The sequence below is a fragment of the Bacillus swezeyi genome (assembly GCF_030908325.1).
GTDB lineage: Bacteria > Bacillota > Bacilli > Bacillales > Bacillaceae > Bacillus > Bacillus swezeyi.
In genome coordinates, this window is sequence record NZ_CP133085.1 from 514,249 (window position 1) to 571,919 (window position 57,671).

Annotated in this window: 50 protein-coding genes and 1 pseudogene (2 of these 51 only partly in view); 26 read left to right on the forward strand and 25 right to left on the reverse strand. The window is 44.6% G+C overall.

The window, feature by feature from the left end; all coding sequences use genetic code 11:
* On the forward strand, positions 1-2,358 hold the 3' portion of the coding sequence (locus RBH91_RS02310) for a beta-ketoacyl synthase N-terminal-like domain-containing protein (RefSeq protein WP_307893332.1). 5,328 nt of this gene lie to the left of the window's left edge; 2,358 of the gene's 7,686 nt are visible here — the last part of the coding sequence; the start codon falls outside the window, past its left edge; it ends in the stop codon at positions 2,356-2,358.
* A gap of 49 nt (positions 2,359-2,407) precedes the next feature.
* Here the strand turns inward: RBH91_RS02310 and RBH91_RS02315 are convergent, their stop codons facing one another.
* Positions 2,408-3,649 (reverse strand): cytochrome P450 family protein, encoded by a 1,242-nt coding sequence (locus RBH91_RS02315; protein ID WP_307893333.1) that lies wholly within the window; start codon positions 3,647-3,649, stop codon positions 2,408-2,410.
* 256 nt (positions 3,650-3,905) lie between these two features.
* Positions 3,906-4,034 (reverse strand): annotated as a pseudogene (locus RBH91_RS02320) (hypothetical protein); the annotation flags it as partial.
* A gap of 421 nt (positions 4,035-4,455) precedes the next feature.
* On the opposite strand from RBH91_RS02320, the gene RBH91_RS02325 reads away from it, so the two are divergent.
* Together RBH91_RS02325 and RBH91_RS02330 are read left to right on the forward strand one after the other, a co-directional pair.
* Positions 4,456-6,117, forward strand: coding sequence for a pyridoxal phosphate-dependent decarboxylase family protein (locus RBH91_RS02325; RefSeq protein WP_307893334.1), 1,662 nt, complete (start codon positions 4,456-4,458; stop codon positions 6,115-6,117).
* 15 nt (positions 6,118-6,132) lie between these two features.
* On the forward strand, positions 6,133-7,854 hold the full coding sequence (locus RBH91_RS02330; protein ID WP_307893335.1) for a methyl-accepting chemotaxis protein: 1,722 nt from the start codon (positions 6,133-6,135) through the stop codon (positions 7,852-7,854).
* A gap of 41 nt (positions 7,855-7,895) precedes the next feature.
* Here the strand turns inward: RBH91_RS02330 and RBH91_RS02335 are convergent, their stop codons facing one another.
* From RBH91_RS02335 to RBH91_RS02350, 4 genes are all read right to left on the reverse strand, one after another.
* Positions 7,896-8,639, reverse strand: a complete 744-nt coding sequence (locus tag RBH91_RS02335; protein WP_307893336.1) for an amino acid ABC transporter ATP-binding protein — start codon at positions 8,637-8,639, stop codon at positions 7,896-7,898.
* A 14-nt stretch (positions 8,640-8,653) separates the two neighbouring features.
* Positions 8,654-9,358 carry an amino acid ABC transporter permease gene (locus tag RBH91_RS02340; protein WP_307894627.1) on the reverse strand — a complete coding sequence of 235 codons (705 nt, stop codon included), beginning with the start codon at positions 9,356-9,358 and terminating at the stop codon, positions 8,654-8,656.
* Positions 9,345-10,154, reverse strand: coding sequence for a cystine ABC transporter substrate-binding lipoprotein TcyA (gene tcyA, locus RBH91_RS02345; RefSeq protein ID WP_307893337.1), 810 nt, complete (start codon positions 10,152-10,154; stop codon positions 9,345-9,347). The genes RBH91_RS02340 and tcyA overlap by 14 nt, the downstream gene beginning before the upstream one ends.
* A 122-nt stretch (positions 10,155-10,276) precedes the next feature.
* Entirely contained in the window at positions 10,277-11,692 is a 1,416-nt protein-coding gene (locus RBH91_RS02350; RefSeq protein WP_307893338.1) for a sigma-54 interaction domain-containing protein, read from the reverse strand.
* Between the two features lie 240 nt (positions 11,693-11,932).
* Here RBH91_RS02350 and RBH91_RS02355 point away from each other — a divergent pair, with 240 nt between their 5' ends.
* The 3 genes from RBH91_RS02355 (at position 11,933) to rocF (ending at position 15,640) form a co-directional block, all read left to right on the forward strand.
* Positions 11,933-13,135: an ornithine--oxo-acid transaminase gene (locus tag RBH91_RS02355; RefSeq protein WP_307893339.1), complete on the forward strand. Its 1,203-nt coding sequence runs from the start codon at positions 11,933-11,935 to the stop codon at positions 13,133-13,135.
* A 173-nt stretch (positions 13,136-13,308) separates the two neighbouring features.
* A complete protein-coding gene (locus tag RBH91_RS02360; RefSeq protein ID WP_076758273.1) occupies positions 13,309-14,754 on the forward strand; it encodes an amino acid permease in 1,446 nt (481 codons plus the stop codon).
* A complete protein-coding gene (gene rocF / locus RBH91_RS02365) occupies positions 14,747-15,640 on the forward strand; it encodes an arginase (protein WP_307893340.1) in 894 nt (297 codons plus the stop codon). Before RBH91_RS02360 ends, rocF begins: the two co-directional genes overlap by 8 nt.
* Before the next feature lie 75 nt (positions 15,641-15,715).
* Here rocF and RBH91_RS02370 read toward each other — a convergent pair whose 3' ends face one another.
* Positions 15,716-16,588 (reverse strand): LysR family transcriptional regulator, encoded by an 873-nt coding sequence (locus RBH91_RS02370; protein WP_076758278.1) that lies wholly within the window; start codon positions 16,586-16,588, stop codon positions 15,716-15,718.
* A 126-nt stretch (positions 16,589-16,714) separates the two neighbouring features.
* Here RBH91_RS02370 and RBH91_RS02375 point away from each other — a divergent pair, with 126 nt between their 5' ends.
* The 4 genes from RBH91_RS02375 to RBH91_RS02390 are packed head-to-tail and all read left to right on the forward strand — an operon-like array spanning position 16,715 to position 19,439.
* Positions 16,715-17,284 carry a non-oxidative hydroxyarylic acid decarboxylases subunit B gene (locus RBH91_RS02375; RefSeq protein WP_307893341.1) on the forward strand — a complete coding sequence of 190 codons (570 nt, stop codon included), beginning with the start codon at positions 16,715-16,717 and terminating at the stop codon, positions 17,282-17,284.
* Positions 17,285-17,299: 15 nt separating this feature from the next.
* The gene (locus RBH91_RS02380; protein WP_307893342.1) at positions 17,300-18,721 is read left to right on the forward strand and encodes a non-oxidative hydroxyarylic acid decarboxylases subunit C; all 1,422 of its coding nucleotides are present in this window, start codon (positions 17,300-17,302) and stop codon (positions 18,719-18,721) included.
* 19 nt (positions 18,722-18,740) lie between these two features.
* A complete protein-coding gene (locus RBH91_RS02385; protein WP_076758285.1) occupies positions 18,741-18,968 on the forward strand; it encodes a non-oxidative hydroxyarylic acid decarboxylases subunit D in 228 nt (75 codons plus the stop codon).
* Between the two features lie 15 nt (positions 18,969-18,983).
* Complete coding sequence (locus tag RBH91_RS02390; protein ID WP_307893343.1) at positions 18,984-19,439, forward strand: pyridoxamine 5'-phosphate oxidase family protein; 456 nt, start codon at positions 18,984-18,986, stop codon at positions 19,437-19,439.
* Positions 19,440-19,661: 222 nt separating this feature from the next.
* Here the strand turns inward: RBH91_RS02390 and RBH91_RS02395 are convergent, their stop codons facing one another.
* The 8 genes from RBH91_RS02395 to RBH91_RS02430 form a co-directional block, all read right to left on the reverse strand.
* Complete coding sequence (locus RBH91_RS02395; RefSeq protein WP_307893344.1) at positions 19,662-19,889, reverse strand: hypothetical protein; 228 nt, start codon at positions 19,887-19,889, stop codon at positions 19,662-19,664.
* Entirely contained in the window at positions 19,873-20,625 is a 753-nt protein-coding gene (locus tag RBH91_RS02400; protein WP_307893345.1) for a hypothetical protein, read from the reverse strand. The genes RBH91_RS02395 and RBH91_RS02400 overlap by 17 nt, the downstream gene beginning before the upstream one ends.
* A 344-nt stretch (positions 20,626-20,969) precedes the next feature.
* Positions 20,970-21,737 (reverse strand): hypothetical protein, encoded by a 768-nt coding sequence (locus RBH91_RS02405; protein WP_307893346.1) that lies wholly within the window; start codon positions 21,735-21,737, stop codon positions 20,970-20,972.
* A gap of 571 nt (positions 21,738-22,308) precedes the next feature.
* Positions 22,309-22,614: a DUF4176 domain-containing protein gene (locus RBH91_RS02410; RefSeq protein ID WP_307893347.1), complete on the reverse strand. Its 306-nt coding sequence runs from the start codon at positions 22,612-22,614 to the stop codon at positions 22,309-22,311.
* Between the two features lie 5 nt (positions 22,615-22,619).
* Positions 22,620-22,886 carry a hypothetical protein gene (locus tag RBH91_RS02415; protein WP_307893348.1) on the reverse strand — a complete coding sequence of 89 codons (267 nt, stop codon included), beginning with the start codon at positions 22,884-22,886 and terminating at the stop codon, positions 22,620-22,622.
* 10 nt (positions 22,887-22,896) lie between these two features.
* A complete protein-coding gene (locus RBH91_RS02420) occupies positions 22,897-24,288 on the reverse strand; it encodes a ribonuclease YeeF family protein (RefSeq protein WP_307893349.1) in 1,392 nt (463 codons plus the stop codon).
* Positions 24,289-24,304: 16 nt separating this feature from the next.
* Positions 24,305-24,583, reverse strand: coding sequence for a YwqI/YxiC family protein (locus tag RBH91_RS02425; protein ID WP_076758299.1), 279 nt, complete (start codon positions 24,581-24,583; stop codon positions 24,305-24,307).
* A gap of 13 nt (positions 24,584-24,596) precedes the next feature.
* Complete coding sequence (locus tag RBH91_RS02430; protein ID WP_076758370.1) at positions 24,597-24,980, reverse strand: YwqH-like family protein; 384 nt, start codon at positions 24,978-24,980, stop codon at positions 24,597-24,599.
* A gap of 506 nt (positions 24,981-25,486) precedes the next feature.
* On the opposite strand from RBH91_RS02430, the gene RBH91_RS02435 reads away from it, so the two are divergent.
* From RBH91_RS02435 to RBH91_RS02465, 7 genes are all read left to right on the forward strand, one after another.
* Positions 25,487-26,479: a substrate-binding domain-containing protein gene (locus RBH91_RS02435; protein WP_307893350.1), complete on the forward strand. Its 993-nt coding sequence runs from the start codon at positions 25,487-25,489 to the stop codon at positions 26,477-26,479.
* Positions 26,472-28,235 (forward strand): cache domain-containing sensor histidine kinase, encoded by a 1,764-nt coding sequence (locus tag RBH91_RS02440; RefSeq protein WP_307894628.1) that lies wholly within the window; start codon positions 26,472-26,474, stop codon positions 28,233-28,235. Before RBH91_RS02435 ends, RBH91_RS02440 begins: the two co-directional genes overlap by 8 nt.
* Complete coding sequence (locus RBH91_RS02445; protein ID WP_307893351.1) at positions 28,228-29,409, forward strand: response regulator transcription factor; 1,182 nt, start codon at positions 28,228-28,230, stop codon at positions 29,407-29,409. The genes RBH91_RS02440 and RBH91_RS02445 overlap by 8 nt, the downstream gene beginning before the upstream one ends.
* A gap of 149 nt (positions 29,410-29,558) precedes the next feature.
* A complete protein-coding gene (chvE, locus tag RBH91_RS02450; protein WP_307893352.1) occupies positions 29,559-30,638 on the forward strand; it encodes a multiple monosaccharide ABC transporter substrate-binding protein in 1,080 nt (359 codons plus the stop codon).
* A gap of 4 nt (positions 30,639-30,642) precedes the next feature.
* Positions 30,643-32,211 carry a multiple monosaccharide ABC transporter ATP-binding protein gene (mmsA, locus tag RBH91_RS02455; protein WP_307893353.1) on the forward strand — a complete coding sequence of 523 codons (1,569 nt, stop codon included), beginning with the start codon at positions 30,643-30,645 and terminating at the stop codon, positions 32,209-32,211.
* Positions 32,186-33,397: a multiple monosaccharide ABC transporter permease gene (mmsB, locus tag RBH91_RS02460; RefSeq protein WP_076758314.1), complete on the forward strand. Its 1,212-nt coding sequence runs from the start codon at positions 32,186-32,188 to the stop codon at positions 33,395-33,397. The genes mmsA and mmsB overlap by 26 nt, the downstream gene beginning before the upstream one ends.
* A 256-nt stretch (positions 33,398-33,653) precedes the next feature.
* Positions 33,654-34,082: a hypothetical protein gene (locus RBH91_RS02465; RefSeq protein ID WP_307893354.1), complete on the forward strand. Its 429-nt coding sequence runs from the start codon at positions 33,654-33,656 to the stop codon at positions 34,080-34,082.
* 71 nt (positions 34,083-34,153) lie between these two features.
* Here RBH91_RS02465 and RBH91_RS02470 read toward each other — a convergent pair whose 3' ends face one another.
* Together RBH91_RS02470 and RBH91_RS02475 are read right to left on the reverse strand one after the other, a co-directional pair.
* Positions 34,154-35,425, reverse strand: a complete 1,272-nt coding sequence (locus RBH91_RS02470; protein ID WP_307893355.1) for an MFS transporter — start codon at positions 35,423-35,425, stop codon at positions 34,154-34,156.
* A 16-nt stretch (positions 35,426-35,441) separates the two neighbouring features.
* Entirely contained in the window at positions 35,442-36,359 is a 918-nt protein-coding gene (locus RBH91_RS02475) for a bifunctional helix-turn-helix transcriptional regulator/GNAT family N-acetyltransferase (RefSeq protein ID WP_307893356.1), read from the reverse strand.
* A 300-nt stretch (positions 36,360-36,659) separates the two neighbouring features.
* Between RBH91_RS02475 and RBH91_RS02480 the strand changes: the two genes are divergently transcribed.
* Positions 36,660-38,735 carry a beta-galactosidase gene (locus RBH91_RS02480; RefSeq protein WP_307893357.1) on the forward strand — a complete coding sequence of 692 codons (2,076 nt, stop codon included), beginning with the start codon at positions 36,660-36,662 and terminating at the stop codon, positions 38,733-38,735.
* Positions 38,736-38,758: 23 nt separating this feature from the next.
* Here the strand turns inward: RBH91_RS02480 and RBH91_RS02485 are convergent, their stop codons facing one another.
* The 3 genes from RBH91_RS02485 to RBH91_RS02495 form a co-directional block, all read right to left on the reverse strand.
* Entirely contained in the window at positions 38,759-38,917 is a 159-nt protein-coding gene (locus RBH91_RS02485; protein ID WP_307893359.1) for a hypothetical protein, read from the reverse strand.
* Between the two features lie 82 nt (positions 38,918-38,999).
* Positions 39,000-40,145: a phytase gene (locus RBH91_RS02490; protein ID WP_307893360.1), complete on the reverse strand. Its 1,146-nt coding sequence runs from the start codon at positions 40,143-40,145 to the stop codon at positions 39,000-39,002.
* Between the two features lie 215 nt (positions 40,146-40,360).
* Positions 40,361-41,851, reverse strand: a complete 1,491-nt coding sequence (locus RBH91_RS02495; RefSeq protein ID WP_307893361.1) for a peptide MFS transporter — start codon at positions 41,849-41,851, stop codon at positions 40,361-40,363.
* Between the two features lie 293 nt (positions 41,852-42,144).
* On the opposite strand from RBH91_RS02495, the gene RBH91_RS02500 reads away from it, so the two are divergent.
* The gene (locus tag RBH91_RS02500) at positions 42,145-43,881 is read left to right on the forward strand and encodes a right-handed parallel beta-helix repeat-containing protein (RefSeq protein WP_307894629.1); all 1,737 of its coding nucleotides are present in this window, start codon (positions 42,145-42,147) and stop codon (positions 43,879-43,881) included.
* Between the two features lie 34 nt (positions 43,882-43,915).
* On the opposite strand, the gene RBH91_RS02505 is transcribed toward RBH91_RS02500, so the two are convergent.
* Positions 43,916-44,143: a YczF family membrane protein gene (locus tag RBH91_RS02505; RefSeq protein WP_307893362.1), complete on the reverse strand. Its 228-nt coding sequence runs from the start codon at positions 44,141-44,143 to the stop codon at positions 43,916-43,918.
* Between the two features lie 111 nt (positions 44,144-44,254).
* Here RBH91_RS02505 and RBH91_RS02510 point away from each other — a divergent pair, with 111 nt between their 5' ends.
* Genes RBH91_RS02510 through RBH91_RS02525 form a run of 4 tightly spaced genes read left to right on the forward strand, consistent with a single transcriptional unit; the run spans position 44,255 to position 49,019 of the window.
* A complete protein-coding gene (locus RBH91_RS02510; RefSeq protein ID WP_307893363.1) occupies positions 44,255-45,892 on the forward strand; it encodes a spore germination protein in 1,638 nt (545 codons plus the stop codon).
* Entirely contained in the window at positions 45,882-47,105 is a 1,224-nt protein-coding gene (locus tag RBH91_RS02515; protein ID WP_307893364.1) for a Ger(x)C family spore germination protein, read from the forward strand. The genes RBH91_RS02510 and RBH91_RS02515 overlap by 11 nt, the downstream gene beginning before the upstream one ends.
* Before the next feature lie 25 nt (positions 47,106-47,130).
* Positions 47,131-48,231, forward strand: coding sequence for a GerAB/ArcD/ProY family transporter (locus RBH91_RS02520; RefSeq protein ID WP_307893365.1), 1,101 nt, complete (start codon positions 47,131-47,133; stop codon positions 48,229-48,231).
* Between the two features lie 59 nt (positions 48,232-48,290).
* Entirely contained in the window at positions 48,291-49,019 is a 729-nt protein-coding gene (locus RBH91_RS02525; protein ID WP_307893366.1) for a MerR family transcriptional regulator, read from the forward strand.
* 119 nt (positions 49,020-49,138) lie between these two features.
* On the opposite strand, the gene RBH91_RS02530 is transcribed toward RBH91_RS02525, so the two are convergent.
* Positions 49,139-49,822 carry an ABC transporter ATP-binding protein gene (locus RBH91_RS02530; protein WP_307893367.1) on the reverse strand — a complete coding sequence of 228 codons (684 nt, stop codon included), beginning with the start codon at positions 49,820-49,822 and terminating at the stop codon, positions 49,139-49,141.
* 15 nt (positions 49,823-49,837) lie between these two features.
* Positions 49,838-51,301: an ABC transporter permease gene (locus RBH91_RS02535; RefSeq protein ID WP_307893368.1), complete on the reverse strand. Its 1,464-nt coding sequence runs from the start codon at positions 51,299-51,301 to the stop codon at positions 49,838-49,840.
* Between the two features lie 215 nt (positions 51,302-51,516).
* Here RBH91_RS02535 and RBH91_RS02540 point away from each other — a divergent pair, with 215 nt between their 5' ends.
* The 3 genes from RBH91_RS02540 (at position 51,517) to RBH91_RS02550 (ending at position 54,755) form a co-directional block, all read left to right on the forward strand.
* A complete protein-coding gene (locus RBH91_RS02540; RefSeq protein ID WP_076761176.1) occupies positions 51,517-52,203 on the forward strand; it encodes a response regulator transcription factor in 687 nt (228 codons plus the stop codon).
* A complete protein-coding gene (locus RBH91_RS02545) occupies positions 52,193-53,620 on the forward strand; it encodes a sensor histidine kinase (protein ID WP_076761177.1) in 1,428 nt (475 codons plus the stop codon). Before RBH91_RS02540 ends, RBH91_RS02545 begins: the two co-directional genes overlap by 11 nt.
* Before the next feature lie 445 nt (positions 53,621-54,065).
* Entirely contained in the window at positions 54,066-54,755 is a 690-nt protein-coding gene (locus tag RBH91_RS02550) for a hypothetical protein (protein ID WP_307893370.1), read from the forward strand.
* A 439-nt stretch (positions 54,756-55,194) separates the two neighbouring features.
* Here the strand turns inward: RBH91_RS02550 and RBH91_RS02555 are convergent, their stop codons facing one another.
* Complete coding sequence (locus tag RBH91_RS02555) at positions 55,195-56,913, reverse strand: HAMP domain-containing methyl-accepting chemotaxis protein (RefSeq protein ID WP_307893371.1); 1,719 nt, start codon at positions 56,911-56,913, stop codon at positions 55,195-55,197.
* A gap of 141 nt (positions 56,914-57,054) precedes the next feature.
* Positions 57,055-57,671: the end of an aspartate kinase gene (locus RBH91_RS02560; RefSeq protein ID WP_307893372.1), read on the reverse strand. 745 nt of this gene lie beyond the right edge of the window; the window shows 617 of its 1,362 coding nt (coding positions 746-1,362); the start codon falls outside the window, past its right edge — the gene reads right to left on this strand; the stop codon is at positions 57,055-57,057.

Here is a 57,671-nt window from a genome sequence, read left to right on the forward strand (position 1 = left end):
TCAGATCATATATATTCGGTCATAAAAGGGACAGGTGTATCGCATGGCGGTAAGGGTATGTCATTGCACGCGCCTAATCCGGTCGGCATGAAGGATGCGATGCTGAAGGCTTATCATGGATCACAAGTCGATCCAAAGACGGTGACTTATGTAGAAGCCCACGGAATCGCCTCGCCTTTGGCGGACGCGATTGAAATAGATGCGTTGAAATCGGGCTACAGTCAGCTTGAAATGGAGCACTCACAGCAATTGCAAGAGGAAATGCCATGTTATATCAGCAGTTTAAAGCCGACAATCGGACACGGTGAACTTGTCTCAGGTATGGCCGCTCTCATGAAGGTCAGCATGGCGATGCGGCATAAAACAATACCCGGTATTCCCGGTTTTGCGTCTTTAAATGATCAGGTGTCACTGCAAGGCAGCCGTTTCCGAATGACCGACAAGAACCGGCAGTGGGAAGAAGTAAACGATGATGCAGGCAGAAGGACCCCGCGCAGAGCGGGTATTAACAGCTATGGGTTTGGAGGAGTGAATGCGCACGTCATTTTAGAAGAATATATTCCTTCTCAACCAGAAGCGGTGTGCGAAAACGTAAATGAGCCTCAGATAGTGGTCCTTTCTGCTAAGAACCAAGACAGACTCAGAGCCGCAGTGCAGCAAATGCTTGACTATGTAAAACAGCAAAAAGAACTATCATTACAAAATTATGCTTATACACTTCAAGTCGGACGCGAGGAGATGAGCGACCGGCTCGCATTGGTGATCCGCAGTAAAGACGAACTGGTGCTTGGATTGGAAGATTACTTAAAAGCAGAAGACAATAAGCCGAAACATACTGTACCATTCTTTATCGGGAATTCAGAAGAAGGCTTATCAGATATCGGCACCTTGCTTGAAGGCACATTGGGAGAGATTGTCATGCAGACGCTGATGTCTGAAAACAATCTTGAAAAGATCGCTTTTTGCTGGACAAAAGGGGCCCGAATCCCGTGGGAGCGGCTCCATCAAGGAAAAGGGGCGCGCAGAATATCATTGCCTTCTTATCCGTTTGAAAAAAGAAAATGCTGGAATGGTTTTCAATCGCCGGAGATAGCCCCTTCTTTTTCAGGTGATCGGCATATTCCTCAGAAAGACGGCGATATTCGGCTGATATCTGATGTATTAGGGATGGCTCCGGAAGAACTAAGTCTTCATAAACCTTTGCAAGATTACGGATTTGATTCTATTCTTTGTATACAGTTACTGCAGCAATTGCAATCCAGTGTTGATCCTTCGATCAGCCTGGCGGAGCTGAAAGCATGTCAAACCGTGCATGATATGATGGATTTGATATCAAAAAAAGAGGATAAATCATTATCAGACCAGCCGGTTCAGGCTGTCTGCCGACAGTTTCCGGAATTGATACCGTTAAATAACAGCAAGCAGGGACGCCCTGTGTTTTGGTTTCATGGAGGAGTAGGCGGAGTCGAAATCTATCAGCCATTTGCCCGTAAAAGCCAGCGTCCTTTTTACGGAATACAAGCCAAGGGATTTATGACTAACCATGCTCCTTTACAAGGGATTGAACAAATGGCTTCCTATTATATAGAAATCATTCGAACCGTACAGCCGGAGGGCCCTTATGATGTAGGCGGATATTCCTTGGGCGGAATCCTGGCGTATGAAGTCACACGCCAGCTGCAAAACCAAGGGGACGTTGTCAAAAGCATTGTCATGGTGGATTCTCCGTACAGTACTGAATATCAAGAGAATGAACCTTCCTTGAAAACGTCAATGCTGCAAACAATAAATACCATGCTGGCAGCGGCTTCCCAGCCGGAAAAGCTTCATCACGTCCTCATCAGCCGTGAAGAGGCAAATATAAACGCGGAGGATGAAGTATTTTTAACAGAACTGATTGGGTTGGCCAGACAACGGGGGCTGAACAAAACGGAGAAGCAAATACGGACACAACTTAAACAAATGGTGAAAGCTCAGCACGCTTATGAATTTGAGGCGTACACTGTGCAGCCGCTTGCTGATCCTGAAGCAGTAAAATGTTATTACTTCCGCAATAAAAGCAGGTCATTCCTTGGTGACTTGGACATTTACTTTACCATTTCAAATGAAAAAATACCGTTAGATCATACTGCCTACTGGGAGGAATGGGAACGGCAAATTTCTCAATTCCATCTGATAGATGTGAATTCTACCAATCATTTAATGATGTTGACGGAGCCTAAAGCATCCAAAGCCATGTTAGAGTTTTGTGAAAAGCTATATTCAAATAGAGGCGTAGTAAACGCGAATTTTCTTAAAGCTTTCCGAAAAAGACACGAAACAGGCGAAGAAAGAGCAGACGAATTGGTGAAGCGGTGAAGAAACACAAAAGCCCCCTGTACTGGCAGGGGGCTTTTATCTCTCATGATCAGCTGAGGTGTGAAAGCGAGTTGTTCTTTGCAAGTGAGACAGGAAGGATTTCTAATCCTCTTAAAAAGGCATTTTTTCTCCATTTCATCTCTTCAGACGCTATGGCAAGTTCGATATTCGGAAATCGTTTCAGAAGTGCGTTAAACGCAATTTGCCCTTCCAGTCTGGCCAGCGGCGCCCCTAAACAGAAGTGGATGCCAAAGCCAAATGAGATATGCCGGTTAGGTGTTCTGGTAATATCGAATGTTTCTGGATTTTCAAAACGTTCAGGGTCACGGTTGGCAGAACCGATGCCTATAAAAATCATATCTCCTTTTTTGATAGAATGGCCTTTGTATGTGAAGTCCTCGATGGCCCATCGATTCGCCATCATTACGACAGGGGAGGTGTATCGCAGCAGCTCTTCAACAGCTGTGTCTATCATTTCGGGATGCTGCTGAAGTTTTTCTAATTCTTCCCTGTGCTGAAGCAAAGCGAGAGTGCCTGATCCGAGTAAGTTAACCGTCGTTTCAAGACCCGCCACAACCAACAAGAACAGCATTGAATAAAGCTCTTTTTCGTTTAACTTCTGGCCATCCTCTTCAGCGTGCACAAGTTTACTAATCAAGTCGTCTTTTGGGTATATCCTTCTTTCATCTATCAGCTTCCCGATATAGCTTTTAAACTCTCTGAGGGCTTGATTGGTCAGCTCTCTGTTACTCTCTGAAGTATCAACCATGGCATTGGTCCATACTTGAAACTGTGAACGATCTTCTTTAGGTATTCCCATCATTTCTGAGATCACAATGAACGGCAGCGGGGACGCAAATGATTTCATGATATCCGTTTCATTCTCTTTTTCCATTTCATCTAAAAGCCGTTCGGTAATTTGTTCGATGCTGCTGCGCAGATTTTCAATCGTGCGGGGGGTAAACGCTTGATGAACCAATGATCTTAGGCGGGTGTGATCAGGTGTGTCTTTCGCCAGCATATGATCAGATACGAAATCGACATCCTCGCTGACATTTAACATTTTAATTTGTTCTTTACTCATCACGTTTTTTACGTCTCTGGTAACTCGATTATCTTTTAGGAACGCCATACAATCATCGTAACGGGTGATTAACCATGCCGGATATGTACTTCCAAACCGATTTAATTCAAATCGATGAATGGGGGCGTGCTCTCTAAAACGGCCCAAAACTGAAAAGGGATTTTCATTAAATTCTTTAGCATGCGGATGAAACATCAATTTTTCCATTTGCATTCTCCTCGCCTCATAATTAAAACTCAGATAGATCAGAAGTTAGAATCGAGCTTTGCGATGTCTGTACGCCCTCTTAAAAACAGATATCGTTTGAGATCAGCGACAGTCTGTTATGTCTAAAACTATATATCTATTTCAGACGTGATTCAATAGTTTCCAGATGAAAAAATTGGATTGTCTGGTGTATAAATGGTCAATTAAATAAGCGCCTTTGAATGAACTCAAAAGACGCTAACAAGACTGTATGTTTTCATGAAATTACAATTTTTGTTAGTTGTTTTGAAACATCGATTGTATATACCGCACGATCTGTCAGAACCTTAAGTCCTTTGGTTTCTTAATGAATGTGTATGACACCGAGTAAAGGGATCTCATAAGCACAAAGGGCTCCCAGAAGAGGGAGCCTTGTCTTTTTCTTGTTCTTTGAATCTATGATATTCTTTTAGACCTTTTTTTATTAATAAAGGCAGTTTTAAAACCTCTTGGCTCTTTCTTTAATCCCTAAATAATCTTGAAGGAGATCTTTTCTTATATTAAACGAGTGTGTTTTACAAGTAAGCAGATGGAGCTTTAGTCGGTCTGTTTTTAAGTTTGATTGAGAAGTTTCTTTACGCATTATTGATCACTTCCAAATCAGAACCATTATAGAGTTCTAATGCTGAAGCAAGCTCAATCCAAAGTAAAAGATCAACAATTTCATGAACTTTTTATCGGAAGGTCTAAAAATATAGGAATAAATACCGATATGGCAAATGAAATGTTTTTCTGAAATATAAACAGACGAGGCAGGAGAGAGACACATGCAGCAAAGCAATATATCAGATGTACAGAAATGGTTTCCGAGCGAGGACGGAAATGAAGCGAAAAGAAATGAATTTATGGATCTGATCGGGCAGCTGATTCAAGGAGTGGATGATTTGAAAAACCCCGATCAAGTCAATCTTGGCGGTGAAAAGAACAGGGAAGGCTTGTTTTATGAAAAATTGGTTTCCGAAAGCCGGATTCCCAATTCAGGTAAGCCGATGAAAGATGTCAATGAAGAGCTGTTGAAGCTTTTGCACGGACATCCATACCACTCAAAATACTTTTTCACAAATATTCTCCCTATGGCCAGCATACCTGGCATCCTAGGAATGCTTACGGCCTTTATGGTCAATGGCAACAACCTGTGGGATGTGTACGGTCCTGCCGGAGCAGAGGCGGAAGTGAAGGTCACCGCAATGATGTCAAAGCTTGCGGGTTATGATGCCGAAAAAAGCGGGGGCTACACGACTTGGGGAGGACAGGGCGCAGTCTACAGCGGTCTGCGGATCGCGATTGCCAAAATGGCGCCTTCGTCCCTTCAACAAGGGGTGCCCGGAAACTTCTATGCATTTTGTTCTGAAGCGGCTCATTACAGCTTGTATAAGTCAATGGAAGCCGTTGGGCTCGGGAGTGACCGCCTGATCAAGGTCAAAACTCATTCCGATCATTCCATGGACACGGAGGATTTGCGAAGAAAGCTGAGACAGGTGTGTGAAAGCGGAGGCATTCCTGTTTATATCGTTGCCACGACAGGGACGACAGATGCGATCGGAATCGATGATGTCAGTGCTGTCCGGCTCGCCGCCGAGGAAACGGCTCATGATTTTGGATTGCAGGCTCCCCATATTCACGCAGATTCTGCGCTGGGCGGATTTTTTGCGTTTTTTAATGAGTATGATCTTCATGAGAACGCTTTATCTTTCAGCCCTGCCGTCATCAGCATGATCAAGCCGATTCAAGAGAAGATGAAGCACCTGCATTTAGCCGATTCACTTTGTTTTGATTTTCAGAAGCTCGGTCAGACGCCGTATGTAACAAGCCTGTTTCTCGTTCAGGATGCTCATGATCTGAAACGGATTGACCTGGATCCTGATGAAACGCCTTATGTCGGCCACCGCGGCTATGGCGACTATCATACGGGCTACACGCTGGAATGTTCCCGGATGGCCAGCTCGATCAGTATGTACAGCGCGCTCATGGCATTTGGACGTGAAGGCTACCAAAAACTGCTCGGCCAGTTTCTTGAAGTGAATCTGCATTTTCGTGAACAGCTCGCACGTCGCATTCCACAGGCGGATATTATGAATCCGGACAACACCGGCATGTCGACGCTGTTTCGGATTTATCCTGAAGGGGCGCCTAGGTTTTCAGATGAAATCTCGGGAGCGTGCACAGTTCAAGAGCTGGAAAGAAACAATGCACTGAATGAAAAATTATTTGAAAAGCTCGGAGCGAAGAGGGATCAAATGTTTTTTGGCGATACGAAAAAGCATTTGCTTGCGGGAACACGTGAAGGGATTGAGGTTCCGCTCTGCGTCAGCAAATTTTTCGTCATCTCTCCTTATACAATGCCTGAGCATATTCCGGGAATTATTGATTATTTAAAAGAGAATATTGAGGAAGTCTGCCGGGCGCACGGTTCTCTCATGACAAATTAAAAGGGGATATAGACGATGAAAACATTGAAGAAAAAGCTAACGGAACACATATCAGCCAAAATCATGATCGGTGTCGCTTTGGTTCTCCTTATTACGATTGCAAGCTTTTCGATCGTTTTTAATATCATAAGCAAAGACTTGTCAGAACAGCTGAAACAGCAGTTTCAAAACCGGCTTTATACCGATATTCATCTCGCGGAAAATCAAATCAGCCGAATTGACGGGAACGCGCTTGATATGGACTCAGCTGACAGCCCGCTTTATCAGGAAACGAAAAAAACCGTTAATGAATTAAAAAAGAAAAACAACCTTGAAAATATTTATGTTCTCTCCAATCAGGGAGGCAAAGAACGAATACTCGTTTTATCCGATACAGAGGATGATTTCGGCACCGCATATGGCTTTTCACCCGAAATGAAAGAAGCTTTAACTGCAAATAAAGTGATGTTAAGCGATGTGTACGAGGATAAATACGGGATTCATCAGTCGATTTTTCTGCCGCTGACAGACAGTTCCGGTGAACAGACGGGGATTTTGGGCATCGATTTGGATGCTTCTGTCATTCCGGCCACAGCCGATAAAGCAAAATGGTACACGCTCGGAATCGCGGTATTTGTCATACTGATTGGAATGATCATGGCCTATTTTCTCGGCACTTACATTGCAAAGCCGATCCGGCAGTTGATGAAGGCCTCGGAAAAAATTGCGGACGGTGATCTATCAGCCGAAATCTCTGTCAAAAGCCGTGATGAGGCCGGCAAATTAGCCGAATCCTTTAAGCGGATGAGTGAAAATTTAAAACAGCTGATTGGACAAATTTCGGATTCATCCCAAGAGGTGTCCAAAACGAGTCACCAGCTCAAAAATGTCTCGGCTGAATCTAGTGAGAGTGCGGTTCAAGTAGCTGAATCCATGAACAGCATGAGCGAGGGAATCAATGAGGTCGTCTCATCTGTTACAGATTGTCATACATCGGCTGCTGAAATTGATCAGCAGATTTCCAACGTGACAGACAAAGTAAACGAGATGAAGGATGTCGCCGAAGGCGTCAGCAAAGATTCCAAGACCGGGCAGGAGCTTGTCGAAGAAACATTGCGTCAGACCCATATGATCAAGAACGTGATGGAAGAATCAAAACAAGCGGCAGCAGACATGCAGAATCACACAGAAGAAATCGAAAAAGTGATCGGAATGATTTCTTCAATAGCCGAACAGACGAATTTACTGGCGCTGAACGCTTCGATTGAAGCTGCAAGGGTCGGTGAAGAAGGACAAGGCTTTGCAGTTGTGGCGGGAGAAGTCAGAAAGCTGTCCGAACGCTCGGCAGACGCCGCTTTATCCGTCTCCCAGCTTGTAGCAGGGACACAGGAAAGCAGCCGTCTAGTGATGGAACGGATTCAGGAGGGCAATGATGCGGTTGACAAAGGGCAGGTTTTAATCAACGGCACATATGAGAATTTTTCAGGCATTTTTAAAGGAATTTCTCAATTTGCCGAAAGAACAGATCAATTGCTGCAATCCTTATTAAAAGTTGAAAAATCTTATCAAAGCATTTCTTCTGCTATGGAGCAGATTTCCGCCGTAACCGAGGAGCAGGCGGCAGGCTCAGAAGAAGTGGCGGCCGCGGCCGAACAGCAAAGCGCCGGCATGCAGGAAATCGCGTCGGCGATTGAGCAGCTGTCCTCTCTGTCCGAAGATTTAAATCAAGCGGCATCCAAGTTTAAATTGGCCGAATAAAAAGCAAGCAGCCTGATCAAAAATGATCAGGCTGCCTTGTTTTAAACCGGATTGAGGATTCGGTTTAAAAACTGTTTAGTGCGCTCCTCTTTTGGCGCGGAAAAGATTTGATCGGGCGGACCCTGTTCGACGATGACGCCGCCGTCGATCAAAACGACTTCATCAGCGACATCCTGCGCAAATTTGACCTCATGTGTGACGACGACCATCGTCCATCCCTCATTTGCAAGGTCTTTCATGACCTTCAGCACTTCACCGACCAGTTCGGGATCAAGAGCTGATGTAGGCTCGTCAAAAAGCATCAGCTCAGGCTTGATCGCCAGCGCCCGGGCAATGCCGACGCGCTGCTGCTGTCCGCCTGACAGCTGAAACGGATAAAGATCAATTTTCTCCTCAAGTCCGACTTTTTTCAGCAGCTGGACGGCTTCTTTTTTGACTTCCTCTTTATTGCGCTTTTGCACCTTCACAGGACCTTCCATCACATTTTGAAGCACAGTGCGGTGCGGAAACAGGTGATAGGCCTGGAATACCATTCCCGATTTTCTCCGCAGGCGAAGCAGATCAGCAGGTTTATGTTTCTTTGAAAAATCGATCGTAAAATCGTCAAAAGAAAGGATGCCGCGGTTTGGTATTTCAAGTGCATTCAGACAGCGAAGCAGCGTTGTTTTTCCAGACCCGGAAGGCCCCAAAATGGCGATCACTTTTCCTTTTTCGATGTTTAAATCTATTTTTTTTAAGATTTCGTTTTCGCCAAAGGATTTGTTCAGCCCTTTTATCGAAAGCATAGTCTTATCCCTCCTTATTTGGCCACATACCGGTCTAATCGCCGTTCAATCTGCTGCTGAACGATCGCAAGAACAAAACAGATGATCCAATAGATGAATGCGGCTTCCATATATATGATTAAAATTTGGTCAAGGTTGCTGGCGCCGATTTCCTGAGCTTTACGGAATAATTCAGCAACTAAAATCTGTGACGCGAGAGATGTGTCCTTAACTAAGCTGATAAATGTATTGGATAATGGCGGAATCGAAACGCGCACAGCCTGCGGCAGAATGACTCTGGAAAGCGCCGTTTTTTGGGTCATTCCGATCGAATAAGCCGCTTCCCATTGTCCTTTTGGAACCGAAAGGATGGAAGCGCGGATAATTTCTGATGCATAGGCGCCGACATTTAATGAAAAAGCGATGACAGCGCTTGGAAATGGATCAAGCGTGACTTGGAACGCCGGAAACAAGTAAAAAATGATAAACAGCTGAACGAGCAGAGGCGTTCCGCGGATCGCCGAGACATAAATGCCGAAAACCGCTTTTAAAATACGCGATTTGGACATTCTTGCAAGCGCCGTAATCAGTGCAATGATCATTCCGAAAATAAAAGAGAGAATGGCAAGGGGAATCGAATAATAGATTCCCCTTAGAAAAATCGGCCAAAACGACTCCCGCACAAGATCCCACGGGATGGCTGCACCGATGGCCGCCGCCTGTATATTATTTAGAAACATCTTCACCAAACCATTTCTTCGCTATGTTAGCCAGTGTGCCATCCTCTTTCATGTCATTCAGCGCGGAGTTGACTTGCTCAACCAGTTCACCGCTTCCTTTGCGGAAAGTGAAATGTGTCGTTTGAGGTTCGCCTGTTTCAAAAGCGATTTTCAGGTTTTTGCTGTCTGATGATTTCAAGTAGTTCAATACGGCGAGCTTATCATTATAGGTAAGATCAACACGGCCCTGCTGAATAAGCTGGAATGACTGAGCCATCCCTTCAACACCTTCGATTTTGGCCCCGGCGTTTTTCGCCAGATCGTTATAGTTGCTTGTCAATGACTGTGCAGCCGTTTTTCCTTTGACATCCTCTTCAGATTGAATGTCGTTATTGTCCGCTTTTATGACAACGACTGCTTGGGAAGTTGTATATGAATCGGAAAAATCGTACTTGTCTTCACGGTCTTTCTTTCCGACCTGATTGGCCACAACGTCAAAACGCTTTGAGTTGAGACCGGCAAACATGCTGTCCCATTGCGTTTCTTTAAAGTCAACTTTTAGGTTGAGTCGCTTCCCGACTTCCTTCATGACTTCGACGTCATATCCTGTTAATTTGTCCGTTTTTTTATCATGAAAGGTAAAAGGCTCGTATGTCCCTTCTGTTCCGACGGTCAGTACCCCTTTATCTTTAATTGAAGACCAAAGATCCTTTTCGCCGCCCGTGTTTTGATCCTGGGAATTGTCGCCCGATGCTCCGCAAGCGGCTGTCACGGCAATCAATAGTGTCATGAGTACAGCGAATATTGCTCTTTTCATTTTTATTCCCCACTTTTCTGATTGGATTTAGTTGATATGATTTTACTTAAGGGCCTTCCAAAAGTAAAGCATAAACCTTTTTTAGTATGAGTCAAGAAATTCGTTTTTAGTGATGAAGAAGGTCATTCATGTTCATGATCAAGACGGATATTCCATTTTTTGATTCGGTATTGAAGGCTCTGCCTGCTGATCCCCAAGAGCCTCGCCGCCTGTGAGACATTGTCATTGCATTTTTTGAGGGTTTTTTGAATATAATATTTTTCAGCATTCTCGATTTGCTCCTTTAAGGGCGTGGCTGAGGCGGAAGGGAGCGGGGCAAACAGATCATAACCAGGCGGCGCCGGCAGCTGCTCTTTTGCCGCGGTTTTCGCCCTGTATTGCAAAGGAAGATGCATCAGATCCATTTTTTCTTCATATGACATCAAATTCATTGCGCCTTCGATCAAATGCTCAAGCTCCCTGACGTTTCCCGGCCAATCATATGAAAGAAGGAATCGGCGGACTTCATCTTCAAAACCGTTGACCTCCATTTGGAACAAAGCGTTGTATTTGTCGATAAAATGCTTTGCAAGCGGCATGATATCTTCTTTTCGTTCTTTTAATGGAGGAATGAACAAGGTGACAACGCTCAGCCTGTAGTACAGATCTTTCCGAAGGCGCTGGGCGCTGACAGCATCGACAGGGTCTTCGTTCATCGTTGCGATGATTCTGACATCGATCGGAGTGTCCTTTGAAGCGCCGATCCGCCTGATCGTTTTTTCTTGAATAGCGCGCAGCAGTTTTGCCTGCAAACTGAAGTCCAACGAATTGATTTCATCAAGGAGCAGTGTACCGCCGTCAGCTTGTTCAAACAGGCCGGGACGGTCTACGGCCCCCGTGAACGCACCTTTTACCGTACCGAATAAAAGACCTTCGATCAGACTTTCCGGGAGGGCTGCGCAGTTTTGTGAAATGAATGGGCCCGTTGAGCGCTGGCTTCCGTTATGTATGCTTTGGGCAAACAGCTCTTTTCCGGTTCCAGTGTCTCCTACAATCAGAATGGAAGAAGAGGTTCGGGTCGCCCGTTTTGCATGTTCAGAGACTTCTTTGATTGCCGGGCTGGCGCCGATCAGGCTGTCAAACGTATATTTTGTGTTTTCGGTTTTATTCATATTTTCCCTGATCAGCCGTTCAAGTTTTGTGACATCTTTGGCAATCTCGACTGCTCCTTTTATATTCCCATGTTCCATAATGGGAAATGTATGATTGACGGTCGTAATTTCCTGGCCTTTGTTATTAAAGTAAGTCTGCTTGACGTTTTTGTTTGTTTTTCCATACTGGAGCGCCTGGACGAGTGTGCTGTCATGCTGGTTGGCAAACGTAAAAACATCCAGCAGATTTTTGCCGAGCACATCCTGGACATCCATCCCCTCAATCTGACTCATTTTTTTGTTATATACGGCAGATGTGCCGTTTTCATCGACGACATGCAGGCCGACATCAATTTCATCAATGATCCTTTGAAAAATAAGCTGCAATAATTGATTGTTTGTAAGCACGTGACATCCCCCTTTGTCTATCTGTTTACATTTTAAGCGAAGATCCATGACGGGTGCAAAAAAATATGCATTCATTTTTTGCATGTTTGAAGAAAAAGTGCAAAAATTTTTGCGTCCTTCAGGAATAAAATTTTGAATATTTGCGGTTTTCCGTGTTGGCACGATACTTGCATATAACAAATAGTGAAACAAAATACGACATCTGGCATGTATGTCCAAAAACAAGAAGGAGGAATCCGAATGACGGTTTTATCAAAATCCGAGAAAATTATGAATCAAACCGCACATTATGGCGCGAATAACTATCACCCTCTGCCGATCGTGATTTCTGAAGCGGAAGGCGCATGGGTAAGAGATCCTGAGGGCAATCGATATATGGATATGCTGAGCGCTTATTCCGCAGTGAATCAAGGGCACAGGCACCCGAAAATCATTCAGGCGCTGAAAGACCAGGCCGATAAAATCACCTTGACTTCAAGGGCTTTTCACAATGACCAGCTGGGTCCTTTTTATGAAAAGGTTGCATCGTTAACGGGAAAAGATATGGTGCTTCCGATGAATACCGGCGCTGAAGCGGTTGAATCAGCAATTAAAGCGGCGCGGCGCTGGGCCTATGATGTAATAGGCGTCTCAGACAACCAGGCGGAAATCATCGCATGTGAAGGCAATTTTCACGGCCGGACGATGCTGGCCGTATCCCTTTCTTCAGAAGAAGAGTATAAGCGCGGCTTCGGGCCGATGCTTCCCGGCATCAAGCTGATTTCTTATGGGGATTTGGAAGCGCTGAAAAAAGCGATCACGCCGAACACAGCTGCTTTCTTGTTCGAGCCGATTCAAGGCGAAGCGGGCATCGTCATTCCGCCGGAAGGCTTTTTAAAGCAGGCGGCTGAAATCTGCAGAGAAAACAACGTCCTGTTTATCGCCGACGAAATACAGTCAGGACTTGCGCGCACAGGCAAGATGTTTGCTTGCGATTGGGAGGAAGTCGTTCCCGACATGTACATTTTAGGAAAAGCGCTTGGAGGCGGTGTGTTCCCGATATCATGCATCGCGGCAAACCCGGATGTGCTGGGTGTATTTAATCCGGGTTCACACGGATCGACCTTCGGCGGAAACCCGCTTGCCTGCGCCGTATCTATCGCCGCACTGGAAGTGTTGGAAGATGAACATCTTGCAGAACGTTCTTTAGAGCTTGGGGAATACTTTAAAGAAAAGCTTTCAGAAATCGACAACCCTAAAATGAAAGAAGTCCGCGGAAGAGGCCTGTTCATCGGGGTTGAACTAACTGAGGCGGCGCGTCCGTATTGCGAACGTTTAAAAGAAGAAGGGCTGCTCTGCAAAGAAACGCATGAGACGGTGATTCGCTTCGCTCCTCCTCTGGTCATTTCAAAAGAGGATCTAGATTGGGCCATTGAAAAGATTACCCGAGTTTTGTCGAAGTAACCTGAGAACGGCTGAACAATAAAGGGGTTGTTCAGCCTGTTTTTTTCGCGTGTATGCGAAGTTTGTCGTAAATTGAAATATAAGGAAATTATTCAGAAGATTTAAAAAATAGGTATTTCGAATGAAGGGGATCTGGAAAACAGGGAGAAATCTAGCGGAAGGGGTGTAGCGGTATGAATCACGAAAACAGAGAACAATATACATTGAAAAGAACAATGACATCACGGCATTTATTTATGATCTCGCTTGGAGGCGTCATTGGGACGGGCTTTTTCTTGGGAACAGGCTATACAATTAATGAAGCGGGGCCGATCGGGGCGATTCTTTCCTATTTAGCAGGCGGAATGATCATGTATTTTACAATGCTGTGCCTTGGCGAGCTTGCGGTGGCAATGCCTGTTTCAGGCTCTTTTCAGACATACGCGACAAAATTTATCGGTCCTGCCACAGGCTTTGCCGTCGGATGGATCTACTGGCTTGGCTGGTCGGTTACGGTCGCATTGGAGTTTCTATCGGCTGGGCAGCTGATGAAAAGGTGGTTTCCGGATGTCGGCGTCTGGATATGGTGTTTGATTTTCGGAGTCCTGCTTTTTTCGCTCAATGCCCTCTCTGCAAAGGCCTTCGGGGAATCGGAATTTTGGCTGTCCGGGATTAAGATCATTGTCATCCTTCTTTTCATTATTCTCGGAGGCGGTGCGATGTTTGGCCTGATCGACATGGAAGGCGGACAGGCTGCACCGTTCTTCTCCAATCTGATTGGGGACGGTATTTTTCCAAACGGCTTCGGAGCCATCTTTATTACGATGATCACCGTCAACTTTGCCTTTCAGGGAACAGAGCTGATCGGGATAGCGGCGGGAGAAAGCGAGAATCCGGAAAAAACGGTGCCGCGCTCCATCAAACAAACGGTATGGCGGACATTGGTGTTTTTCGGCCTGTCTGTATTTGTGCTGGCGGGATTGATCCCCTGGGAAAAAGCAGGGGTTGTTGAAAGTCCCTTCGTTGTCGTATTCGAACAGATTGGCATTCCATACGCCGCAGATTTGATGAACTTTGTCATTTTAATCGCTTTATTGTCGGTGGCGAACTCGGGTTTGTACGCATCGACGAGGATGCTATATTCCTTGGCGAATGAAGGGATGGCTGCTTCAGCTTTAAGAAAGGTCAACAAAAGAGGCATCCCGATGAATGCGCTTTGGATCACCCTCGGCTTTGCGGGCTTGTCTCTCATATCAAGCGTAGTCGCCGCAGAAACGCTGTACATCTGGCTTCTGTCGCTTGCCGGATTGAGCGCGCAAATCGGCTGGATCACGATTACGGTATCACAGCTGTTGTTCCGCAGACAATATGTAAAAGAAGGCGGAAAAGTTGAGGATTTGAAATTTAAAACCCCTTTATATCCTTTTTTACCGCTGGCGGGTTTTATTTTAAACAGCGTCGTCCTTGTGAGCCTTGCCTTTGATTCAGAGCAGCGGATGGCTTTGTATTGCGGGATTTTGTTCATGTCGGCCTGCTACTGTGTATATCACCTTTTTGTGAAAAAACGCCAGGCTGCTGAACATCAGGAAGAAATGATCTATCAAACTAAAACGAATGATGAGGTGGCTGTTGATGAATAAACATGTTTCACTGATTGGAATGCCGATGGATTTGGGACAGGCAAGGCGCGGAGTTGATATGGGGCCGAGCGCCATCCGCTACGCCCATGTCGTGGAGCGCTTGTCTGAACTGGGATATGATGTCAAAGACCTCGGCGATGTGCCGATTAACCGCGACCAGCCTAAAGGTGATGAAGGATTGAAAAATTTAGTCTCTGTTTTGGAAGGGAATCAAAAATTAGCCGACATTGTTGACAATGTCATCGAACATCGCCGCTTTCCCCTCGTTTTAGGCGGGGACCACAGCATTGCCATCGGGACGTTGGCGGGTGTCGCCAAACATTATCAACAGCTCGGTGTGATCTGGTATGACGCCCACGGAGATTTAAATACGCTGGAAACGTCGCCGTCAGGCAATATCCACGGCATGCCGCTGGCAGTGAGCCTCGGAGTCGGCGATGAAAAGCTTGTCAGGCTTCACGGATATGCGCCAAAAATCAAACCGGAGCACGTCGTGATCATCGGTGCGCGTTCTCTTGATGAAGGGGAGCGGAAATATATCCGCGAAACAGGGATGAAAGTCTATACGATGCATGAAATTGACCGCTTAGGCATGACGAAGGTGATAGAGGACACGATCGAGTATCTGTCGGCAAACTGTGACGGAATTCATTTAAGCCTTGACCTCGACGGTCTTGACCCAAGCGATGCTCCCGGAGTCGGCACGCCTGTCGTCGGAGGCATCAGCTACAGGGAAAGCCATTTAGCGATGGAGATGCTCTATGACGCCGACATCATTACATCGGCCGAGTTTGTCGAAGTGAATCCAATATTGGACCATAAAAATAAAACCGGTGAGGCGGCCGTCGAATTGATCGAATCGCTGTTAGGCAAAAAGCTGCTGTAAAGCATGCAAAGGGAAGGGCATCTGTGAGATGCTCTTCTTTTTTTTTGCGAGGTCGGCCCCAAATAAAAACCGGCTTTAGAACAAACTCAAAAATTGTCTCACAGGTTTCGGCAAAAAGCTGTTGGCCCGCCAGACGACGGACGGCGTCAAAATAAACGGATTGTCTTTAATCTCTAACGTCTGGACATGCCGGGCAAAATGCTCCGGAAGCATGGATAATGGCAGAATGGTCGCTCCGAATCCCGAAGTGACGAGACTGAGCAGTGTTGTTGAATCATGGCACTCACAGACGACTGTCGGCTCTAAACCGTATGTTTGAAAGCTGTGAACGACCTCATCGTAAATCCCTTTTCCGTGGGCGGGCCTGAGCAGAATCAACGGCAGTTCGGAAATGTCTTTCATCCCGGCTTCCCCGCTGAGGCCGTATGATTGATTCCCCGGGAGAACGAGCTTGCAAGGGATGTCGGGCAGGTTTTTTGATTCAAAGTTTTTGCTGTAGAAAGGCGTAGTCGTAATTGCTGCATCAATCTGCCGGCTTTCCAGCAGTTCATTCAGCCGCACGGGCTCTCCTTCCCAAATGTTAAACATTAAGTTGGGGTACATTTCTCTGATCTGTGAGACCTTTGACAGCAAAAGGGCTGCACAGTAAATCGTTGAACCGACAGCAAGCGTCCCATTGACTTCTTCACGCAGCTCCCGCACTTCCAAGATGGAATCCTCAAGTTTATGCAAAATGTCTTTCGCCCTTTTCAGAAAAACTTCTCCTTCATAGGTCAGCGTCAGGTTTTTCTTTTTGTTGCGGTCAAATAAGACGACACCGAGCTCCTCTTCCATTTGCTTCAACTGTCTGCTTAACGGCGGCTGGGCGATATGAAGCTTCTTTGCAGCCGTTGTGATTTTTCCTTCCTGGGCAATCGTGACAAAGTATTTTAATTGGCGAATATCCATTTTCATCAGCACTCCTATGATATACCTTTTAGGTATTATATATAGATTTAATAGATATTTTCAATATGGAAAATAGAGGCGTATCATTTTATTTGAAGGCATCACAGGACAGAAAGGAGGACGCATATGAAGATCATCGTCGGAATCACGGGCGCGACCGGCGCCATCTTTGGCGTGCGGATGCTGGAGTGGCTGAAAAAAGCCGGCGCTGAAACACATCTGGTCATCTCTCCGTGGGCAGGCGCAACCATTCAGCATGAAACAGGATATACAATCAAGGATTTAGAAAAGCTTGCGTCTTTTACATATTCACATAAAGACCAAGCCGCCCGTATTTCAAGCGGTTCCTTTCAAACAGACGGAATGATTGTAGCACCTTGCAGTATGAAAACATTGGCAGGCATCCGCACCGGTTTGGCGGATAATCTGCTGACCCGTTCAGCGGACGTGATGCTGAAGGAACGGAAAAAACTGATCCTTTTGACGAGGGAAACCCCGCTCAATCAAATTCATCTTGAAAACATGCTTGAACTATCGCGTATGGGTGTGATGATTCTTCCGCCCATGCCGGCTTTCTATAACCATCCCCAAAATCTCATGGACATGGTCGACCACATTGTATTCCGGACGCTTGACCAGTTTGGCATCCATCTGTATGAAGCGAAACGCTGGGAAGGAATGAAACAGGCAAAATAAAAGGAGGATAACAGAATGGCTTATCAAGACTTTAGGGACTTTTTAAACGCATTAAAAAAAGAAGGACAGCTTCTTGAGGTGCAGGAAGAGGTAAAACCGGAACCCGACTTGGGCGCCGCTGCGCGCGCCGTGAACAACCTCGGGGATCAATCACCCGCTTTGCTGTTCAATAATATATACGGATACAACAATGCGCAAATCGCAATGAACGTCATTGGCTCCTGGCCGAACCACGCTTTAATGCTGGGTCTTCCGAAAGACACACCGGTCAAAGAACAGTTTTTTGAGTTTGCCCGCCGCTACGACCAATTTCCTGTGAAGGTTCAAAGAGAAGAAACAGCGCCGTTTCATGAAAATGAAATCACGGAGGACATCAACCTGTTTGATATTTTACCGCTCTTCCGCATCAATCAAGGCGACGGAGGCTATTATTTGGACAAAGCCTGCGTCATTTCAAGAGATGTCGAAGACCCTGAAAACTTTGGAAAGCAAAATGTCGGCATTTACAGAATGCAGGTGAAAGGGAAAGACCGCCTCGGCATCCAGCCCGTACCTCAGCACGATATTGCCATTCATTTGCGGCAGGCTGAAGAACGCGGCGAAAACCTTCCCGTCACAATCGCCCTCGGCTGTGAACCTGTCATTACAACAGCGGCGTCAACACCGCTCTTATACGACCAGTCAGAATACGAAATGGCAGGCGCTCTTCAAGGTGAGCCGTATAAAATCGTCAAATCTAAGCTTTCCGACTTAGATATCCCATGGGGAGCCGAAGTCGTCCTTGAAGGTGAAATCATTGCCGGGGAACGCGAATTTGAAGGTCCGTTCGGCGAATTTACCGGCCACTATTCAGGCGGCCGCAGCATGCCGATCATCAAAATCAAACGCGTATCCCATCGCACGAATCCGATTTTTGAACACTTATACTTAGGCATGCCATGGACGGAATGCGACTATATGATCGGCGTCAATACATGTGTGCCGCTTTATCAGCAGCTGAAAGAAGCGTATCCGGAAGAAATCGTCGCTGTCAACGCGATGTACACCCACGGGCTGCTCGCGATTGTTTCAACGAAAAGCCGCTACGGCGGATTTGCAAAAGCGGTCGGAATGCGTGCGCTGACAACACCGCACGGCCTCGGCTACTGCAAAATGGTCATCGTCGTTGACGAAGACGTCGATCCGTTTAATCTGCCGCAAGTGATGTGGGCGATTTCGACAAAAATGCACCCGAAACACGATGCGATCACAATCCCGGATCTATCCGTACTGCCGCTCGACCCGGGTTCAAATCCGGCCGGCATCACCCACAAAATGATTTTGGATGCGACAACACCGGCAGCACCGGAAACAAGAGGCCACTATTCACAGCCGCTTGATTCCCCTCTAACCACGAAAGAATGGGAACAAAAATTAATGAATCTATTAAATCAATAAGATAGGAGAGTGTTTCATTATGCATACATGTCCGCGCTGCGACTTAAAAAAAGCGGAAACTGTCAGCAAGTCTCCCGTTGAAGGAGCATGGGAAGTCTATCAATGCCAACATTGTTTTTTTACATGGAGATCGTCTGAGCCCGAAACGATCACAAATCCTGCAACATACAATCCGGCTTTTAAAATCGATCCTTCCGAAGTCGAAACGGCCGTCCACGTGCCGGCGATACCAAAGCGGAAAATCTAAAGGGAGGCATCCGGCATGGCTCAACTATCAAACGAACTATTTCAACTCTTAAACGGACAGAAACTCGCCGCGAAACGGCGTGAGGCGATGATGCTTCAGACCGTCACCGAAGACGGCTGGCCCCACACGGCCATGATCAGCGCCGGAGAAATCCTCGCCTTGAACGACACCGATGTCCGCCTTGCTCTTTGGCAAGGCACAACAACAACGGCAAACATCACCCGCACAGGCCGGGCGCTCTTCGTCACATGGTGGAAAGGCAAAGCTCATTATGTGCGGCTGTCTTTAACGAAACTGCCAGACTTAAAAGACGCCAAATACCCGAGAGCGCGCTTTGCCGGCACTGTCGAATCAGCCCGCGAAGACACCGCCAAATACGCCGATATCATCGCGGGTGTTCAGATTGAGCTGAAAGATGAAGATTCGGTTTTGCGGCGGTGGGAGGAGACGCTTGAGGAGTTGCAGAAATAACAGAAGGACCGTGGGGAACCATGGTCCTTTCAATTATTTCTGCAGCATTTTATTCGTCACTTGATAAGCCGCAAAAAAACCGCCCGATATCACGGCAAACAGAATCGCAAACACGCCGAATTTCCATGTGAGAGAGAGTTCAGGCAGGGAAAAGACGGATGTTCCCGCAATGAGGATACTGACGAAATAGAAAGAGAATGTGAACGGCTTTTTGTGTTTTTTTCAAAAGATTTTCGCAACGATGTTGCAGTGAGGATCGCTTTGATCTTTCAGGAGCTTATTTAATAACACATAAATCATGAATGCGAAAAAGGATATTGAAACGAGCATAAAGCCGGTGACGGAAATCTTTTCCTGCCAGTTCATTGAATGGTTGACAAGTCCGATCAAAAGAGTGCTTGTTGCATATAGGAGGTAGATTGAGAGAATGATTTTATTTCTGTCTTTCACAAATAATCTCTCCTTGTGCCGAATAAAGCCTGATGTGCCGGCCGATGTTGTCTTGATTTGCTTTGATGAAGAAGTACTTGTGGATGAATTTGACCCCCATCATCGAAAATAAACAAGCCATAAACAGATAGACGGTACTCATCAACAAATAGACGGCAGACTCGGAAACACGCAAAACGGCATGACTGATCATAAAACCGGCTGCCGGAACGGCCGCGAGAAACATCCCCGTCCGAGCCGCTGCATTTCTTTTGCATCGTTCAGAATCAAGGAATAAAACCAAGTAGTACCGGATGACGAGGAAGATGGTAGCGGCATATATGAACAGAGACAGAATGATCAATGGCAAATGAAAACCGATGGCAGCAAACAGCATCTTTTGCGACACGACCAACTGGCAATATGACATACCACTGAAAGATACGCCCATAAAGCGAACATATTGGAGGTGGTGATGATACCCGGTCATGCTTTTGACATTCATGATCATCATCCATATATTGATCAGGATGGCAACAGGTACGGCGGCGAAAGTGAAAAACCCGACTTCGTTCGCCAGCAAAGGGAATATGCATAAAATATCAAGCATCAAAACGATAAAACACACCATTCCCCATTTCGTTTCCCGGCTGATGGAAGCTGTCAAATGAGATTGAATTTCGTCAGGTAAATCTTTGTATGTAGCCGTTTCTCTTAATCTCAGTAAAACTTGTGTTCTTCCGCAGCTATGTTTCATCATTTTATCCCTCTGATTTTCTATTATTCTGCAATGATTCATGGTGTTTTTTGAGCCAGACCTTTTTTCTGTAAATATGTATTAAGAATGGAAGAACGAAAAAAATAAGCTAATAACGAATATTGCCAAGGTAATCTCTGAAGGTGCTTGTTCTCTTAACCCCCATATTGTCATAATGACAAAAAAGATACCCACTACAGGAAATAAAATAATGAAGATGATCATCGCTTCGTTTATTTTTTGTATAGAAAATTTTTTTCGTTATTCATAAAAAGCTCCTTTTTCTTGGTAGCCTTGAAAATCACACTGTCTGAGTGATTAAAAGCAAAGGTATACACTTGTTGCTAAACACGATCTGTTTTCTTCCTTAAATCAATCATGTTTTTGTTCCGACGGCTCCGGTTGGCAGTAAATGATTTTCGGCCGCGGCTGTATTTTCTCTTTTTTAAACGTCTAACGATCATGTCTTGGTTGGCTTTGATAAAAAAGAATTTATGAATGAATTTGACTCCCATAAAAGAAAAAAAGAAAGTAAATGCCAAGAAGGTATAACTCAGAAATAAGGTGGCTCCGCCTTCAAAAAAATGTAGCAAGTAAAATGCCGCCAGGTAAGCAAATCCTCCAAAAGCACACAAGTAGTTTACCAAATTGGTACAGTTTTTCTTTTTTTTATAATTGGGGAAAACGATAAAGTAGTGTCGAACCATACTTAAAATCACAATCACATACGCTAATAAAGACGTGATAATAAATAAAAGGTTATAACCAAGCAAAACGTAAACGAGTTCTTGCGATAATACAAAGTAACAAAAAGAATATACAGCTCCGGTTGCCCCCATATATAAGGTGAAATGTAAATCATTGCGATCACTCTGTTTTAAAAACAGGACAACGACTGTCCATAAGTTAATACCGATCATAAAAGGTAATGATATAGTCGTAAAAAATGTATCCCCGATTGCTATGATAAGCCCGCCGCATATCAAATCTGAAAACAGTATTATACAAAGCATTCTTAATTTAGCATCTTTTTCACAGCTTTCAGATGCTAAATGGATGATAATGTCGGAAGGTAATTTACTATATTTAGGGTTTCCCTTTAATTTTAGCAAGGTTTTCACCTGCCTTTTTTATATCAATCGAAAGAACATGAGATCTACTACGGCGCCGTTTTAGAAAATCTTTTTCATTTTTCATAAAAAAGCTCGACAGGTGCTGGCGAAAGTAAAAAGTTTGATTTCCTTCGCCAGCAAAGATAATATCCAGCACTGCGGGTGATCGAAGCCGTCACATGAGATTGAATACCATCAGTGAGTTTCTATATGGAACAGCCTATTTTAATTTCAGTTCCTGCGATGTTGAAAATTTAGCATAAGAGAAAGCATCCCGGGTGAGATGCTTTTTGTAAATGTTCTATCTCATTACTTTACTTAAATAAAAGCTGTACAAAGTTTGTGAGTTTTTTTCAGACTATTTGAAACTTCCCAGGAAAATTTTATTGCATATCTTATAACCAATAAAAATAACAATACTCAACATCACAAATTGAATCGTGAATAAACCTAGGCGTTCACTCCATGGTATATCAGGAATGACTACAGCGCTAAAACCTATTCCAAATGTAAAAAAGCAGTAGATGAATAGGACTATTTTTTTTCTGTAATTCTTCCAAATTTGCAAATGCTAAACCTCCTTATCGTGCTTTTTAGAACCTAAGGTTTTTTTATAGTCGAGTTCTTCGTTTGTTATATAGCCCATATGAAGGATCTCTTCTATCATATGGTGATTAAAGAATAGGTTGTAATCTTCAGTAATGTTGCCTTCAGGATATGGCACTGAGACATAATCGAATTTTTTTTGGCTAGATGATTGAATTTGGTTTCTTCCATACACCATGATAGGTTTGCGGACACTCTTGATTTTAACTACTGTACCGATAGGAAGCCAGTCATCAAATTTATGTTCTTCATCTTTTTTTTCGTTATACATCGTGATTACTCCCCCGACTTTCCATTTTTTCTTTGTAATTCAGGATGTTTTTTAAGCCAAATGTTCTTTCTGTAAAAATATAAGATGATTGGAGGAATGAAAAAAAATAAACAAATTACAGAAACAAATAAGGGGATTTGGGAAGGCGCTTGCTCTCCTAAACCCCATATTATCATTATGGTTAAAAAGATGCCCCCTATAGGAAATAAAATAGTGAAGATTATCATAGCTTCATTTATTCTTTTGTTTAAAAAATCTTTTCCATCATTCATAACAAGCCTCCTATTCGTCTTTTTCAGCTCCCAGTTTTAAACCGATCCCCACACCGGCAGCGACTTTAAGTTCAGTCTCTGTACCTACTTTCGCTTCAACGCCGGCTCCTCCAACCGTAAACTCAACACCTATATACGGATTATAATCCCAGCCAAACCACTCTTCAAGAGGCTTATAGCCATTCCAGTTAAATGGGCTGACAACGACTTCCACATCTGCGAGGCTGGCTGAAGCTCCTATGCTGGCACCATAATCTTCTATACCTGCACCTGCTTCCGCATGACCAAAATCAAGGCCGACACGTGCAGGTGAATTTTCGTGGTCAAAGTTTACTTTAATTCCATTAGCCTCCATTTTCCCACCCATAAAACTGTTTGATAAATAATTATCAACAAATTTATCGGGATTGTAGGGAGCTCCTATTTCTGCCTCGATATCACCTAACTGAAAATAAGTTTCTTTTTCATCCTCCCCTTTATCTTTATAGCCTTTATTTGTATCGAAAAGACTCGCATTAGCATGGATTTTTACTTCATAGTCTTTATTTGTAGCGCTTAAGCTAGCATTCCCTGCACCGGGAACCCCAAATCCTCCTGATACCTCTGTTTTAAACTCAAATTCCATATCCTTCTCGTTACTTGATGTACTACCCACACCATAAAACTCTTTTATACTGTTCTTCGATTTATGATTCTTAATATCATCAACTTTAGTTGAACTAGTCTTCTTTTTCTTCAATTCAGAAAACAAGTTTTGAAAAGCAGGTTCTTTTTTCAAAACACTGGAAGAGTATTTTTGAATTTCAATCCTCGGCCCCGTATACATCTTCTCCAACTGCTCGATGTACTGCTTCATCGTGTCGAGGTCTTTTCGCGCGGTTTTCAGCGCGTTTGTCTGCTCGCGGTCGAAGGTGTGGATTTTTTCGATTGTCTCGCTGATTTGTCGTTGGGCTTTTTTGGCGTTTTCGTTGACGGCGGAATCGTCGAGATCGGGCAGGTCGACAATGTGGCTGACAGTGGCGGCTGTCTGATTGGCTTTTGCTGTCAGTCTGGCTGTCAATGATTCGGCCTGGCTGACGCCGTCATGGAGTTCGTTTTCGAGAAAGCTTTGCGAGATAAAGCCGTTTTCAGTTGGCTCCAGGGAGCTGAGCGCACTTTTCGCCTTTTCTAAAATTCCTTTATAGTCGGAGATAAAAGATTCATAAAAAAGAAGAAAAGTGGTGTGGCACTCTTCGTAGAAGGAACGGATCGCCTCGCCTCCCGCGCCTTTTAAGGCGTCGTCGAGAGAGGTGATGCCTTTGACGCTTTGTTTGACTTTTGAAATGTCGTCTTCCTGGTTTTTCAATTCAGTCAACGTTTTGTCGAGGCCGTTTTGAAATGCCTGGACATCTAATGTTTTCAATGCGATTCCCTTCCTTCTACTTGCTTTTGATGGATGATGCCAGTTTTTTGTCTGTGTCTTTCATCGTCTCCACTGCTGATTCGGTTTGGGCGATTTGTTTGGAGAGAGCCGAAGCGTAGGTTTCTGCCAGTTCTTTTAAGTCTTTATTCATTTCTTCGATTTTTTTGACGACATCAAGGTGGTTTTTGCCGCTGATGTCTGTCGGTACGCTCGACTTGATCCCCTCGGCGGAGTGCTTCAGCTTTGAGAGGGCGTGTTTAACTTCACCGGTTTTGACTTTGATTTCTTGGCTCATGTTTATGACTCCTTTAGCGGCGGGCCTCTTTTTCTTCTTTTTCCAGCTTCTCAATTTTCTTTTTTAATGAGCTGATATCTTGGCCGAGTGAATGAATTTCATCTTTTAAAGAGGCGATGCGCTCGTTTAATTTTTTAAACACCTCATTCAATTGCTTCCCGCAAATATCATTGTAGGCCGATTTCATATCGTTTCTGACGTTTTTAAAGGAATCGGCAAGGCTGCCCTGCCATGTCGTTGAAGACAGTCCGGGCTCTTTGATGCTGCTTTTCGAATCCTCAAATTCCTCTTTTGTGATTGTTAATTCAGATTTGCAATTTTTCAGATGTGTCAGCTGTTCTTTTTTGATGACTAGTGTGCCCTGCATGCCATATAGGACCGTTTTTTCCCAGATGATCATGGTCTGCCACCTCCCGGCAATTTGATTCAAATGGCCTGTTGGAATCATTTAGTAAAGGACCTTAATAATGTTACAACATGGTATAAATGAGTTGAATAGGAAAAATGAACCATGATCAAAAGAATGTTTTTAATGAAAATAAGCAATCGTTCTTTATCATGGCTGGAATTTCCGGCATTTTCCCTTTTTTTATAGGGTTAAAAGGCATGGTTCTTATGGCTTGTTTTTTTATCATATTTATTTTCTGTTTCACGAAATTTAAGGTTATTTTAAGAAAAAAGTGACCTTTCGAGAGGCCGAACAAGGTATTTCAGACGAAATGTCAAATAATTTAGGTATTTCATATGAACAAGGAGGGGTATTTGTCTGTTTATGATGAAAAAGGGGGCAGGACGAGTTTCCTGACAATATTTCCAGCCGGATTCTCAGAACATATGCTGCCAAATACGCGGTCAATGATGATTGGAAACGCTGTCTTTCCCCTGACCAACAGGGGGATGAGGATGAAGAAGCTGTTAGTTGTTTATGCGGTCATGCTTTGTTTGTTTTTTCTTTATGTTTATGATTATTCCCGCAGCGATAAAGCGGGATCTACCGCAGGAGAAAGCGGAAGCCCTTTAGTGGGAAACCTTTCGGAAAAGTTCGTGATGGTGACGTTTCAGTCGGGAATTGAATATTGGAAGAGCGGTTTGAAAGGCTTTGAAGATGCTGCACAGCTTTTCAATGTCTCTGTCGAATACCGTGGGGCGGCCCATTATGATGTTCATGAACAAATGACTGTACTCGAGCAGGTCATTGCAAAAAAGCCGGCAGGGATCGCTGTTTCCGCGATTGATTCCGAGGCTTTGAATCCCGTGATCGACAAGGCGTATGAGCAGGGCATTCCGATCGTTCTATTTGATTCAGATGCCCCCCTCAGTAAAGCTTCAACATATATCGGCACAAACAATATGGAAGCGGGCTCCGCAGCTGCCAGGCAGATGGCTGAATTTTTGGATGAAAAGGGCGAAACAGCCGTGATTACCCAGCCGCGGCAGTATAATCAAGAGGAAAGGACAGAGGGATTTAAACAAACGATTGAACAACATTATCCGAAGATGAAGGTCTACGCTGTTTTAGACGGCAAAGGGGATGAACTGACTTCGAAAAAAGAAGCGGCGGCCATTTTGAAAAAAAACCCGGACATTCAAGGGATTTTCACGACGGAAGCAAATGGAGCGAGCGGGGTGGCCCAGGCTGTAAAAGCGGCGGGATTAGAAAAGAAAGTCCATATCATCGGTTTTGATAAAGATAAAAAAACGCTTGACGGCATCAAGGATGGAACGATTTCAGCCACTCTCGGACAAGATACATGGCAGATGGGCTACTGGTCGCTGCATATGCTGTTTTACTCAAACCGCCATTTAAAAGATACGCGCTCGCTTCCATCGTCAATCGATACGGGAATCACGATCATTACAAAAGAAAATGTGGAAGCTTACTATGCGAATGATTAAACTCTCCATCAATAATGTACCGATCCGCTATAAGCTGATCAGTCTGCTGCTTTTAATCAGCATGCTGCCGACAATCGGTTTGGGAATTCTGTCGGGATGGGCGGTTGAGAGCATTATTGAAAAACAGATGATCGATCATACATTGCAGCTGATCGGTGAAGTAAATAAATCGACTGAAGTCTATGTCAGCCACATGCAGAATCTGACCTATTTGATTTCAATGAATGAAGAAATGGAAGCGTTTTTTGATCATAAAAAAGGGGACGGGGAAGCGGATTACAAACGAAGGTCGTTTTTGCAAGGGCTGACCTCTCTGTATTCTGAAGCGGCGGGCATTCTTGTCGTAAATGACGAGGGTGAGATGATCAGCAATGAAATGTATAAGCGGACTCAGACGGATTTGACAAAGGAACCTTGGTATCAGGCGGCTGTAAAAAATGAAGGGATTTTTAAGATGATTGGGAAGCCTGTCAACCGGAATATCAGAAACCATGTCCACTACAGGGAAGATGAAGTCGTCTCAGCCGTCAGAGCTGTGATAGATCCGGAGACGCAACGTGTCAAAGGCGTGGTTTTAATCGATCTGAAACTGCGCGTGCTGGCGGAAGCGACAAAAAATATCCGTTTGGGAAAAACGGGTTATCTCATGATTATGGATGAGAACGGCGGTGATATTTATTCTCCGGAGGCTTCAGAGCTGTTTTTGCCGAAACAATGGTTTCAACAGGAAAGCTCCGGCGATTTTTCAAAGCGGATCAAGGGGGAAGATTACCAGTTGATCTATGAGACTTCCGCTTTTACAAACTGGACGACGGTCGGCGTCTTTAAAACCGGTGAACCGGTATTTGAAGTGAAAGAAATCCACTTATATGTGCTGTTGTTTTTGTTGGCTGCGGCGTTTTTGGGAATGACGGCTTCCTATTATTTGTCCTATTCAATGTCAAGGCCGATTCTGAAGCTGAATTCTTTTATGCAGAAAGCCGAGAGCGGAGACTTTTCGACACTTTACCAAGAGAACAGGCAGGATGAAATCGGGCTTTTGGGAAAAAGCTTCAACCGTTTGATGCTCAGGATTCAAGAGCTGATGTCCGTAACTGAGAAACAGGAACGGCAAAAAAGAGAAGCCGAATTAAGGGCTTTGCAGGCGCAAATCAATCCTCATTTTCTCTATAACACGCTGGATACGATCAATTGGATGGCGAGAAAGAAAGGGGCTGAGGAGGTTACGGATTTGGTGCAGGCCTTGTCAAAGCTGTTTCGCATATCTTTGAGCAAAGGACGGGACATGATTCCTTTATCAGACGAATTCGAACATGTTGAAAACTATTTGAAAATCCAAAAAGCGAGATATCGGGATAAACTGAATTATTCACTTGAGGTACCCGAGTTTGCCGGTGAACGTTTTATTTTAAAACTGGTGCTTCAGCCCATTGTCGAAAACGCGATTTATCATGGCATTAAAGAAAAAAAGGGGCCGGGACACATCGTGATCAAAGGGAAGGAAGAAGACGGCTGTCTGATGATAAAGGTCGAAGATGACGGGGCGGGAATGGATGAAAAGACATTAAAAAAAATAACTGACCAATTCAAAAAACGGGAAAATACAGCAGGCTACGGAATGATCAATGTCCATGAACGGATCGCCCTCACCTTTGGAGAACAGTATGGTTTAACGGTTGAAAGCCGAAAAGGAGCCGGAACGTCTGTCGCGATTCGGCTGCCGATTTTAACGAAAGGAGGGAGAGCGCTTGAGTGAGCAATGGCGGGTTTTGATTGCCGATGATGAACCGTGGATTCGCGAGGGAATACGGGATGCTGTGTCATGGGAGCGATACCATATGGAAGTGTCGGCTGAAGCGGAAAATGGTGAAGAAGCGCATGAGCTTGCGCTTAAACATGACATCGATTTATTGATCGTCGACTTGAACATGCCGATTGTCAACGGGTTGACGCTGATGAAAAATCTGCGTCGTGAATTGCCGCTCTGCCGTTTTGTCATTGTGACGGGCTATGATCAGTTTGCATATGCCCAGGAAGCGATCAGGCTGAATGTTGATGATTATTTATTAAAGCCTGTGGACCCTGGCGACCTAGGAAAGGTGCTGCAGAACATTAGCAGCTCACTTGCATCCGAAAAAAAGAAACGCCGCGAGCAAAAGCTCGCTGAGCAGCATATTCAAAAAAACCTCAGCCTTCTGAAAGAACATTTTTTCAAGCAGTGGGTACAGGATCTGGGCGCGGGAGAAGACGTCTATCAGCAGCTTCAATGCCTTCAGCTGCCGGCGCGCCTGCCGGAGGTGCTCGGTGTTATCAGCACCGGGAGTTTATGGATCAAGCCATCTGAAGCTGACAACCTGAAAAAAAAGGTTGAACGATTTTTCAACAAAGAAACTGAAAAAGCCGTTTTTTTTGACGATGACCGCCTTGTCTCCGTATGTCTTTGGCGTTTCATCACAGAAGCGGAGCAGCGGGCGCTTGAAGATATGATTCAAGCCGAGCTGCAAGTCAGTGCGGCCTCATGTTTCGTGAAGCCTGCTGAGACGGATCAATCGGTTTCCCAAGCCTATCAATTTTGCAAACAAAAGGTTTCCCAAGCATTTGATGTCTCTCCGGTTGTGGCGCGCGCCAAAGAATATATGCAACAGCATTTTGATGAAAGGGAGATTTCTTTAAAGCAGACAGCAGGCGCCTTGCAGGTTTCTTCAGTCTATTTGAGCCGGATGATGAAGCGGGAGCTCGGCATGACATTTGTGCAGCTGCTGACGGAGATGCGCATGCAAAAAGCGGTTCACCTTTTGCAGACGACCTCTTTGCCGATTCATGATATCGCTGAACAAACGGGCTATGATACACAGCACTATTTCAGCACTGTGTTTAAAAAAGCGATGGGCGCGTCGCCAAATCAGTACCGCCGAATGTCGGGAACCTGAATAAATAGGAAGAAAGTTGTAATGTAAGCGCTTTAAAAAAGTCTGATTTTTATAAAAATAGTTAATTAATTCAAAAGACGGACGTCCAAAAGAAATGGTACAGTTGGCATGATTCATGATGGGAGAAATGAAAAAGGGGGATATCAAGCGTGAAAAAAAGCTGGCTGTTTATCATGGCGTTGTTCTTTTGTTTAATGGTTTCCGCCTGCTCCGGCAATCAGGCAAGCGGAGGGGGAGACAAAGGCTATGTCGGTATTTCAATGCCGACAAAATCTTCAGAGCGCTGGGTTTATGATGGAAAGTACATGGTAAAAGAGTTTGAAAAGCTCGGGTATAAAACAGATCTTCAATATGCAGAAGACGTTGTTGAGAACCAAGTATCACAAATTGAAAATATGATTACAAAGGGTGTCAATGTGCTCGTCATCGCTTCCATTGACGGAGAAGCGCTGACTGACGTCCTTGATAAAGCGAATAAACAGGATATTAAAGTCATTTCTTACGACAGGCTTCTGATGAACAGCAAACATGTCGACTACTATGCGACATTTGACAACCATAAGGTCGGCGATCTCCAAGGGAAATATATTGAAGACAAGCTTGGTTTGAAAGACGGAAAAGGCCCGTTTAACATTGAACTGTTTGCCGGATCGCCCGACGATAATAACGCGCATTATTTCTTTGACGGTGCTATGTCTGTATTGAAACCCTATATCGATTCCGGGAAATTGAAAGTGTTAAGCAAACAGACCGCTTTTGAACAGGGAGCGACATTGAGATGGGACGGCGCGACCGCACAAGCGCGTATGGACAACCTGCTGAGCGCCCATTATACAAAGGCAAAGCTTGATGCGGTGCTTTCACCATATGACGGCATTAGCATCGGAATCATTTCATCATTGAAGGGAGCCGGATACGGAACGGATAAAAAGCCGCTGCCGGTCATCACCGGACAGGATGCTGAGCTCGCTTCCGTCAATTCCATCATGAAAGGCGAACAGACGTCAACGATCTTTAAAGATACGAGGGAATTGGCGAAAAAAGCCGTTGAAATGGCAACGTCTGTCTTAAAGGGCGAAAAAGCCGAAGTCAATGATACAAAGACATATGACAACGGGGAAAAAGTCGTTCCGTCTTACTTGCTTGAACCTGTCGTCGTCGATAAAGAGAACTACAAAAAGGTGCTGGTTGAAAGCGATTACTATAAAGAATCGGAATTAGGGAAGTGATGTCATGTCCGATTGCATATTGGAGATGAGAGGGATCACGAAGGAATTTCCCGGCGTCATAGCGCTCAACAATGTTCATCTGCGCGTCAAAGCAGGGGAAATCCATGCGCTCTGCGGGGAAAACGGCGCAGGCAAATCGACGCTGATGAAGGTGCTCAGCGGTGTATACCCGCATGGGACATACACAGGGGACATCTTATATAAAGGGGAAGTCTGCCAGTTTAGAAGTATCAAGCAAAGCGAGGAAGCGGGGATCGTTATTATCCATCAGGAGCTGGCGCTGGTCCCCCAGCTTTCCATTGCGGAGAATCTCTTTTTGGGAAATGAACAGGCCAAAAGAGGTGTCATCAATTGGAGGGAAACAAAGCGGGAAACCCTTGAATTGATGAAAAAGGTCGGTCTGCAAGAATCGCCGAATACGCTCGTTTCACAAATAGGGGTCGGAAAACAGCAATTGGTTGAAATCGCGAAAGCTTTGGCTAAAAAAGTGCAGCTGTTAATTTTAGATGAGCCGACGGCCGCATTAAATGAGGCTGACAGCGAAAACCTGCTGCAGCTCTTATTGGAGCTGAAGAGACAAGGAATTTCTTCAATTATGATTTCTCATAAATTAAATGAAATCACAAAAGTGGCGGATTCGATCACTGTGCTTCGCGACGGGCAGACGATCGAAACGCTTGAAGTTCAGAGCGGGCAATTGACCGAAAATCGAATCATCAGAGGCATGGTCGGCCGCGAGCTGCAAAACCGCTATCCTGAAAGACACGCTGAAATCGGCCAAGTCATATTTGAAGTGAAGGATTGGACTGTCCACCATCCGCTTCAGCATGACCGGACAGTGGTGAATCGCGCAAACCTTTCTGTCAGAAAGGGCGAGATTGCCGGAATTGCGGGGTTGATGGGCTCAGGCAGGACAGAACTTGCCATGAGTATCTTTGGCAAGTCCTACGGAAAAAACATATCAGGCACTCTCAAAAAAGACGGGCAGAAATTAAGCATCCGCCATGCCGATGACGCGATTAAAAACGGTATCGTCTATGTCACAGAGGACCGGAAAGGCAACGGTCTGATTTTAATGGACAGCATTAAAAAAAATATTACATTGTCCAAATTAAAAAAGGTTTCGCGGCGGCTGGTGATGGATGAACGAAAAGAGAAAAACGAAGCTGAAGGCTTCCGCCGGAAATTAAACATCAAGACACCGGACATTTATCAGACAACCGGCAATTTAAGCGGAGGCAATCAGCAAAAGGTCATGCTGAGCAAATGGATTTTTGCGGAGCCCGATATTTTAATCCTTGATGAACCGACGCGAGGCATTGATGTCGGCGCAAAATATGAAATCTATGCCATTATCAATCAGCTGGCTGAGGAAGGGAAAGCGGTGATCATCATATCCTCTGAGCTTCCTGAACTGCTGGGCATGTGCGACAGAATCTATACGATGTGTGAAGGAGAAATCACCGCAGAGTTTTCTCAAGATGAAGCTGACCAGGAGAGGCTGATGAAATATATGACAAACCGCATGAAGAAAGGGGGAGAGGCGTATGCAGACACCGGTGCAAACGGATAAAGACCGGTCCGAGTCCGGTTATATGCAGCTGTTTCGCGATATGTATAAGCAGAACATCAGGAAATACAGCATGGTCATTGCGCTCGTGTTCATCATGCTGCTTTTCCAAATACTGACGGACGGTATTTTGCTCAGACCGCTAAATATTACGAATCTGATTCTGCAAAACAGCTATATTCTCATTTTGGCGATAGGGATGATGCTCGTCATTATTACGGGGCATATCGATTTATCAGTCGGTTCGGTCGCCGCTTTTGTCGGAGCCGTATCCGCCATGATGATCATCGAAAACGATATGCCGCTCTTTGCGGCTGTCGTGCTGTCACTGCTATTGGGAGCGGCTATCGGCGCCTGGCAGGGTTTTTGGATCGCTTATGTGAAGATTCCGGCTTTCATTGTCACATTGGCGGGCATGCTTTTGTTCAGAGGGCTGACGATGATCGTTCTTGAAGGGAAGTCGATCGCCCCATTTCCTGCATCTTTTCAAGAAATGGCTGCCGGTTTTATCCCGGACTGGCTGAACGGAGGCATGCTCCATGTGACGACGATTGTCATTGGAGCGGGGCTCTCGATCCTTTACCTCGTATATCAGCTGCAGCAAAGAAATATACAAAAGAAATACCAGCTTGACTTGCAGGGAAAAGGTCTGTTCGTTGTTAAAATATTGTTTATTATCGCCATTATTAACCTTTTTACTTACATTCTCGCAACCTATGAAGGTATACCGATCATTTTGATTACCTTGTTTATCTTAGTAGCAGGCTATACATTTGTCATGAAAAAAACCGTAATCGGCCGCAGAATCTATGCGATCGGCGGAAACGAAAAAGCGGCTGAGCTTTCGGGGATCAAAACGAAGCGGCTGACATTCATGGTGTTCGTCAATATGGGCGTCTTGGCCGCACTTTCAGGCTTGATTTTTGCAGCTCGCTTAAATGCAGCGACGCCGAAAGCGGGAAACCTGTTTGAGCTTGACGCGATAGCCGCCTGCTTTATTGGAGGCGCATCGGCCTACGGCGGGATCGGCACGATCGGCGGGGCGATTATCGGCGGTCTTGTCATGGGGGTTATGAACAACGGCATGTCACTGCTCGGCCTTGGCATTGACTGGCAGCAGGCGATTAAAGGACTTGTCCTTTTGATTGCCGTTGCGTTTGATATTTACAATAAAAACAAATCATCATAATGAATGGCAGTATCGTTTTAAAAGCTTCTTTCTTAAATGGAAAGGAGCTTTTTGCTATCGCTCATAAGTTTGATTGATATTGTGTGAAATGAAATATCTTGTAAAAAATATATCATTTTAAAGGGTTTTGCGGAAAAAGAGTATATAGAACTATTTTGTTCTAATACTTTGCACTTTATAATTTGAACATTGGAAAAGTCCTAGTGTCTGAATGACTAGTATGCAGCAGTTTTTAGTTTGAAGAGGTGAAGATTCAGTGGATTTTGGTCATAAGATGAAACTGGCCCGCAACGGTATTTCTCATGAGCTGAAACATGTTGAAGAGAAAATGTCCAGGCTGGAAAAAGCACGGCAGGATATTCAAAAAGAACAGCAGATCAGTGCTGGGGAAATCGATCAAATCATGAAGCCTGAGCTCGGCATACATTGGACAGGCGAGCGGGCCGAAGATTTTTTTGATGAACGCGACAGCGCCCATACCGCTATGTACCATGTTGTGCATGATGAGTATGAAGGCTATATGCATTCGATTCAAGTACAGCTCATGACATTAAAAGCTGAAAAAGCGGGCTTGCTATTTGAGCAGCAAGCCGTCATGAGCGCCCAGGAGCTGCTCGAAAAAGGGGAAGCAGCGGTTCATCTCCTTGAACATAAAGTGGAGCAATTTAGAAAGTGGATCTTTTAGTATGTTCGGCTGTCACAGTCTGCGGACAAGCTGAAAGCCTGTTTTTGACCATTCAAAAACAGGCTTTTTTGTCAGTTTTGCTGGACGGACTGAGCTTCAGAATCCAGTGTGCGATTCATTTTTTTCGGTTCAGGCAGCAGGATGTTTAAAATGCTGGCTCCCGCCAATATGATGATTGAAAGGTAGAAAGACAGATTATAGTTGCCTGTCTGGCTGTACCATACGCCCGGCAAATATGCTCCCAGTGCAGAACCGATCTGATGGCTGAGAAACAGCCAGCCGAGGATAAATCCGACGGAGTACTGCCTGAAGTACTGGGTTGCAAGCATTTGCGTCGGAGCGACGGTCGCGAAGTCAACCAAACCGAACAAAATCGCAAAGCCGAGCAGGAGAATCGGTTCATGGCTTGATAATAGAATAACAAGAGACAATGCGCGGACGGCATATAAAAAACATAAAATTTTTCTGCTGCTCCAGCGGTCTGCCACAACACCGGAAACCAAAATGCCGATGATGTTAAATCCGGCCAGCAGACTGACTGCTGCGCTGGTGACTCCTGTTGAAAACCCGTGATCATGTGAGAATGGAATAAGGTGGGTGTCCATCAACCCGGTCGTCGTGAACCCGCAAATAAAAAACGGCAATATGAGAAACCAAAATGTCCGGTTTAGAAAGACGGCCTTGTACGGTATCTTTTTAGCCTGCTCAGACGGTTCGCCTTTTGCTGCTTCCGTCTGATACCCGCCGATCGGCTGGGCATCCTTTTCTGACGGATGATTTCTTAAAAACAGCAAAACAATCGGAAACACGATGAAAGTTAAAAAGGCGCCTAAGACAATGACAGTGATTTTCCAGTTAAACCAGTGAATCAGCATAAGAGACCCCGGTACAAGAAGCATCTGCCCCGCACCGAACCCGGCCTCCATAATCCCGAATGCGAGCCCGCGCTTCTCGGTGAACCAGTTGGTGACGATGACGGTTGAAGCGACATTCGATGCACCGCCGACACCAAGGGAAGCGATGATGCCGTACAGAATAAACAGCTGCCATGGAGAAGTCACGAGATATGTAAAAAAGATGCTCAAGCCAACCAGGAGCGTGCTGAATGATAAGATGATCCTGGGGCCGAACCGGTCGACAAGTCTGCCGATCACAGGCTGGGAGACCCCATAGACAATGAAGCTCAGCATCGAGATCAGTGAAATCGTACCCCTGTCCAGTGCAAATTCTTCTTCCCACGGCTGGATAAAGGCACCGAATGAAAGACGGACTCCCTGGACGGCCAAAAGCGTCAAAAATGTCACAAAAACGATGATCCACGCGTAATGTAATTTCCGTTTCATAGACCCTCCCACTTCGTCAGGCTAGCTCTGCATCCCAGCGTTCTTCACGGAGATGCTGTCCCCATAATAAAGTTTCATCTTTGACTTCCGTCAGTCTGAATCCGAATTTTTCATACAACGGCCGTGCTTCAGCCATCGTGCTGACCGTCCAAAGAAAGACCCGCTCAAATTTTTTTTCTTTGCAATAATCGATGAGCTGCTGAAGAAGCCGTGTGCCGACCCCCTGCTGACGGAACGCGGAATCGACAAGAAACCACCTGAGCTGCCCCGTATTGCCGGGATGTTTGACAAGGCCGACGCATCCCGCGAATCTTCCGGCACTTTCGGCTATCCATATCTTTTCAATCTCGGATTCAAATGTTTCATGAAGATATGCTGAAAATGTATGGTCCCAGCCGTGTGTCTCAGCATAAAACGTCCGCTGCTTTTCAATCATCAGCTTGATGTCGTCTGATAGATAGTAATCTCTTATTGAAATCGCAGATTTTTCAGGAGACAGGTGTTCTGACAATATGCATTCAATCGTATTCATGGCTTGGACCAGCTTTTCTTGGTTTTGGCCGTCCACATGTTTCAGCATGTATTCAATCTGCTGATTCGCTTTTGCCTCCAGTTTTTTATAGATGGTGTTGCCGAACTCGGTTAAATAAATATAATGGTTGCGGCTGTCCTCTTCGCTTTTTTGCTTATAGACCATCTGTTCTTTTTCAAACCGCTTGAGGATTCTGCTTACATAGCCGCGATCCAGGCCGAGTGTATCCTGAAGCAGCTTGGCCGTACAATGGCTGGTGTTCTTGATCTCAAATAATATCCGGGTTTCCGTTAAGGAAAACGGGCTGTCATAAATATGTTCATCAAGAAAGCCGAGAACATTTGTGTAGAATCGATTGAACTTTCTGAATTTTAAAGTAATAGAATGGTTGGCTTCCGTCATTTCAATCCCTCTCTCTCTGTAAATCGCTGCTTTAATCAATTTATAATAATTAGTTGCTTAAGTCAAGTGTATGAAAAGAAAGTCAAAAATGTTAATGATAGATTATATTTTACAAATAAAGAAAAATAAATTCAATCCTTCCGGAAAATGCATCCAAAAGGCAGGAAAGCTGAATGAGGAAAGAGTATATGATCTAACAAGTAGACAGTTTCTTAATTCCTTTGTAAGCGTTTAACCTGAGGAGGCGTTTTTGTCTGTCTCCACATCATTTCAAAACGAGGAAGAAAGGATGAAACGCAGATGGTCAAATCATTTCCCCCGATCAGCCCGAAAGTTCCCCGATTATTGCATGGAGCCGATTACAACCCTGATCAATGGCTCCGGTATCCTGATATTTTAAAAGAGGATATCCGCTTGATGAAGCTGTCCCGCTGTAATGTGATGTCCGTCGGTATTTTCTCATGGGTTTCTCTCGAGCCTGAAGAAGGAAGGTTTTCATTTGACTGGCTTGATCAGGTGCTGGATGCTTTCAAAGACAACGGCATTTATGCGTTTTTGGCGACGCCGAGCGGCGCCCGTCCGGCATGGCTGTCAAAAAAGTATCCTGAAGTGCTGAGAACCGAGCGGAACAGGGTCCGCAATCTTTATGGAAAACGGCACAATCATTGCTATACGTCTCCTGTCTATCGCAGAAAAACAGCTATTATCAATGGAAAGCTCGCGGAACGCTACGCAAATCATCCTGCTGTGATCGGCTGGCATATTTCCAATGAATACGGCGGAGAATGCCATTGTGATCTATGCCAGGTCAAGTTCAGAGAATGGCTTTTGGCCAAATACAAAACGCTTGATCAGCTCAATCACGCATGGTGGACGGCGTTTTGGAGCCATACTTACACAGATTGGGATGAGATTGAATCACCGGCTCCGCACGGCGAGGACGCTCTGCACGGTCTGAACCTGGATTGGAAGCGTTTTGTGACAGACCAGACAGTTGATTTCTGCCGGCACGAAATCGCCCATGTCCGTTCATTTAACCCTGAACTGCCTATCACCACGAATTTTATGGGGACTTATGCCGGCCTGAATTATTGGAAATTCGTCGATTTGCTTGATGTCATCTCATGGGATTCCTATCCGACGTGGCACAACAATTGGCAGGAAGACGCGAAGCTCGGAGCTGACATTGGTTTTGTGCACGATATCAACCGTTCGTTAAAGGGCGGCCGTCCGTTCATGCTGATGGAAAGCACACCGAGCATGACGAACTGGCATGATGTCAGCAAATTGAAGCGGCCCGGCATGCATGAATTATCGTCCTTGCAGGCGGTCGCCCACGGATCAGATACCGTTCAATATTTTCAATGGAGAAAAAGCCGCGGGTCTAGCGAAAAACTTCACGGTGCAGTCGTCGATCATGAAGGATCTGAGCATACACGCGTCTTTCAGGATGTGAAAAAGCTCGGTGAAAAGCTCGCCAAACTTGAGGAGATCGCAGGAACGACAGTTGAGCCGGAAGCTGCGATTATATTTGACTGGGAAAACCGCTGGGCATTGGAGGATGCTCAAGGGCCCCGCAATATCGGTCTTCATTATGAACGGACAGTTAAAGCATTTTATGAGCCGTTTTGGCAGGAAGGCGTTCCGGTCGATATCATTCATATGGAGGCGGATTTATCCCGGTATAAACTGGTGGTTGCACCGATGCTCTACATGCTGAAAGAAGGTGCGGCTGAAAGGATCGAACAGTTTGTTCAAAACGGCGGAACATTTGTCACCACCTACTGGTCTGGAATTGCGGATGAAAATGATCTCGCGTTTCTCGGAGGTTTTCCAGGAGGCCTGAGAAAAACGCTCGGCATTTGGTCTGAAGAAATCGATGCGCTCCATGACGGGCAGAAGAACAAGATTGTGATGGACAACGACAATCGGCTTGGTCTCGGCGGGTGTTATGAAGCCGCTGAGCTATGTGATTTGATTCATTTGGAAGGGGCCGAAGCGCTCGCTTTTTATGAAGAAGATTTTTATGCAGGCCGTCCGGCGCTGACAGTCAATCTGTTCGGAGCGGGGAAAGCGTATTACATCGCTTCACGTAATGAAGCCGCTTTTCAAGAGGCTTTCTTGTCAAAGCTCATTGAAGAAACCGGAATTGCCAAAGTGCTTGATACCGAGCTTCCGAAGGGGGTCACAGCCCAGCTCCGCACTGACGGCAGCCATGACTACATTTTCCTTTTGAATTTTACAGCAGAAAATCAGAGTATCGCCCTTCCTGAAGGGACATATACTGATGTACTGAAAGGTACGCGCAAAAAGGGAACCGTCAAACTGGCTTCATACGGAACCTGCATTTTGCGGCGCAGCCGTCAGACGGAGTGAGAAGAAGAGCATTACCATGATTTTTATTGCGGCCGTCCGGGCTTCGTGCTGTAAGCAGCAAGCAGCAGAAAAACGATGGCTGCAATGTAAGCCAATACGCCTTGATGAAAGACATACATGATGATCAAATTTGAAAAAACAGCCAAAATGATAAACAGAACGGTATAAATGTTGAAACACATATTCATCCCCCCATCGCCCCCATCTTAACATGTGAGACGGGAGCGGTGAAGGGTCCGCGGGACGCCGCTGCGGACCAGCTTTTTATTTTGTGCGGTGTTTCAGGCTGCGCGGGTTGACCTGATCATTTATGTTTGGTTTTGCATGTAAAGGTGCGGCGATTTTTTCCCAAGAAACGATCTTAAAATTCTGGTTCACCAATTGGCCGTTCTCCATATTTTCCCCGTCTTGGGCGACAAAAATGCCATATGGATAATTCTTGCCGAGGCCGAAGCCGAGGACATCGATTCCATCCGTGTGGCTTGTCCCGTCAATGGTTTGGCCGTCTCCAATTGAAAAGGCTCCGATATATTCATTATCGCCTTGGCGGTCATAGATGACATATCGATGATCTCCCTGGCTTGAAGCAATTAAATAGCCTTTGCCATTTGCTCCATAATAAATGGTCAATCCTTCAATATCAGCGGTTAAATGGTTTCCGTCTGCTCGATCGATGATCTTTCCAGCGTGACCGCCATTCGGTTCGGCGCTGAATTTCCAAAGAGCCGCTTCTTCCTCGCCAATATACAGTGCGCCGTATTCGTCGTCTGCTGCAAGTCCTTCTGTTTGCGAATTCATTTTAAATGCGCGGACTTTTTTACCTTCAACTTGTCCTTTGCCGTTGTCAAACAGCTCATATTGCTCAAATTCTCCGTTCTTTCCCGTCACCATCGCATAAAACTTTCCGGTTTTCTGGCTGTGGTATAAGCTGAACCCATAGACTTCTTGAATGTCTGTTTGAATTGGCTTTTTAGGATTGACAATGCTTTTTAATTGGGCTGTACGCCCGTTAAAGGCGTAAATTTCAACTGTGTTTTTGCCGTCTGACCGATTGGAAGCACCCGCAATATCCACTTTTTTGCCTCCGAGCGGAAAATTGTAGCGAAGGTCTACATTATTCAGCTTCCCAAACGAATAGGCTGCAAGCTGCTTTCCATCCAAGTCATAAACGATTAAACCTGATTTTTTATTCGTGGTAATCAGTCTGCTTTTTTCAGGATGTTCCGGGTGAACCCAGATGGCAGGATCATCCGCAGCGTCATCGGCGGTGTCGACAGGCTCCGTTTCTCTATCGGCAGTCACCGTAAAGTCTTTCATCACGGCAGCCTTTGTGTTCGGCAGCCCGTTCCCCGAAGGGATGAAAAGAGCTGCTGCAAGTGCTGAGACAGTAATGGCTTTGTAAAAATTCATATGATATAACCTCCTTTTTGTTAAAATTTATACTAGCAAATTTGTATAAGTTAAATATTAACAAAGTGTTAATTTTTGATAAATTTACAAAAATAACCTATTGTGTTCAAGGAGAAAGAACTAAATCATCCCCGGCTAAAAAGCGGGAAGAGGACTTGGGGAGGATGGTGTGAAGCCAAAAAAAACAACCTGTCAAAACGACAGGTTGTTTCTCATTAATGTACGCCCTTCATAAATTTTTGAATTTTAGGAGAGAGCATAAACAGAAGAACTCCTAATAATATCGATACGCCTCCGATAATTCCGAAGTAGGCAATTTCGGTATCAACCCTGTAAAATCTAACGATCTGAGCGTTGATGGCCTGTGCAGATGCGTTTGACAGGAACCATAAGCTCATGGTCTGCGCTGAGAAAGCAGCCGGAGCAAGCTTTGTCGTCGCTGATAAACCGACCGGTGATAGACACAATTCCCCGAGCACGACAATCAGGAAGCTGAGTACGAGCCACATCGGATTTGCAAGTGATTCAGCGCCATTGATATAAGCAGGGAAAATCATCACGACGAATGATAAGCCGGCCAAAATCAAGCCCAGTGAAAATTTCGTCGGTGTTGACGGCTGGCGGTTTCCAAGTCGCATCCACATCCAGGCGAAGAGCGGTGCGAGCGCGACAATGAACAATGGATTCAACGATTGGAACCATGATGAATGCAATTGGATGCCTAAAAATTCTAAATGAGTCCGTTTATCTGCATAAGTGGCTAATATATTTGCACCTTGTTCCTGAATCGCCCAAAACATCATTGATGCGATAAACAGCGGGATGTATGCAATCAAACGTGAACGTTCATCACTCGTTGTTTTAGAGCTGCGGTACATAACGATGAAATAAAGTAATGGGATCAAAATTCCCAGACAGCTGACGATCATTGTAAACAATTTGATTGTCATAATCCCTTTGACGATTAAATAGGCGCCGATCACAGCAACAATCAGTACGCCGATTCCAAGGCGTCCGAACACTTTTTTCCTCTCCGCAGGCGTCAGCGGGTTCGGCACTGTTCTTCCTGCTGATCCGAGGTTCTTCTTTCTCGTCATCATATAAGTGATCAGTCCGATAAACATTCCGATGGCAGCCAGGCTGAATCCGAGGTGGTAGTTATAAGTTTGACCGACTGTTCCGACAATGATCGGTGCAAGGAAACCGCCCAGGTTAATACCCATGTAGAAAATGCTGAAGCCGGAATCGCGGCGTGTATCTTCAGGGCTGTATAGGTCGCCGACAACGCTTGAAACGTTTGGTTTCAAAAGCCCTGTTCCGATAATGATCAAGAACATGCTGATGAAGAAAGCAGGAACGCTTCCAGGGAAAGATAAGAGAATGTGGCCTAACATAATGAACACGCCGCCGTAAAATACGGTATTTGCAGTTCCGAGGAGCCTGTCCGCTATCCAGCCGCCGATAATGCCCGACATGTAGACGAGGGAACCATATACGGCCATAATCGAGTTTGCCGTACTTTGATCAAAGCCGAGGCCGCCTTTTGTGACCTCTGTATAAAGATAATAGATCAGGATGGCTCTCATCCCGTAGTATGAGAAACGCTCCCAAAATTCAGTGAAAAATAGAGTGAAGAGTCCGCGGGGATGACCAAAAAAACCCTTTTGCGGAATGTTTTGAAAAATTTCTTTTTGATGATTTGACATTCGCAATACTCCTTCTTTTTCTGAGCTTATTATAAAAATCATATTCTTATATAATGTTCGTGTCAATACACCTCTAACGATTTGAATGTTTAGCAGATGAAGCACATGGTCGCGAAGCCCCTTTACACCGGGTTTTAAAAAAACTTTTTAGAAAAATCTAGTTTGAAAGATTTTTCGATAAAATTTTATCTATTTTTGTACAAGCGAATTTCATAGATTTGCATATACATGTCTGTGAGAAGGTTTTCAGGAAGGAGGCTGAAAAAAGCGTGCTGCAGCAGCAACCTGAGGAGATGAGGATGGTTGTGGCCGATGTGACAAAGTTTGGAGCTGTCGGTGACGGAAAAACGGACTGTACAGCGGAAATCAATGAATGTTTGAGATGGACAAAGTCAATGGGCTACAATACGGTCTGGATACCAAACGGCACGTATTTGATTGACGGGACGCTGAATGGCGACCCAGGGGTTCCGTTTCGGAATGCAGGAATCAATGTCCCAAGCAATATTACGATTCTGATGGATGCTGAGGCTGTGATCAAAGTTAAACCAAACCGTTCCTGGGGGTACTCTGCCTTTTATATAGGCGGAAAATCCAATATTATCATTTCCGGAGGCAGCATCGTAGGAGACAGGGATGAACACACATACACGCCATCACCGAGGCCGACCCACGAATGGGGATTTGGCATTTGTGTCGAGGGAGCTTCAAATGTACGGATCGAAAATGTGAGAATCGTTGATTTCACAGGCGACGGCATCATTATCAGCTCCGGCGGCCCAGGCTATAAACCGTCAGAACACATCAAGGTGATAGATTGCCAAATCAGGCGTTCCCGCAGAAACAACATTTCAATAACCGGCTGTGATTTTGTCCTTGTGGAAGGGTGCAGAATTGAGGAGGCCGGGACAGGTAATGGGACAGAGCCGCGCTTTGGGATCGATATTGAAGGCTATAGTGAGGGAACGACCGTCTATGAAGAACCTGTCAATGTCACCATTCGAAACAACCTTTTAAAAGGCAATGTCAATAGTGCGATCTCGAACTTCAATGGAACCTCCGTTCTAATTGAAGGGAATGATGCCGACGGAACGATTTCTTATGGCTACGGAATCCGGACGATCATCGCAAACAATATCATAAAGAAAAATCCGGAAACCACAGGGCAGAGAACAGGTATTACCGGTTTGGGAGTCGGAGCTTTGGAAGAAAGCAGTAATGCGGTGATCAAAGGGAACTTAATCTCCGGTTTCTCCACAGGCATGGACCTTCGCGGAAAAAGTGTTCTCGTCTCGGGCAACAAGATTGAAGCCTTTGAAAATATCGGAATTCTCGCATTTCAAGCATCACAAATGTTCATAGAAGGAAATGAGATTGAAAACGGCATGCCGGAAAAAAAGAACAGCACCGCTCTCAGCATCACACAGTCAGACAATATCGCGTTCTCCAATAACAGCATTGCCAATGTCATTCATGCGGTGAGAAGCACGGGTGTTGACGTTCATATCAGACAAAACGTCATCAAGCTGTTTTCCAGAGGAATATGGATTTCACAGGGAAATGCGGTCATCGAACATAACTTTATTTCCCCGGCATCGTTTCAAATCGTCCCCGAATCGTACTCCATTTCTGTCACAAATACAGCCACTGCCGTCATTCAGCATAACACCATCACTCGTTTTAAAAATTTCCCGATTTACTCTACAACTCATCAGCAAACAAAAATCATCAGCAATGTCATTGAAGATTCGCCGCTTGTTGTGACAATGTATCTCTCCTTTGGCTCCCACGAGATGATCGGCAATACCATTACACTAACCAGACCGTCGGGTCCCGCGACTATCGTCTATCTCGGCCAATCATCAGGATCGGCCATCCTCAATAACACGATCAGAAGCCATACGGCAAACCGGATAACGGCTATTCAAACCGATACGTCGAGGGAGTCTCTGATCATTGGAAACACGATCGTTAAAGGGATGATCCACTCGCATCAGACAGACACGGTAAGCGGGAATATAGAGGTTTGAAAAACGCAAGCTCCCTGTATAGGGAGCTGATTTTCTATGTTCTTTTTTTCTTTCTTCTGGCATTTTCCAAGGCATTAGCCAAAACGATCAATACATATAGTATGATCACGACCCATTCGCCCAGTTCTAATATGCCAAACGACAAATTATTGTGCAGGGCTTCAGAGGGACTCATCCCTTGAAATACATCAAGCAAGAAAGAAAAAGTCATCAAGCCGACAAATAGCAAAACCGCGATTCCGATGATTTTCACATCAACCACTCTCCGTTCCCCGTTATTTTTTCTGTTTTCATAAAGCGCTATTCGCGGGGAATAGTATAAATGTTCTTTTGCAAGGAAAAATATGAAACAAAAAAGGGGATTCTGACAACCATGCCATTCTTTTTTAAAGGTCGTCACAAAACGGAAAAAAAACAAGAATCTCTGATGAGCGATGATAATAGTCCGGAAACCAATCATGTAACAGGTTCGGTTCGTGATTCACTTGCTAAAAATCTTGATGTCTTAAAAGAGGTAACTGGAAATAGTGCAGATATCGTGATCCGCAGGCTGAAAACCGGCGCTGATTCACAAATAGAAACAGCCGTTGTTTATGTAGCGGGAATTACCAATGAGAAAGCGATACATGATTTTTTGCTCGAATCGATCATGAATGCTCAAGAATTGATGAAAAAGGAAAGCGGCGGAGAAGTTCTTGAGGCCATTGCAGAAGACGCCGTTGCACTTGGAGGAGTGAATCAGGAGAAACGGCTCGATAAGATTGTGGATTCATTAATGGCCGGGGGCACGGTTATTTTGGCTGACGGGACGGAGAGCGCGGTGGTCACCAGCACAAAAGGCGGGGAAAAGCGCTCTATCAAAGAACCGGAAAACCAGCAGGCGTTTCGCGGATCCCGCGAAGGTTTCATTGAAGCTCTTGATACGAATATTTCCTTGATCCGGAAAATTATCAAAAACCCAAATCTTTGGGTTGAAAAAGTGAACATGGGCAGCGTTACAAAAACAGATGTTGCCATCATGTACATCAATGGAATCTGCAACAAAAAAACGGTGAAAGAAGTCAAAAAAAGGCTGGCAGGAATTGAAATTGACAGCATCCTTGAATCGGGCTACATCGAACAGTTTATCGAAGATGTCACTTTTACGACATTTCCGACGGTATATCACACCGAGAGACCGGATATGGTAGCGGGAAATCTGCTTGAAGGAAGAATCGCCATTCTTGTTGACGGAACGCCGTTTGTATTACTCGTTCCCGCCGTTTTCATTCAATTTTTTCAATCTGTTGAAGATTATTATTCGCGTTTTGATATCGCAACATTTATCCGCTTTTTGCGCGTGTTGATTTTTTTTATTTCATTGATCGCCCCTGCCATTTATGTTGGAGCAACTACATTTCACCAAGAAATGATTCCCACCCAGCTGCTGATTGTCATTGCCGCACAGCGAGAAATCGTTCCGTTCCCTGCCGTGATGGAAGCTTTGATTATGGAAATTTCGTTTGAGATATTGCGTGAAGCGGGCATCCGCCTTCCGAAAGCGATCGGTTCGGCCGTCTCGATTGTAGGAGCCATCGTAATTGGACAGGCGGCAGTTCAGGCGGGAATCGTATCTCCGGCAATGGTCATCATCGTGGCTATCACGGCCATATCGAGCTTTGCAACACCATCCTTTGCCATGGCCATTTCAGCAAGGCTCATTCGTTTTCTCTTCATATTAGCAGCAGCGACGACAGGGTTTTTCGGCATTATTTTAGGGCTGATTATTATGTTCGTTCATTTAAGCAGCATTCGTTCATTCGGTGTTCCATATATGACGCCTTTTGCCCCGTTTATCTCCAAAAATTGGGGAGATTCGGTTGTCCGATTGCCATGGTGGACGCATGAGAAAAGGCCGGAACTGCTTGGCAATGATAATAAACTTCGTCAAGGAAAGCACCAGAAACCCCATCCTCCTGCCTCAAGTGAAATGAAGACAAATCAAGAAGAGGGTGACCAAAATGAAACATAGCCTTAATATCTTGTTTCTGCTTGCTGCCATGACCCTTCTCACAGGCTGCTGGGATAAAAGGGAATTGACTGATTTGTCGCTAATCTCCGCCATCGGCATTGACAAAGGGGAGAATTCAAAATACGTGATGAGTTTTCAGATCGTCAATCCTAATAACGCCACAGGCGGACTGCAGGGAGGACAAGGCGGAGACCGGCCCCCGGTGACAAATTATTCGGTTGCCGGGAACAACCTGACAGAAATGAGCCGCCATGCTTCGACTAAGATTTCGAGGGAGCTTTATTATTCCCATACAAACCTTGTTGTCGTTGACGAAGAGCTCGCCAAAGACGAAGGGATTGTCAAAATCCTTGATATATTTGACCGTGACACCGATTTTCGCTCGACGGCGACCATCATCATTTCGCACGGAAATAAGGCGAAAGATTTCATAAAGGCGCTGACGCCGATCGATAAAATTCCCTCAAATAAAGTAAACAAAACACTGCAATTTACTGAACAACAGCTGGGAGAGCATATGAAAACAAGTGTCCAAGATGTGATTAAATGTTTGACCTCTCAAGCGAGACATCCAATTGTTTCGGCTTTCAGACTGAAAGGCAGTCCGCAGAAAGCCGAGAAAATGGAGAACGTTCAGTCAACCGCTCCCGAAGCAACGGTTGAAGCTGACGGCTTAGCGGTGATTAAAGAAGGAAAGCTTGTCAATTATCTTGAGGGCAAAACTGCAAGAGGAGTTTTGTGGCTTCGCAATAAAATTAACAGGACTTATATCACCCTTCAATTAAAACATGAAAGACACTCTGTCACATATGATGTCATCCGCCAGAAAACGCAGGTCTCGGCAAAGCTTAAAAACAACCGTCCCGCCATATCCGTTCACATTGACGTGGAGGGGGATATTGGCGAAATCGGTGTACCGGTCCGTTTAGAAGATCCAAAAGTGCTCAATCATATTGAAAAAATGGTATCGCAAGAATTAAAAAAGGAATTGAAGCACACGATCAATGTCGTCCAGCAAAATAAAACCGATGTTCTCCAATTCGGTGATGCTGTTTATCGATCATACCCCGGCATTTGGAAAAAGATCGAACCGAAATGGAGCAATCAATATTTTCCAGACTTGGATGTCGACATTACGGTCAACGCTTATGTACGGAGAACAGGATTAAGAAACAACCCGAACATTTTGAATCATAAAGAGGGACGTTCTTGATGGACGAAAAAGGAGGGGATTGTAGATGGAAAGGGCAAAAATCAGTGCAAGTCAGCTGTTTGTGCTGATTATTCTGTTTGAACTCAGCAGTTCCCTGCTGATTTTTCCCGGACAGTCTGCAGAACAGGATGCATGGCTGGCGATTTTGCTTGGAGCCGTGGGCGGCCTTGTTTTGTTTTCGATGCATCATTATTTTTATCGGGTGAATCCAGATGCATCTCCTTATGAAACGTTGATGAACATTTTCGGAAAACCGGTCGGCTGGGTCTTTTCTTTTCTCTACATTCTCTATTACAGCTACATTGCGGCAAGGGTTTTGCGCGATTTTGGCGAAATGCTGTTAACATCGGCCTATCCGAACACACCGATTGTTTTTGCAAACGGGCTGCTGATTGCCGTTTGTATTTTTACGGTGCGAAAGGGGATAGAAGTATTAGCAAGAGCAGGTGAACTGCTGTTTGGGATCATGTTTGTCATCGCCATCTTGGGATTTCTTTTGGTTGTCTGCTCCGGTTTGATCAATCCGGACGAATTGAGGCCCGTTCTTGGCAATGGAATCGGTCCTATGATGAATGCCGTACTTACACAAACATTGTATTTTCCATTTGGAGAGATTATCGTCTTTACTTTAATTCTCCCTTATATCAATGAACCGAAAAAAGTCAAAAAAGCCGGGTTGTGGGCGATCGGAATCAGCGGTGTTGTTCTGGCTCTCAATGTAGCCATGAATATCAGCGTGCTCGGCGTTAACCTTAATATGCGCTCGCGGTTTCCTTTGCTTAGTACGATTCAAACGATTCAAGTAGCTGAATTTTTGGATAGGCTCGATGTATTTTTTATGCTTGTTCTGGTCATTGGCGGGTTCTTTAAAATGAGTATTTTCATGTATGCCGTGACTGAAGGGGTGTCCGTTTTATTTAAATTGAAAAATCCGTCGAAAGCCGTTCATGCCATCGGCATCGTCATTTTAATTTTATCCATATCCATTGCCAGCAACATTTCTGAACATGTAAAAGAAGGAATTGAATTTGTTCCTTTATATGTCCACTTGCCGATGCAAATCATATTTCCTGCTTTTATATGCCTTGTCACTTATTTTAAAACCAGAAAGCAAAAAAAAATGTAAACATGTATTGACCCCAACCTTAGGGAAGCCTTTAACATAACGACTGAGGTGAAATTCTAATGCTCTATACGGTAAAAGAGGTTGCGGAATTGGCTCATATCACGATCAAAACGCTGTATCATTACCATAAAATCGGCCTTTTATTCCCTGTCAAGGTGACAGAAGCCGGCTACCGCCTCTATGGAATAAAAGAGCTTGAACGGCTGCAGCAAATTCTGTTTTATCGGGAGCTGGAATTTCCGCTCAAGGATATTCAGCAAATCTTAGACGGTGAAGCTGATCGATTGGCGCTTTTATTTGAGCAAAAAAAGCTTTTCCTTTCAAGAATGGGAAGAATGGAACAGCTCATTGAGACGCTTGATCAATCGATCAGGCACACCGAGAAAGGAGAAATGATGGATCAGCAGGCGATGTTTAAAGGGTTTTCCAGCAGAAAAGAATGGGAGGATGCGCTCTATGAGCAGGGGCAGTATTTAAAAGAGACATATGATGTTGATCTGCTGGGAGGAGAGCCGATCAATCCGGAAGAGATGAATGAAAAAGCGATGGAAGCGACTCGTTTTATGAATGGAATGGCTGAAGCATTAAAGAACGGATTAAAATATGACCATGAACAAGTTCAGGCTTCCATCAAACGGCACCTCGGCTTTTTGGGGATCACCGCTGCTGATTTTCAGGCGCAGACACGCTTCTTTATAGAGGATGATTTCCATCGCAGCATGCTTGAAAACCAGCAAACAGGGCTTTCCTATTATATCATGGCAGCGGCGGAAGCTTATGCCGCATGAAAAAGAAGGGGATGACAAAATCCTAAAACTTTAAACCATTTTAGGATTTTGTCAGCAATCTAAGGGGAACGGCTTGCCGTTCCCCTTTAGTCTGTTTAGAGCGGGCCCCGCAGGAGCTGTTAGCCTGCTGATCGGCGGTGTTTAATGGTAAAGCTGCCTCTTGACAGTCTGATGTTGACATCAGATACCTTTGCGATTTGTTCGTCATGAGTGACCATGATAATGCATTTGTTTTCTTCGTGGGCAAGGTTTTGGAACAGGCGGACGATGTCTTTTGATGTGTCTTCATCCAAGTTTCCCGTCGGTTCATCGGCGACAATTAAATGGGTGTCGCAGCAGAAGGCGCGGATGATGGAGACCCGCTGCTGCTGCCCGCCGCTTAGCGTAAGAACCTTTTGCCGGGCCTGTTTTTCGCCGATGCCGACTTTATGAAGCATGTCCAAAGCGTATTGCTCTTTGTTTTTGATTTTAGATCCCGTAATCTCCATGGCTGACGTGATATTTTGCAGAGCCGTCATATAAGGCAGGAGATTATAGGATTGAAAAACGATTGATATATGCTGATTGCGATAATTGGTTAAACCGATCTTGGAAATGCTCTGGCCTTTATACAGGATTTCGCCTTCTTTCGGGACATCCAGGCCGCCGGCCAATGATAAAAAGGTGGTTTTGCCGGAACCTGAAGTTCCGACAATCGTGTAAAAGAGCCCTTGTTTAAATTCAATTTGAATATCTTCAAATAGAGGCTGATCTTGACCTTTGTACCAATAACATACATCTTTAAACTCTAAAATATTGTTCATGGCTTTCCCTTCCTTCTATTCTTGTTTTGTTAAAATCGTTTTCGGATGGAATCTTAAAACAGATATCGATGGCAGCAATGTCGCGAATATGGCGATTAAAAGGCCGATTCCGCCCAGCGCCATTATGTCGCCCAATGATACTTGAATATTGAGTTGGTCAATCGCTTCGACTTGGGCAGAGCTTTGTCCGAAGAATCCTCCTCTGCCCTCAGGGCCCATCATTCCGCTGCCAGACTGGCTGTCTGCCGATTGCTCAATTTGCTGGGACAAAAGCTGATTTCCAATTTGGCCTGCAATAAGATTGCCTGTTAAGGCGGAAATGCCGACGGCCAGAACTGCGATCATCAAGATTTCGGTTAAAAATTGCCCGATCAGTTTCCAGCGCTTCTCACCGATGGCCATCAGGACGCCCATTTCGTATTTTCTTTCCCTGATCGACATCATCACGATCAGTCCGAGTATTACAGCTCCTGCAATCGTGACAAGATAAACGACATTTTTCGAGAATGATGCCACATTTTCAATCGGGCCGGCCACTTGCTGATACACTTGATCATTCGCATCCAATGTGAATGTATCCAGATCGATGCCTGTTTTCTTGGCTGCAGCGATGAAAGCATCAATATTGGAAGCATCGTCCATGTTGTAAACAGCTTCATCAATTGCGTTTTTATAATCGTCGCCTTTTAAGGCTGATGCCGCCGTATATGGCGTGTAGATTTTATTGTACGGGTTTAGAAAGGCGAAGTTTTGCGCCTGGTTATCCCCTGAAGATGTCGTTTTGTAAATGCCTACAATTTTCAATTTGATTGTTATGTTTTCATCCGTGCTGGCTTTGACTTTGATCGTGTCACCGATGTTCAACTCATTTTCTTGCGCAAGGGTTTCTTCAATGACGGCGACTTTTTTATTCACGTCTTCCTCTGTCAAAGCGCGTCCTTTCGTGATTTTTGAAGTGCCGTCAGAAAAATCGTCAACGAGTGATGTGCTTGTTACACCTTCGATGGAGAGGTCAGCCTGCATCATCTGAGGTCCGCCTTGCTCGTTGCCGCCTCGTCCGGCCGTCTGCTGGCTGCTGTTTGAATTCGCTGAATCTGAAGATGTGTCAGAATCCTCGTCTCCGCTTTCGATCGGATCAAAATTGTCCGCTAAAGCAGACGTTGATGAGATGAAATTATAGCTTTTGACATGGTTAAGGTTCGCCAGTGTTTTAGCTGATTTGACGGAAACGGGAGTGGATTCAAACCTTTGCCGGTCTCCTGATTCCTGCTGTTCTTTCATCATTTTCTCTCTGTCAGCCTGGAGAGTGACGCTGCCTCCCAGCTGTTCTCTCGCCAATTCGCTCGATTTCGTAGCGGCTGATTGGATCGTAAGTCCCGTAAGCACTAAAACGCAAATCATCATAAAGACAAATAATTGTAAAAGCGTTTTTCCTTTCTTCGATTTCATGCTCCAAAAGGCGCGTTTGAAAAAATTCATAACATTTTATTCCCCCATATTTATATGATTGTGATTGCTGTCAAGTTGGAACAGCAGGACTTTTTTCTTACTGCTTGATTTCATATTAGCCGCTACTTATGAAAAAATTATGACCAAACTGTTGCCAGTCCTTTAAATGTTCAGTAAAGAATTGAGAATTCAAAGTACCGTGTGTAAAATGAATCTAACGTTTGTCTAGCGGAGGCGCATTTACGATGAAAATATTAATGATTGAAGATAATCTAAGCGTATGTACGATGACTGAGATGTTTTTTGCGAAAGAAGGTTTTGAGACGGAATTTGTCCATGACGGACTTGAAGGATATAACCGCTTTCAATCAGAGGACTGGGATTTGCTGATCATTGATATCATGCTGCCGTCCATGGACGGTGTGACGATCTGCAAAAAGGTCAGGGAAGAAAGCACCGTTCCGATTATTATGCTGACGGCAAAAGATACGGAATCAGACCAGGTGCTCGGCTTCGAACTCGGGGCCGACGATTATGTGACGAAGCCGTTCAGCCCTTTGGCGCTGGTGGCCAGAATCAAGGCGGTGAGCCGAAGGTACCAAAACACAGAACAGCGGGCTCCCGCTGATGCCGACATTCTTGAAACGGAATGCTTTAAAATCAATAAAAAAACGAGAGAGGTCTTTTTAAACGGCGTTCAAATTAAAAACTTGACCCCTAAAGAGTTTGATCTATTGTATTATCTTGTACAAAGCCCAAAACAGGTTTTTTCAAGGGAGCAGCTGCTTGAGCAGGTTTGGGGGTACCAGTTCTATGGTGATGAGCGGACGGTTGACGTTCATATTAAACGGCTGAGGAAAAAGCTTGGCAGTGAGTCGCGCCCGTTTCTTTATACAGTTTGGGGAGTAGGGTACAAGTTCGATGAAGATTAAGTATCTCTATCAGCTGCTGGCCAGTCACATCAGTATTTTAATTTTGGCTTTTCTCATTACGGGGGGGCTGTTTTCCCACTTTGCCAAAGATTTTGCATACCAGAGCAAAGTAGATGAGCTGACTTCCTATGGCTACCGCATCATGGGTGAAATGGAGATGCGGCCAAAAGGGACGCCGCCCATTATGAAACCTTTTGAAGAAATTTTACGAAGCAGGCAGATCAGTTTCTTTCTGTTTAATGAAAAAAAAGAAGTCCTCATGACTCCCGCTGACTTGCGGCCGAAAAAATTGCTGCTCAGTGATGAAGAGTGGAAAGAGCTCCAAGACGGAAAGGCAGTTGTCGTCAAAACCGACTTGAACCGTTTTAATGAAGAAGTATCGATTGTGGCGCTGCCCAACATCGTCAACAACGAATTCCAGGGAGGCATTCTTCTGACGGCTCCGATCAGCGGAACGGAGGAAATGATCAGCCAAATGAACCGCTTTATGCTGTATACGGCGGCAGGCGTCATCTTAATTGCCTTCCTTTTAAGCTGGCTGACATCCAAGTTCCATGTCAGCCGGATTCAGAAGCTTCGCGACGCGACGAGAAAAGTCGCCGCTGGGGATTATAACATTCATATCGAAAATCGTAATATGGATGAAATCGGCCATTTGGGCACTGACTTTAACATTATGGCCGGCAAGTTAAAGAGCTCGAGCGAAGAAATCGACCGTCTTGAAAAACGGAGAAGGCAGTTTATCACAGATGTTTCACATGAGTTAAAGACGCCTCTGACAACGATCAGCGGTTTGGTTGAAGGGATGAACAGCCAGACCATACCTGAGGATCAGCAGGAAAAATGTCTGAAGCTGATTACGGAGGAAACGAAAAGGCTGATTCGTCTCGTCAATGAAAACCTAGATTATGAAAAAATCCGCTCCAACCAAATTACATTGCAAAAACTGCATTACCCGCTGATCGAAGTTTTTGAAATCATTAAAGAGCAGCTGGCGATCCAAGCGGAGGAGAAAAATAATGAGCTGATCCTTGATGTAGAGGACCATGTGATGGTGAATGCCGATTATGACAGACTGATCCAGATCCTTGTCAACATTACGAAAAACAGCATCCAATTTACCTCGAACGGAACCGTTTGGCTGAGAGGAAGGGAAGATTACAAAGAAACGGTAATTGAAGTGGAGGATACCGGAGTCGGCATCGATCAAAAAGATATCGAAAACATTTGGGACCGTTTTTATAAAGCTGATTTGTCGCGGACAAACACGCCTTACGGAGAATACGGTCTTGGGCTGTCGATCGTCAGACAGCTCGTCGCCCTTCACAACGGAACGGTTGAGATCGAAAGCGAGAAAAACAAAGGAACAAAATTTGTCATACGTCTGCCGCTGACCGCGAGAGATGATGATGAATAGAAAACCGCCAGACAGCGTCTGGCGGTTTTTTTGTTAATCTAATGTCTGTTCTTACTGGTAAAAATAAGATATTGATCTCTATATTGTTATTTGTATTAGAGGTATAGGAGGAAGAGGCGTCCTTTCGATGCCTTATGTATAGTCTGTCTCCGAACTACTCTTAACATGAAACAGGCCTTGAAATAAAAGAAGTCTTACTTAACCCATTTTTATGATTTGGCCTATAACTATATCATTCTGGACTTATATTTCTCACAGTTAATAGCCTTAGAGAATCAAAAAAGAAGATTGGAGTTTTTAAAGACCCGTATAAAAAAGAAAAAAATATACCTTTTGAATTATTTGTGAATTTGAGGAAGAAAAGAAAGGTATTTAAAATAATTGTAGAATTATGTAAATGAGTTGGCCGACTCATATTTAATTGAAAATTTTAGGGGTGAGTATCATGAAAAAGTTTATTGTAACTGTAATATCTTTAATAATGATCCTAGGATTAATTGTTATAGAGCCTAGCTTAATTAATGCTAAAGAGAAACAAGAAGGGGAGCAATTAAAACCAATTGAAAAGTTAAATAAAGAGTTGAAAAAGAAAGGAAAAAAAGAAATAACTGAAAAAAAATACTTTGAACTGGCTAATAAGGCTTTAGAAGAGGCAAGGATTAAAGTGAATAAACAACTCGAAACAGGTAAAACAGAGATCAGTGTCGAAGAAAATATTGGTGAAGAAGATTTATATGGAAGTGTTATACTTGAAACCCAAGAGCTTAATTCAATTTCAACCAAGGATTTCACTACACAAGCTAATAAAAAGAAAAATTACTCTCATCGAATTACTATGAAGGGTTTTGCATATCAATTTACTATGAGAACCTTTGGTACATTCACCTATGGCAAAAACAAAAAAGGAAATGCTGTAGTAAAAGGGTATTCTTATCAATGTGATGCACAAACAGGTTGGCCCTATAGCGCCTCTGATAGTGTTAAGGCTTACAAGATAGATCCTAGTTATATTAAAGTAGTGAGTAAAGGCACATTCACAGCTCTTTTTCAAGCAGTAAAATATCATGGCTATATTGATATTGGCTTATATGGTTCAGGGACATACAGGGTTTTAAGAGCGAAATTCGATTATTAATTAGAACTAAAATATGAAAGGTCTTGAGAGCTCAAGGCCTTTCGATATTATTTTTTATGGAGGGATTTAATAAAATGTTAATACTTGAAACAATTATAGGTTATGGCTGTTTTCTAGTTGTTAATGTTATTTATGATACATATATAAGAAAGCTTAAATCTCCTTTTGTTTCTTTAGCTATAGTTTCTTTAATTCAAACAATAATTGCATTGGGTATATACTTCGTTTTTTGATACGGCCATAATTTAAAATTAAATTTATATTACTTTCTAAAAAGTTACTCGTTGTCTGACTTGTGTTAGTTCTCCGCATAGGACTACAAAGTTGCGGGGCAAGGGCAAGCTGAAAGGATGTGACTTATATCCTTAAACTAAAAATCATTTTAGGATATGAGTCACTATCTGTAAAAACCCGCCAGACGCTGTCTGGCGGGTTTTTGTTAATCTTTAATTTTGAATTTCTGGATCAGGTGCTGCAGCTCTTCGGCGTTTTGCGCAAGGATTTGCGACGCGGCGGCGATTTCCTCCATTGAAGCAAGCTGCTCCTGGGTCGCCGCACTAACCGTTTGCGTGCTTTCCGCCGCTGTCTCGGCTACTTCTTTGACGCCGGTAATGGCGGTTTCAATTTCACTTGTCCCTGCCGTCAGGTTTTTCACTAAGTTTGTCACGTCATTGATCTGTGTGACGACCTCTGTTATCGAATTCTCGATCTTGTGGAAAGCGCCTCCGGCTTCATTGACGACAACGAGTCCTTCTTTGACTTCGCCGGTTGCCGAAATGACCGTGTTCATCGTTTGCTTCGTATCATTTTGAATGATGGCAATCAATTTTGTAATCTGTTCTGCGGAACGGGCCGATTGTTCGGCTAATGTTCTGACTTCATCCGCGACAACGGCAAAGCCTTTTCCTTGTTCTCCCGCACGGGCGGCTTCGATTGCCGCGTTTAAAGCAAGCAGGTTCGTTTGTTCAGCGATGCTCGTAATCACTTCGGTAATATTCCCGATTTCATTGGAGCGCTCTGTTAAATGTTTAAATGCTTCTGAGAGGGAGACCACCGTTTCATTAATAGACTGCATCTGAACGCTGACTTTATTAATGGCTTTCGTGCCTTCAAGCGACATCTGCGCCGTCTGGTCAGCGGTTGCGGCCGCTTTTTCGGCATTGGAAGAAATCCTTCCGGCGAATTCCGTCATTCCTTTAATAACGGTTCTGCTGTTTTCTACGCTGTCCGCCTGTTGTTCTGAGCCTGCTGCAAGCTCTTGGATTGTCGTTGAAATGTATTCGCTGGCTTTCGTGCTTTCATCCGCGCTGGCGCTTAGCTGCTGAGATGATGAAGCGACTTGATGAGAAGTTTCGCCAACTGTCTCAATGATCGCGCGAACGCCTGTTACCATTTTGTTAAACGATGCTGTTAACAATCCCAATTCATCTTTCGATTGATATGTTCCTTCAACTGTAAAATCGCCTTGCTCCGTTTGCGCAAATAATGCCTGAATATCTTTAATCGGCTTTGCGATCAGTCTTGTCATCAGAAGGCCGATAGAGACGGATAAGACAAGGGAGGCAGCCATCACAATGATGAGAAGCATGATGATCGAACCGGCTTCTTTAGAATCTTGCTGATAGATGGTTTTTGCGCTTTCGGAATTTAAGGTTTGGATCTCTTCGATTAGATGGCTGACGGTTTCTCTTTGAGGCTCCATATCTTTTAGATAAACGTCATATGCTTCCTTGTTTTTATTATCCATCGCCAAGCTGCGCATCTGTTTGCCGATGTTCTGTAATTCCGTGTATTCGCTTTTGAAGCTTTCGTATTTCTCTGATAGACTTCCAGCTAAATTCAGCTGATCGATTTCTTCCATGACGGCCGTGTTTTCTTCGTTTTTTTCGTCAATGTTTTTTTGCAGTGTTTCATTTCGGCTGTTGTCTTTCGTCACCATCAATTCAAAATTGTACGTATCAAGTTCAAGGTTGTTCGCTCTTAATGTTGCAAATAATTGATTGGGGATTAATTGCTCTTGATAGATAATCTCCGAACCCTTTGAAATTTTGCTTAAACCTCTGATCCCCTGGATGCCGACTATCGACAAAGCAAGCGCCGAAATGATGATAATGATAAACAGCTTACTTCTGATCTTTATATTTTTAAGTAGTTTCATATGTTTTGCTCCCATTATTTATTTACTCATACTATCGGCTTTTTTAAATTGCTTTTGAAGACATTTATAATAAATGTGCAATATCCAAGTTAAGGGAGCGGACTATGTTCTAACAACAAAAAAACCCCATAAAAAAGGGGTTTAAACAAGTACTTTTGCGAAAAATTCTTGATATAAAGCGCGGACGGCCTGTTTTTCCTGAGCTTCTTTGACACCGAACATCATGCTGACTTCTGATGAGCCCTGATTGATCATTTCGATGTTAACATGGGCCTCAGACAGCGCTTTTGACGCTCTCGCTGTTGTTCCGACATTATGGCGCATCGCTTCGCCTACCACCATGATTAAGGCAATATTGTGTTCAATTGTCACTTCATCGGCATCCAATTCTTCCTTGATCCGCTTGGCGATCCGTTGTTCAATCGCTTCATCCATTTGATCCTGCCTTAAAATAATCGTGATATCATCGATGCCTGAAGGGATGTGCTCATATGTCAGCCCGTCATCTTCAAGAATTTGCAGAACGCGTCGCCCAAATCCGATTTCGCGGTTCATCAAATATTTGCTGATGTATATGCTGCAAAAGCCGCTGTCACTGGCGATTCCGACGACTGGGCCATTGGTGTTGTCACGCTCTGCGACGACTCTTGTCCCTTCTGCAGCCGGATTGTTCGTATTTTTGATCTGAACCGGAATACGTGCGCGGAAGGCCGGAATCAGAGCTTCATCATGAAAGACGGAAAAGCCGGCATAGGACA

Excerpts from the sequence above, each read along its gene's own strand:
- RBH91_RS02355 (WP_307893339.1), top strand. The coding sequence starts at position 11,933 with ATGACGGTTTTATCAAAATCCGAGAAAATTATGAATCAAACCGCACAT.
- RBH91_RS02410 (WP_307893347.1), bottom strand. The coding sequence starts at position 22,614 with ATGTATAACGAAAAAAAAGATGAAGAACATAAATTTGATGACTGGCTT.
- RBH91_RS02315 (WP_307893333.1), bottom strand. The coding sequence starts at position 3,649 with ATGGAAAAATTGATGTTTCATCCGCATGCTAAAGAATTTAATGAAAAT.
- RBH91_RS02480 (WP_307893357.1), top strand. The coding sequence starts at position 36,660 with ATGGTCAAATCATTTCCCCCGATCAGCCCGAAAGTTCCCCGATTATTG.
- rocF (WP_307893340.1), top strand. The coding sequence starts at position 14,747 with ATGAATAAACATGTTTCACTGATTGGAATGCCGATGGATTTGGGACAG.
- RBH91_RS02515 (WP_307893364.1), top strand. The coding sequence starts at position 45,882 with ATGAAACATAGCCTTAATATCTTGTTTCTGCTTGCTGCCATGACCCTT.
- RBH91_RS02425 (WP_076758299.1), bottom strand. The coding sequence starts at position 24,583 with ATGAGCCAAGAAATCAAAGTCAAAACCGGTGAAGTTAAACACGCCCTC.
- RBH91_RS02440 (WP_307894628.1), top strand. The coding sequence starts at position 26,472 with ATGATTAAACTCTCCATCAATAATGTACCGATCCGCTATAAGCTGATC.
- RBH91_RS02550 (WP_307893370.1), top strand. The coding sequence starts at position 54,066 with ATGAAAAAGTTTATTGTAACTGTAATATCTTTAATAATGATCCTAGGA.
- RBH91_RS02510 (WP_307893363.1), top strand. The coding sequence starts at position 44,255 with ATGCCATTCTTTTTTAAAGGTCGTCACAAAACGGAAAAAAAACAAGAA.
- RBH91_RS02485 (WP_307893359.1), bottom strand. The coding sequence starts at position 38,917 with ATGTGTTTCAACATTTATACCGTTCTGTTTATCATTTTGGCTGTTTTT.
- RBH91_RS02340 (WP_307894627.1), bottom strand. The coding sequence starts at position 9,358 with ATGTTTCTAAATAATATACAGGCGGCGGCCATCGGTGCAGCCATCCCG.
- RBH91_RS02530 (WP_307893367.1), bottom strand. The coding sequence starts at position 49,822 with ATGAACAATATTTTAGAGTTTAAAGATGTATGTTATTGGTACAAAGGT.
- RBH91_RS02330 (WP_307893335.1), top strand. The coding sequence starts at position 6,133 with ATGAAAACATTGAAGAAAAAGCTAACGGAACACATATCAGCCAAAATC.
- RBH91_RS02360 (WP_076758273.1), top strand. The coding sequence starts at position 13,309 with ATGAATCACGAAAACAGAGAACAATATACATTGAAAAGAACAATGACA.
- RBH91_RS02520 (WP_307893365.1), top strand. The coding sequence starts at position 47,131 with ATGGAAAGGGCAAAAATCAGTGCAAGTCAGCTGTTTGTGCTGATTATT.
- mmsA (WP_307893353.1), top strand. The coding sequence starts at position 30,643 with ATGTCCGATTGCATATTGGAGATGAGAGGGATCACGAAGGAATTTCCC.
- RBH91_RS02370 (WP_076758278.1), bottom strand. The coding sequence starts at position 16,588 with ATGGATATTCGCCAATTAAAATACTTTGTCACGATTGCCCAGGAAGGA.
- RBH91_RS02385 (WP_076758285.1), top strand. The coding sequence starts at position 18,741 with ATGCATACATGTCCGCGCTGCGACTTAAAAAAAGCGGAAACTGTCAGC.
- RBH91_RS02545 (WP_076761177.1), top strand. The coding sequence starts at position 52,193 with ATGAAGATTAAGTATCTCTATCAGCTGCTGGCCAGTCACATCAGTATT.
- tcyA (WP_307893337.1), bottom strand. The coding sequence starts at position 10,154 with ATGAAAAGAGCAATATTCGCTGTACTCATGACACTATTGATTGCCGTG.
- RBH91_RS02475 (WP_307893356.1), bottom strand. The coding sequence starts at position 36,359 with ATGACGGAAGCCAACCATTCTATTACTTTAAAATTCAGAAAGTTCAAT.
- RBH91_RS02490 (WP_307893360.1), bottom strand. The coding sequence starts at position 40,145 with ATGAATTTTTACAAAGCCATTACTGTCTCAGCACTTGCAGCAGCTCTT.
- RBH91_RS02495 (WP_307893361.1), bottom strand. The coding sequence starts at position 41,851 with ATGTCAAATCATCAAAAAGAAATTTTTCAAAACATTCCGCAAAAGGGT.
- RBH91_RS02335 (WP_307893336.1), bottom strand. The coding sequence starts at position 8,639 with ATGCTTTCGATAAAAGGGCTGAACAAATCCTTTGGCGAAAACGAAATC.
- RBH91_RS02535 (WP_307893368.1), bottom strand. The coding sequence starts at position 51,301 with ATGAATTTTTTCAAACGCGCCTTTTGGAGCATGAAATCGAAGAAAGGA.
- RBH91_RS02525 (WP_307893366.1), top strand. The coding sequence starts at position 48,291 with ATGCTCTATACGGTAAAAGAGGTTGCGGAATTGGCTCATATCACGATC.
- RBH91_RS02380 (WP_307893342.1), top strand. The coding sequence starts at position 17,300 with ATGGCTTATCAAGACTTTAGGGACTTTTTAAACGCATTAAAAAAAGAA.
- RBH91_RS02540 (WP_076761176.1), top strand. The coding sequence starts at position 51,517 with ATGAAAATATTAATGATTGAAGATAATCTAAGCGTATGTACGATGACT.
- RBH91_RS02470 (WP_307893355.1), bottom strand. The coding sequence starts at position 35,425 with ATGAAACGGAAATTACATTACGCGTGGATCATCGTTTTTGTGACATTT.
- RBH91_RS02390 (WP_307893343.1), top strand. The coding sequence starts at position 18,984 with ATGGCTCAACTATCAAACGAACTATTTCAACTCTTAAACGGACAGAAA.
- RBH91_RS02375 (WP_307893341.1), top strand. The coding sequence starts at position 16,715 with ATGAAGATCATCGTCGGAATCACGGGCGCGACCGGCGCCATCTTTGGC.
- RBH91_RS02555 (WP_307893371.1), bottom strand. The coding sequence starts at position 56,913 with ATGAAACTACTTAAAAATATAAAGATCAGAAGTAAGCTGTTTATCATT.
- RBH91_RS02400 (WP_307893345.1), bottom strand. The coding sequence starts at position 20,625 with ATGAAACATAGCTGCGGAAGAACACAAGTTTTACTGAGATTAAGAGAA.
- RBH91_RS02500 (WP_307894629.1), top strand. The coding sequence starts at position 42,145 with ATGAGGATGGTTGTGGCCGATGTGACAAAGTTTGGAGCTGTCGGTGAC.
- RBH91_RS02435 (WP_307893350.1), top strand. The coding sequence starts at position 25,487 with ATGAAGAAGCTGTTAGTTGTTTATGCGGTCATGCTTTGTTTGTTTTTT.
- mmsB (WP_076758314.1), top strand. The coding sequence starts at position 32,186 with ATGCAGACACCGGTGCAAACGGATAAAGACCGGTCCGAGTCCGGTTAT.
- RBH91_RS02325 (WP_307893334.1), top strand. The coding sequence starts at position 4,456 with ATGCAGCAAAGCAATATATCAGATGTACAGAAATGGTTTCCGAGCGAG.
- RBH91_RS02415 (WP_307893348.1), bottom strand. The coding sequence starts at position 22,886 with ATGAATGATGGAAAAGATTTTTTAAACAAAAGAATAAATGAAGCTATG.